This window comes from Pseudomonas sp. RIT-PI-r (assembly GCF_001297015.1).
Lineage (GTDB): Bacteria > Pseudomonadota > Gammaproteobacteria > Pseudomonadales > Pseudomonadaceae > Aquipseudomonas.
The window spans coordinates 1-56,456 of sequence record NZ_LIGE01000030.1; the positions used below are offsets into that span (position 1 = coordinate 1).

A 56,456-nucleotide genomic window follows, 5' to 3' on the forward strand; every position below is an offset into this window, starting at 1 on the left:
CAGCCAGTTGCCGCTGCAAAATGACGTGGGTGTCATCGTAGTCATAACGCTCGCTGTCACCGACCGCGTTGGTCGCGGCCAACAAGCGTTGACGGGCGTCGTAGCAGTAGCTGACGAGGTTTTGTTCGGTGTGCCAGGTGCCTTCAGACCACACCTGATAATCGACACCGACCAACTGCGCGCGGTCATAGCGCAACAACAGCGAACGCCCGGCACCGTTATCCAGTCGCTGCACCCGGTCAGACCGATCGCGCTGCAGCGTCAGACGATTGCCATAAACATCACTGATCGCCGTCAGCCGACCCGCGCGAAAGTGATAGAACCGCGCTGTGTCCCCAGCCAGCGCGAGGATCAGCTCTTCCGGCTCATCGCCAAGGAAAATCGCTGCCCGCGACAAACTGTTGTGAATCGCCGGTCGCTCGACGCTCGGCAGCGGGAACCGCGTTCGACGGTTTTCGTGGTCGACCCAGACGACCTCATCACCCAAAAACTCCAGCCGATGCGCCAGCGAATGGCTCCAGCCAAAGCCCAGCCCGACATCGATCTCGACGGCGCTCGAGCGATACAGACGGCTGAACTCGAACGGCAGCACGCCATCGAGCACCGCATCGGACAGGGTCAGCAGTTCTTCGCCGGTGACCATCGACACCGGACAACCGTTGGTGCAGGTCAGTAGCGCGCAATCGGCGCTGTCGCCGTTGGGGTTTTTTGCTTGATCAGAGGCGTCGTCGTGGTGTTCGTCTTTTTTTAGCGAGGCATTGCGCTTGGCATCCCAACGTAGCTGCAATCGGCCCTTTTTCACGCCGGCGGCAATGCCACGGGCGGCGACCGACTTGTATTGATCAACGTATTTGATGAACCCCTCGACGATGGCAAACATCGCCTTCACCAAGCGCTTCACTGCTGACAGCAATTGCGCTGCGCGATCTGCCAGGCGCAGCGTCAGATAAGCGATCCCTGCGCCCGCCCCGACGAACGTCAGAACCACGCCGATCAACACATCGATCAGCACCTGAACGATCACCATCGACGCCGCTTCAGCAGTTTTCCCGGCGATCTCGCTGGGCGGCAACATCTCCAGCCAGAGGCTTGCAGTGCGTAGCAGTAAACAGAGCGCCGCTTCGTCACTGACCAGCAATTGCAGCTTTTCCATGACGCCAGGGGCCGTCGCAGCGAGCGCCATCAACTGCGTGGCACCCTCGCCCAACCGCTCGGCAAACGCCCCGGGGTCCTTGAGAATGTCCGAGAGCAGACCAAGGCTGTCCCACACGCCTTCGATGGCCGCCCAGCTCCCGGCCAGCATGCCGTTGCCCGCCGCCGTCGCCACCGACTGCGACCACTGTGGTTTGAAACCCTGCCATTCGCTGCGCAGCCAGCCTTCCAGCTCTGCATTCAGGCCGTCATAGGCCGTGAACAGCTCATCGACTTCAGCGGAGGTGACCTTGCTGTGCACCTGCACGCGATAGAACTTGCCGGGTATTCCTATGAATGAGCCTTGGCCTTGCGCATCCAAAGTGACGGGAGTGGTTTCGCCACCATCCATGGCGATCACATCGACCACGATATTTCCCAGCGGAATGTCGTAGACCGATTCAAATTTGCTCTCGAGCAGCATCGGACCGATTTTCGGGCACTGAACGACGCTGGAGAAGAAATCGTGATCGCTGCTGCTGACGGCAGTGCTGCTGTCACCGAAGCGGAGGATCCGCTCCATGCCCATCAGCGATGGCAGATCCGCCGCGTGACTGACTGTGTCCGCCGCACGGCTGGCCCAATGCTTGAGCTGCTCGCGGTAAAGACTGAGGGTGGCGGGAAAGCTGTCGAGTTCTTGCTCGATACGGGTGACGGCTTCCATCAGCGCACGCGGGTGTGCGGAGTGGACTGAATAAGCGGGTCAAACATGAGCGTTCCCTCGCGCAAAAATTAGGCGCGGGAACTGTGCGGGGGATCAATCAGGAAAGAAGTCAGGCAAGTAGGTGATGGCTGTAGGACTTATCTGTAAAAGCTACTCACATAAAAAACAGGCAGGCGAAAACGCAAACGTGGCAGGAGGTTTCCTTCACGCCACGTTTATCAAACAGACAAGCAGATATTCAATGCGCAGAACGTTTGCTACTCAACGCCGCGCGAGCCCAGTTCTTTCAGCTTGAGCTCGGCCAATGGGTGCCCGGCCTTGGCAGCCATTCTCCACCAGCGAGCAGCCTCATCCGGGTCAGGCGCCTTGCTCGGCGTACCTGCGAGGCTGATCACGCCAACCTGATAGGCCGCTTTGCCATCACCCGCCAAAGCCGCCAGGCGCAATAATCGCACACCTTCCTCGCGTGCCCCCAGGCCCACACCGCGAAACGTCAGGATGTGCCCATAAAAGCTCTGCGCACCGACATCGCCCAGGTTGGCCATGCGCGCAAACTGACCTTCAAGCCAGCGCCAGCCACGCGGCTGGCGGACAAACCACGACCAGTGAAACAACCGGCGAGCCAGCCAGTAACTGGCCCGCGCCTTGAGTCGTAGCAACACTCAGGCCTCCGCCGATTCCGGGTACTCGTACTCAAAAACCCGGACAACTTCCGACGCATGCCAAGAGGCGGCGGCGACACCATCGGACGGACCGGAAAACCGCCCGAGACGCTCGACACATTCAAAAAAACCGGTACGCGGCAGGCGACTGGCACCTTGGCTGATGACCAGTGAGCTGCGCAGTGGTTGTTCGGCCTTGGCGTCCAGTGCGGCCAGATGTTCGAGCGCCGCGGTCAGCGTCTGCATCGCCGGCGTCGGCAATTGCAGGCGTTCGAGCAGCGCCCGATAAGTCAGCAGATGGCGCTGACGGCGCGCCTGATCCAGTTCTCCCAGCAATCCGTCCCAATGCTGACGACTGATGCGTACGCTCACGATTCATCCCTCCAACCTGGCACCGTCAACTCCCAGGCCAGGCTGCGACGAATCGCGGCGTCGGGCTGACGCTCGCCACTTTCGATCATGGCCAGATAAGACGGGCTGATGCCTACCGTGCGGGCCAGCGCCTCGATGGCGATGCCCTTCCCTTCGCGCAAACTGCGTAATTGATCCAGACCAGGAAGTATCGGGTCTGATGATGTCGCGACAGGCGCTGGGGCCGGGCGCGACGGTGTTTCGTTGAGACCTGCTGCTTTCAGTAGAGCCTGATATTGAGCCCAAGGCAGAACCGCGTATTCCGGTTCGCCATCGCGTGCAATTATCTGAATATCCATGACTACCCCGTAGGACAACAACACTTAGCGAGTCGGCACTTTTCCCTAGAAGTGTAATCCTAACAGCGGCTAAGGTCGCGGGGGCATCTATCTGTGAAAGGGACTACAACAATCAGGGCTTTTTCGGGCCCTGAAGTTGAAGTTGTTCAGGGGTATCGGGCAGGCGCTCGACCACAGCGAGTTTTTCCGGCTGCTGGCGGTTGCGCCAGATGCGGAAGGCGTTGAGCTCATCGTCGAGGGTTTTCATCAGCCAGGCGAGGACGGCAATGTCGTCGAGCATACCGAATACCGGGATGAAATCAGGAATGGCATCGACCGGGCTGAGGAAATACATCAATCCCGCCACCACCGAAACCAGCGCTTTGCCGCTGATGGCGCGGTACTCGCCCCGCCAGTACGCCAGGCACAATGCCTGCAGCAGACGCAGATCATCTTTGAGTTTGCCGAGTCGATTACCTTGCGCGGCACCTTTGCTGGCCACGGCGAACAGCAGCGTCGGTAAACGTCCACGGGCAAGCAATCGGCCAGCCAAGGGCAGGAATCGAGCGAAATTCCACGGAGCTTTCATCTATTCCTCCCGTTGAAATGTTATCCACACAAATTGTGGATAACCTTGTGAACAGAGCTGCATTTGTGCGCTGAGAGCCCCGTTTTATAAGGGCCGCGCTCAGATCGGGCGTTTTTTACTCACATAAAAAACCCCAATATTTCATTGACTTGGCGGCTCAGGGCGTCTACCGCGGGGCAGCCTCAAAGCTATGACTCCTCTGACCGGCGTCGGTTCGCTCTGTTTACCCTTGCCAACCTCCAGATGCAACAACGCCCCGCATAAGCGAGGCGTTGTTGTTGAAACCGAGACCGATTACTTGGCGGCAGCGGCGTCTTCTTTGGCTGGATCCTTGATGGCCAACAGTTCCAGGTCGAAGACCAGAACCGAGTTGGCCGGGATTGCCGGGCTTGGCGACTGAGCGCCGTAAGCCAGATCGCTAGGGATGTACAGTTTGTACTTCTCGCCAACGTGCATCAGTTGCAGGCCTTCGACCCAACCCGGGATCACGCCGCTTACCGGCAGATCGATCGGGCTGCCGCGCTCGACGGAACTGTCGAATACGGTGCCGTTGGTCAGCTTGCCGGTGTAGTGAACGGTCACTACGTCGGTAGGCTTAGGCTGTGGGCCGTCGGCTTTCTTGACCACTTCGTATTGCAGGCCGGAAGCAGTCGTCGTTGCGCCTGCTTTCTTGCCGTTTTCTTCGAGGAATTTCTTGCCGGCGGCTGCCGACTCTTCGCTCATCTTGGCCATGCGCTCTTCAGCACGCTTTTGCAGCGCGGCGAAGGCTTCGACCAGTTCTTCGTCTTTCAGCTTCTGTTCTTTCTTGCCGACGGCATCTTCGATGCCCTGGGCTACCGCTTTGGAGTCCAGATCATCCATGCCTTCCTGAGCAAGGCTCTTGCCCATGTTCAGGCCGATACCGTAGGAAGCTTTTTGCGCCGGGGTTTTCAGCTCTACGCTGGTCTGCGAATCACAACCCGCGAGGACCAGGCTAACCAGGGCAACCGCCGCCGCCAACCGATGCTGTTTCATGCTATTTCCTTGTTCATGCGCCGAAAGGGCAATCGAGTAAAGCCGCGAGCTTATCAGGCCGCCACGACCAATGGCTACCGGCATGAGAGCAGGAATCTTCCGATAAGTTCAGGGATTAAAACGCATTTGGGCAAAGGCGCGATGAAGCTTCTGTCATCTATGCCTGACAAGACTTCCCATGACATCTGGCGTAATGGCCACTTGCCCAGCATGGCCCCGCTCAGGCATAACAGCGCAACAATTCGACAAGGATGTTTATCTTGCGCCTCTTATTCCGTGTGCTGACCCTGATCGTGGTGCTGCTGGGGCTCGTCCTGGTGGTGATTCTGTACTACGTCGCCAACCCGAAATTGCCCTTCTACACCCCCGCCCAGCAGGTGCATTACCTGAATCAGTGGAGTGAAGAAGAACGGCAAACCTACTATTTCACGCCGCAGGGTACGCAGGTCAAAGGCTTGCGCTATGAATGGTTTCAGGCGCTGGAGTTGCCGTTTTCCGAGCAGCGATTCGCCTCTCCCGACTACCTTGCCCGCTTCGGCTTTCTCGTCGATCCGCAACAGAAAGCCACGCCGAACAATCCCGGCAACCTGCCTGTCGGCTTTGCCCGACATCAGAATCCCGGCAGTCCCGAGCAATATCTGGACATAACTTGTGCGGCTTGCCACACCGGCGAATTGCGCTTCAAAGGCCAAGCCATACGCGTTGATGGCGGTGCGGCGCAGCATGTGCTGCCTTCCAGCGTTCCTACATTGCGTGGTGGTAGTTTCGGACAGGCACTGGTCGCCAGTCTGACCTCAACCTACTTCAATCCCTGGAAATTCGAACGCTTCGCTCGAAACGTCTTGGGTGATGAGTACGATGCGAGCCACGGGCAACTGCGCAAGGATTTCAAAGGCTCACTGGACACCTTCCTGAAAGTCGCCTGGAACGACACCCATCGCGGCCTCTACCCGACCGAAGAAGGCCCCGGCCGTACCGACGCGTTCGGACGGATCGCCAATGCGACGTTCGGCGATGCCATCTCCCCTGCCAACTACCGCGTTGCCAATGCACCGGTGGATTACCCGCAGTTGTGGGACATGTGGACTTTCGACTGGGTGCAATGGAACGGCTCGGCGCAGCAGCCGATGGCGCGCAATATCGGTGAGGCATTGGGCGTAGGCGCTACCCTGAATTTCTTCGACGCCGACGGCCAGCCGCTGCAAGGCGATGAGCGCTATGCCTCCAGCGTGCGCGTGCGTGATCTGCACAAGATTGAGGAAACCCTGCAAAAGCTTCAGCCGCCCGCCTGGCCGGAAGATTTGCTGGGCGTTGTCGATAGACCCCTGGCCGCCAAAGGTCGCACGTTGTTCAGCGAGAATTGCGCCGGATGCCACGTCCCGCGGGCAACCCGTGAGGGCGACCGCTGGGTGCAACACCTGCACATGCTCCCCGTTGATGTCATCGGCACAGACCCCAATGCAGCCACCAATATCGCGACTCACCGCTTCGATCTGACGGCACTGCAATGGGATTTGCAAGAACTGAAGAATATGGACGTCAAGCTGCATCCAGAGCCCAAAGAACCGTTGGATCTGAGCCAGCTATCAGTCGCCAAGGGACTGGCTTACGTCACCGCATTCGTCGAAAACCGCGCCTACCGCGAAGCCAAGGTTACGCCGGAAGAAAAGCCAGACCTCGATGGCTTTGGCCTGCCGATTGGCGTGCGCGAAAAAGTCGCCTACAAGGCACGGCCATTGGCCGGTGTCTGGGCCACTGCGCCGTTTTTGCACAACGGCTCGGTGCCGACTATTTACCAGTTGCTCTCACCACAGGATGAACGCGCAACCACCTTCTATAAAGGCACGTTCGAATACGAACCACGGCATCTGGGTTATCGCACCGAAGCGTTCCCTAATGGCTTTCTGTTCGATACGCGGATCAGCGGCAACCACAACAGCGGTCATGAATTCCGCGCCGGCGAGCGCGGTAACGGGGTCATCGGCCGACTGCTGCAACCGGAAGAACGCTGGGCGTTGCTGGAATACCTGAAAGTCCTCGGCGGCCCACTGGAGGCGCAATTGCCATGATCCTGCCAACCTTCAAGAAAGAACTGCCGATACTCGCCCGAATCTGGTTGTGGCTCGGGCGTCTACTCGGCAAAACACTGTTGATTATGCTCGCCATCGGCCTGCTCGGCTGGGCAGTCGCCACCGCGTGGTTTGCCTGGCAACAACGCGGGCCGGTGTCGGCAACCGAACAGATTCCATCTGGCGAAGCGGCGATGACCCAAGACGTGATCCAGACCGCCGTGCGCATCGTCGATCAACACCGCGAACCCACACGGTATTTGCGCGACGCGCATGCCAAGGCCCATGGCTGTGTAAAGGCTGAAGTCCAGGTCTTACCTCAGTTGGCGCAGTCGCTGCGACAGGGCGTTTTCAGCGAACCGGGGACAACCTGGCAAGCGATGATTCGCCTGTCCAACGGCAATGCTTATCCGCAATTCGACAGCATTCGCGACGCCCGTGGCATGGCGATCAAATTGCTGGACGTGCCGGGTAAACAGCTACTTGGCGAACGCGCGCAGCGGCGTGAACAGGATTTTGTCATGTTCAGCCATCCGAACTTCTTTGTCAGTGATGTCGCCGAGTACCGTCAGAATGTGGCTGCTCAAGCTGACGGTAAAAAGGTCATGGCGTTTTTTCCGGGCTGGGATCCACGCACCTGGCAGATCCGCCATTTGTTTATCGCCTTGGCCACCCTGTCGTCGCCGCCGGACAGTCCGACGGCGACGACCTACTTTTCGGTCTCGCCCTACAAATTCGGTGACGCCAATGCGAAGTTTCGGGTGATGCCGGATCCGGCCCGCTGCCCGGCCTACACGCTACCGAAACAGAACCACGACTTGCCGAACTTCCTGCGCAGCGCTCTCAGTCAGCAGTTGTCGGCGGATCGAGTGCCGGCGTGTTTTGTCCTGCAGATCCAGCGTCAGGATGCGAACCGGTACATGCCGATCGAAGACACCAGTATTGAATGGCGTGAGCAGGACTCACCGTTCGAGACCGTGGCGCGGATTACCTTGCCACCACAGGACTTCGATTCGCCTGCGCTGAATCTGGCGTGTGACAACCTGTCGTTCAATCCGTGGTTCGGCATTGAAGCGCATCGGCCGATTGGCGGGATCAATCGTCTGCGCAAAGCGGTGTATGAGGCGGTGAGTGATTATCGGCATAGCCGGAATGCCCTGTAGGAGCTGTCGAGTGCAACGAGGCTGCGATCTTTTGATCTTAGGAAAGCAGGATCAAAAGATCGCAGCGTGCCGTAGCTCCTACAGGGGCTCAGGTGATTTTCTCAAACCCCGGACAGCAAAAAGCCCGCACTAGGCGGGCTTTCTGTGGAATCTGGCGTTCAGTGTTCCAGATTCCGAATATGGCGCAGCGGACGGGACTCGAACCCGCGACCCCCGGCGTGACAGGCCGGTATTCTAACCGACTGAACTACCGCTGCGCGAAACGCTTGAAACGAATGGTGGGTGATGACGGGATCGAACCGCCGACATTCTGCTTGTAAGGCAGACGCTCTCCCAGCTGAGCTAATCACCCTTCGCTTCGTTACGGGACGCATTATGCCACAAGTTTTCGTAATGTGTTGATTTAATTGAAGTTTTTTTCAAATAAATCCGAAAACCGGTGAAACGACACATCCCGCGGTACAACCTTGGAGCAGAAAAAAACCCGCCTTGGCGGGTTTTTCCGTGGTGACCTGGCGTTCAGTGGTCCAGGTTACCGAATATGGCGCAGCGGACGGGACTCGAACCCGCGACCCCCGGCGTGACAGGCCGGTATTCTAACCGACTGAACTACCGCTGCGCTAAACACTTGAAACGAATGGTGGGTGATGACGGGATCGAACCGCCGACATTCTGCTTGTAAGGCAGACGCTCTCCCAGCTGAGCTAATCACCCTTCGCTTCGGTGTGGCGCGCATTCTACGGAGCGACCCAACCTCTGGCAAGCACTTTTTAAAATAATTTTCTCAGGCCTTCCAAAGGCTTAGAGAAGGGTTGGCCTATTAGACGGCGAAGACAATAATGCCCCCCTTTGTATAAAGGAGAGACTCACCCCATGTGGTTCAAAAACCTGCTTATCTATCGCCTGACCCAAGACCTGCCTGTCGATGCCGAGGCGCTGGAAACTGCACTGGCCACCAAACTGGCGCGTCCATGTGCAAGCCAGGAGTTGACCACCTACGGTTTCGTCGCGCCGTTCGGCAAAGGCGAAGATGCTCCATTGGTGCACGTCAGCGGTGACTTCCTGCTGATTTCCGCGCGTAAAGAAGAACGCATTCTGCCGGGCAGCGTCGTGCGTGACGCGGTCAAGGAAAAGGTCGAAGAGATCGAAGCCGAACAGATGCGCAAGGTCTACAAGAAGGAACGCGATCAGATCAAGGATGAAATCATCCAGGCGTTCCTGCCGCGCGCCTTTATCCGTCGCTCGTCGACCTTCGCCGCGATTGCGCCGAAACAGGGCCTGATCCTGGTCAACTCGGCCAGCCCGAAACGCGCCGAAGACCTGCTGTCGACCCTGCGTGAAGTGATCGGCACCCTGCCCGTCCGTCCGTTGACGGTAAAAATGGCACCGACAGCGGTCATGACCGATTGGGTCACCACGCAGAAAGCTGCCGACGACTTCTATGTACTGGACGAGTGCGAACTGCGCGACACCCACGAAGACGGCGGTATCGTGCGTTGCAAACGTCAGGATCTGACCAGCGAAGAAATCCAGCTGCACCTGAGCACTGGCAAAGTCGTGACCCAGCTGTCGCTGGCCTGGCAGGACAAATTGTCGTTCATGCTCGACGACAAGATGACCGTCAAACGCCTGAAGTTCGAAGATCTGCTGCAGGATCAGGCGGAACAGGACGGCGGCGATGAAGCGCTGGGGCAACTGGATGCCAGCTTCACCCTGATGATGCTGACCTTTGGCGATTTCTTGCCGGCGCTGGTGGAAGCGTTGGGTGGTGAAGAGACTCCGCAGGGGATCTAACGCCTTGTGATATCCAAACTGTAGGAGTGAGCCTGCTCCGGGCGGCGATCCGACGATGAGGGACTGACATTCAACACCACTGTTGACTGAACAACCGCCATCGTCGGATCGCCGCCCGGAGCAGGCTCACTCCTACATTTGTTTTATGGTGTTCATTTAATAATAAGGATCAAGCCATGCGCGCACTGGCTGCACTCAGCCGCTTTGTCGGCAATACCTTCGCTTACTGGGTTCTGATTTTCGCCGTCGTGGCGTTCTTGCAACCGGCATGGTTCCTCGGTCTCAAAAGCGCGATCGTGCCGCTGCTCGGCCTGGTGATGTTCGGCATGGGCCTGACCCTCAAACTCGACGACTTCGCTGCTGTTGCCCGCCACCCATGGCGCGTGGCACTGGGCGTGGTTGCACACTTCGTGATCATGCCCGGCGTGGCGTGGTTGCTCTGCCAGGTATTTCATTTGCCGCCAGAAATCGCCGTCGGCGTGATTCTGGTCGGCTGCTGCCCAAGCGGCACGTCGTCCAACGTGATGACCTGGCTGGCTCGCGGCGATCTGGCGTTGTCGGTCGCGATCGCTGCCGTGACCACCCTCCTCGCCCCACTGCTGACCCCGGCGTTGATCTGGCTGCTGGCCTCGGCATGGTTGCCGGTATCGTTCATGGAGTTGTTCTGGTCGATCCTGCAAGTGGTGTTGCTGCCGATCATCCTTGGCGTGGTTGCTCAACGTCTGCTCGGCGACAAGGTTCGTCACGCCGTAGACGTGTTGCCGCTGGTGTCGGTGGTCAGCATCGTGATCATCGTCACTGCCGTGGTAGCCGCGAGTCAGGCGAAGATTGCCGAATCCGGTCTGTTGATCATGGCCGTGGTGATGCTGCACAACAGCTTCGGTTATCTGCTGGGTTACTTCACCGGGCGTCTGTTCAAGTTGCCACTGGCACAGCGCAAGTCGCTGGCCCTGGAAGTCGGCATGCAGAACTCCGGCCTGGGTGCCGCGCTGGCCAGTGCGCACTTTTCGCCATTGGCGGCGGTGCCGAGTGCTTTGTTCAGTGTGTGGCACAACATTTCCGGGGCGCTGCTTTCGACCTACTTCCGACGCATGAGCGAGAAGGAAGATCGCGAGGCCTCGGTGCAACAAGCCGCCGACTGAGGCGAAACTTGATCCCCGGATTAATGCTGGTCAAACTATCGCGCAACGCGGGGACGACCCTGCGGCTCGATCGAGTCATTAATCTGGGGACGACCCCGTCAATCGATGGAGGTCTTTCATGTCCTGGATCATTCTGTTTTTCGCCGGTCTGTTCGAAGTCGGCTGGGCCGTCGGCCTGAAATACACCGACGGTTTCTCCCGCCCGCTACCTACCGCTCTGACTATTGCGGCCATGGCCATCAGCCTTGGTTTGCTCGGCCTTGCGATGAAGGAATTGCCGCTGGGCACGGCTTACGCGATCTGGACCGGTGTCGGCGCCGTGGGCACGGTGATTGCCGGGATCATTCTGTTTGGCGAGTCGATGGCGTTGATTCGGCTGGCCAGTGTGGCGTTGATCATTACCGGGTTGATTGGCCTTAAGATCAGCGCCTAGGCATCTACCGCAATCGCGAGCAGGCTCACTCCTACAGGGAAACGCATTTCAAATGCAGGAGTGAGCCTGCTCGCGATAAGGCCAACACAATCAGCGACTATCTAACGGCCCCGCGCAACTCCCCCACCAACACCTGCAACTTCGCCGGCTCCGCCGCATCTACGTCCACCGGCGAACCCGCCACCAACGTCACCCGCGACCACAACCGCCGAAACACACCTTTATTCGGATCGCGACTGAAGAAACTTCCCCACAGCCCTTGCAACGCCAGTGGAATCACCGGCACCGGCGTTTCTTCGAGAATCCGCGTCAACCCGCCCCGGAATTCATTCATCTCGCCGTCGGCGGTCAGCTTGCCTTCCGGAAAGATGCATACCAACTCACCGTCCTTCAGATATTGGGCAATCCGCGTGAAGGCCTTTTCGTAGATCTGAATGTCTTCCTGGCGACCGGCGATAGGAATGGTCCCCGCCGTGCGAAAGATAAAGTTCAGCACTGGCAGGTTGTAGATCTTGTAATACATGACAAAGCGAATCGGCCTACGCACTGCGCCACCAATCAGCAAGGCATCGACGAACGACACATGGTTGCACACCAGCAGTGCCGCGCCTTCGTCAGGAATCGCGTCAAGGTTGCGATGTTCGACGCGGTACATGGAATGGCTGAGCAGCCAGATCAAGAAACGCATGCTGAACTCGGGGACGATCTTGAAGATGTAGGCGTTAACGCCGATGTTGAGCAGCGACACCACCAGGAACAACTGCGGAATCGACAATTGCACCACGCTCAACAACACGATCGAAACAATCGCCGAGACCACCATGAACAGTGCGTTGAGAATGTTGTTGGCGGCGATCACCCGAGCCCGCTCGTTCTCGGCGGTGCGTGACTGGATCAGCGCGTACAGCGGCACAATATAGAAACCGCCAAAAATGCCGAGGCCGAGGATGTCGATCAGCACCGCCCAAGTGTGCACAAAGCCCAGCACCTCGATCCAGCTATGGCCGGTGACACTGTCGGGGATTCCACCGGAGTGCCACCACAGCAACAGCCCGAACACGGTCAGGCCGAACGAGCCGAACGGCACCAGACCGATCTCGACCTTGCGCCCGGAGAGCTTCTCGCAAAGCATCGAGCCCAGCGCGATACCGACCGAGAACACCGTGAGAATCAAGGTGACCACGGTCTCATCGCCGTGCATCCATTCCTTGGCATAGGCAGGGATCTGCGTCAGGTAAATCGCCCCGACAAACCAGAACCACGAGTTGCCGACAATCGAGCGCGACACCGCTGGGGTCTGGCCCAGACCGAGTTTTAACGTCGCCCAGGATTGACTGAAGATGTTCCAGTTCAGACGCATCTCTGGCGAAGAGGCCGCCGCGCGGGGAATGCTACGGCTGGCCAGATAACCCAATACGGCGATGCCGACGATGGCGGTCGACACCAACGGCGCGTAATGAGTCGAGGACATGATCACCCCGGCACCAATCGTCCCGGCGAGAATCGCCAGAAACGTGCCCATCTCCACCAGACCGTTGCCGCCGACCAACTCATCCTCACGCAGCGCCTGCGGCAGGATCGAATACTTCACCGGCCCGAACAGCGCCGAGTGCGTGCCCATGGCGAAAAGCGCCACCAGCATCAGCGACAGATGATCAAACAGGAAACCGACGGATCCCACGGCCATGATGGCGATTTCCGCCAGTTTGATCAGACGGATCAGCGCGTCCTTGGCGAATTTTTCTCCAAACTGCCCGGCCAGCGCCGAGAACAGGAAAAACGGCAGGATAAACAACAGCGCGCACAGATTGACCCAAATCGAGCGATCACCTTCGATGGTCAATCGATAGAGAATGGCCAGGATCAGTGACTGTTTAAACACGTTGTCGTTAAACGCGCCCAGCGACTGGGTAATAAAGAACGGCAGGAAGCGCCGGGTGCGCAGCAGGTTGAACTGTGAGGGGTGACTCATCTTCCGTGTTTCCCTGATGTTTAAGGTAGAGAGGCCTGGGTACTGCTTATTGGATTCTCGAACCGCGATCCAGGCCACACCTTACCTAAACTTTTCAGGTTATTTCTTCAAACCTGCAATACATGGCGAGACAAACAGCTCACCACGCCACGCACCTTGCACGGTGCGTTTGCCGACAATCAGCCACATCACCGCCAGCAACATCACCAACAGCGTGCCGACGACGCTGAAAAACGTCAGGTTCAGAGTGCTCGCCAGTTTCAGGGTTGCCAGCGAATACACGCCCAACGGGAAGGTGAATCCCCACCAGCCGAGGTTGAACGGAATGCCGTCACGCAAGTAACGCACGGTGATCAGCAGCGCCATCAGCATCCACCACAACCCGAAGCCCCACAGGGTGATCCCCGCAATAAGCCCCAGACCCGCAGCGATCTCGCCGATGCCCGGCAGACCGTTCGCCGCGAAAATCGCTGGCGCATCACCGCCCAACAGCAACATGCCCAGCGCACCGGTGCCGATCGGGCCTAGGGCCAGCCAGCTCGAAGCGGCCATGTTTTCGTGGGGCAGTTTATGCAGGGCCATGCGCAGCAGCAGGATCGTCAGAATGCTGAACGCTACCGGTAGGGAAAAGGCCCAGAGCACGTAGCTCGTCGTCAGCACCACCAGTTGCGAGTGAGCATCGGTGAGATGTGGCGCAAGCAGACCACCACTGGCCGCCGCCACTTCGGCTGCCACGACCGGCAGCAGCCAAACCGCAGTCATCTGGTCGATGCTGTGTTCCTGACGGGTAAACATCATGTACGGAATCAACACGCCGCAAGCCAGTGACATGGCCACATCGATCCACCACAGCACTTCGGCGAGATGAATCACACCGTCGCCCCAACGCGGCAGACCAAACAACAGAAAGCCGTTGATGATCGTCGCCAGGCCCATGGGAATCGTGCCGAAGAACATCGATACCGTGGAGTGACCGAAAATCCGCCGTGCTTCATCGAAGAACAGGATCCAGCGCGCGGCGTAGGCAGCGGTAAACAGGCTGAACAACAGAATGTTGAACAACCACAAACCTTCAGCAATGGCGTGCAGGCCTGGAATGGCCAAGGGCAGTTGCGCCAGCGCCAACGCCAGCACACCAGTACCCATGGTCGCGGCGAACCAGTTCGGGGTGAACTGGCGGATCACTTCACGCGGATGCTGAAGCTGGCTGAACGGCTTGATGCCGGGTTTGGCGCTATTGGGGCAAATCATCATGAGCTCCTGTCCTCTGGTGAGGTTGAGTCCATGGTAGAACCGAATCGAATATCTATATAACGGGTAATATCTCTAACTGTTATCTGTTTTACCAATAAGCAATCAGACACTGCCCTCGGATTCGATGACCAAAATCCGCGCCACGCCTTGCGGGTGGGCGACATGCTCGGTGCCAACCGAGGCATGGAAAATGTCACCGACGTCGAGCTGCACCTGTTTTTCCTCGCCTTTTTCACGGTAATGCATCAGTACCTGGCCATCGAGCACCACGAATACTTCCTCGCCGTCGTTGACGTGCCATTGGTACGGCTGATCGGTCCAGTGCAGGCGCGTGGTGATGCCGTTCATGTTGGCGATGTCCAGCGCGCCCCAGGCGCGCTCGGCGGTAAAGGTTTTGCTGCGAATAATCTTCATGAGTCGATCCGTGAAAAGAAGGCTGGGCAAGGCTAACCGAAACCGCAGCGATTATGGAGCGCGGCACACTTTGGCCGGCGCAGGACGCAGGCTGAGCAACAACGCGCCGACGGCCAGCACGATCAAAATCGCTCCGTAACCATCGGTGGTCGCCAGCAGACCGTAGCTGCGCGACAAGTGCCCGGCGAGCAACGCCGGCAAGCAGAACGCCAGATAACTGAGCACGTAATACGCCGACATCAAACCCGCCCGTTCATGGCGCAGCGCCAGCGGCACCAGGCTGCGCACAGCACCGAGAAACCCGGAACCGAAGCCGCACCCGGCCACCAACGTGCCGAGGAAAAACAGCGACAGACTGGCGGTGTGCACGCCGAGCAGAATCAGCACCAGCCCCATCGGCAACAAGCTTGCGCCCAGCTGCAATGCGCGTTTGGCGCTGCGATTGCGCAAGGTGAAGATCATCAGCGCGCCGGTCACTGTCAGTGCCGCTACCGTCGCGCCGCCGATCAGGTTGGACGTCGACCCAGTGGCAGTGCGCACCAGTGACGGCGCTAGCGAGGCATAGAAACCACCGAGCGCCCACGTTGCGGTATTCAATGGCAGAACTTTCCACAACGTTGAGCGCGCTTGAACCGGCACATGCAACGTTGGCCGTAACGACGCCCAGGCGCCGGCCTGAGGCGAAGCGCTTTCGGGCAAGCGCCAGACATAAATGCCCTGCAACACAAACAAACCGAGCAACAGCCAATAGGTCAATTGCAGTGGCGCCGGGGCAAATTCGGCGAGCAACCCGCAACCCATGCCACCCAGCGCCATCCCCAGCAGCGGCGCGACGCTGTTGATCATCGGGCCTTGCTGGTGATCGGTGTCGAGCAACGTAGCACTCAATACCGCCGTCGCCATACCGGTGGCAAAACCTTGCAGGACGCGAGCGCTGATCAGCCACGTTACGCTATCGGCGTAGATGAACAGCAACATCGCCAGCGCATTCAGCAGCACGGCGGTGAAGATCACCGGTTTGCGTCCGAGGTGATCGGACAGTGAGCCCACGGTCAATAGAGCCGCCAACAGACTGAGCGCGTAGACGCCGAAGATCAGCGTCAGCACCGCTGCCGAGAAATGCAGCTGATCCTGATACAGGTGATACAGCGGCGTCGGCGCCGTGGACGCGGCGAGAAAACTGAGTAAGGTGATCGCCAGAAACCACAGGCTGGATCGATGGGAAGCAAGGCTGGTCATGGGCACACTCCGCAAAAGCTAATTTTTTGCTTTTGCGGAGTGTGCTACTGCCTCACGCTTAAAGCAAATTCTTTGTGTTAAGGTCTGCCGCATGGCTATTAAAGAAGGTTTACGCCCCGGCGGTCGCAGTGCCCGGGTGCAAGAGTCGATTCACTCGGCAGTCCGCGCACTGCTGCAGGAACAGGAGCGCTCGACGGTGACCGTGCCGCAAATTGCCGCGCGCGCCGGAGTGACGCCGTCGACGATTTATCGGCGCTGGGGCGATCTCGCAGCGCTGCTGGCAGATGTCGCCCTCGCCCGCATGCGTCCGGTCAGCGAACCGGCTGAAACCGGCAGTCTGCGCCGCGATATCCGCGCCTGGGCCGAGCAGTATCTCGACGGGATGAGTTCCGAACCCGGCCGCAACATGATGCGTGACGTGCAGGCGAGTGCGACGCCGGGGTATTGCGTGACGATCATTGGCGCGCAGTTGCAGACGATCATTGCGCGGCACCCCGCTGAGACTGCGCCGAGTGTTGATCGGTTGATCAATCTGGTGGTGGCGCCGGTGGTGTTCCGGATTCTGTTTTCGGCGGCGGCACTGGAGGTGGATGAGCTTCATCGTCTGATCGATATTGCGCTGCGTCAGGACTGACATCGATATTCATGTAGGAGCTGCGGCACGCTGCGATCTTTTGATCTTGATTTTGAAAGATCAAAAGACCGCAGCCTCGTTTCACTCGACAGCTCCTACAGGGTTCGATGCCTGGCAATGTCATCGCACAACGCCTCCATTCAAACCTGCGACACCCCGCCACGCCACGACCTTGGTCGACACTGACTAACCGCCCCGCGCGTGCGAGACTGTCCGCCCGGGCAGGAGTGCCGGGGAGTCTTCTGTCGGGAGTGTTGCATGTCGTTGTCCACCGGGCTGATCGCCGCCGTCGCCCTGGCCTATATGGCCATCATGTTCGCCATCGCCTTCTACGGCGACCGTCGCAGCACGCCGTTGCCGCCGCGCATGCGTGCCTGGGTGTACAGCCTGTCACTGGCGGTTTACTGCACCAGTTGGACGTTCTTCGGTGCGGTCGGCCAGGCAGCAGAACAACTGTGGTCATTCCTGCCGATTTACCTCGGGCCGATCCTGCTGCTGGTGGGGGCGCCGTGGGTCCTGCAAAAAATGGTGATGATCAGCAAACAGGAGAACATCACCTCCATCGCCGACTTCATCGCCGCGCGCTACGGCAAATCGCAATCGCTGGCGGTGGTGGTCGCGCTGATCTGTCTGGTCGGCGTTCTGCCCTACATCGCCCTGCAACTCAAAGGCATCGTCCTCGGCGTGAACCTGTTGATTGGCGCCGGCGCCGACGCCATGGGCACCCGCGCCCAGGACACCGCGCTGATCGTGTCGCTGGTGCTGGCGCTGTTCACCATCGTCTTCGGTACACGCAACCTCGATGCCACCGAACACCACCGCGGCATGGTGCTCGCGATTGCCTTCGAATCGCTGGTCAAGCTGTTTGCCTTTCTTGCCGTCGGCGCCTTCGTCACCTATGGCCTGTATGACGGTTTCGACGACCTGTTCAATCAAGCGATGCTCGCGCCGCGCCTTGAGGAATACTGGAAAGAAACCATCAATTGGCCATCAATGGTGGTGCAGACTGGCGTGGCGATGATGGCGATCATCTGCCTGCCACGGCAATTCCACGTCACCGTGGTGGAAAACATCGATCCACAGGATCTGCGTCTGGCCAAATGGGTGTTCCCGGCTTACCTGGCCTTGGCCGCGCTGTTTGTAGTGCCGATCGCTCTGGCCGGTCAGATGATGCTGCCGAGCGACGTGTTGCCCGACTCTTTCGTCATCAGCCTGCCCTTGGCGCAGGCCCATCCAGCGCTGGCGTTGCTGGCGTTTATCGGCGGCGCGTCGGCGGCGACCGGCATGGTGATTGTCGCCAGCGTGGCGTTGTCGACCATGGTTTCCAACGACATGCTGTTGCCGTGGCTGCTGCGGCGCAACAACGCCGAGCGCCCGTTCGAAGTATTCCGCCAGTGGATGTTGTCGGTGCGCCGGGTGAGCATCGTGGTGATCCTGCTGCTGGCATATGTCAGCTACCGTTTGCTCGGCTCCACCGCCAGCCTCGCCACCATCGGCCAGATCGCTTTTGCTGCCGTGACTCAACTGGCACCGGCCATGCTCGGCGCCCTGTACTGGAAGCAGGCCAACCGCCGTGGCGTTTTCGCAGGTTTGGCCGCGGGCACATTCCTGTGGTTTTACACACTGATTCTGCCGATCGCCGCGCACAGCCTTGGCTGGTCGCTGAGCAGTTTCCCGGGGCTGGCGTGGTTGCACAGCAATCCGCTGAATCTGCCGATCACCCCGCTGACCCAAGGCGTGGTGCTGTCGCTGGCGGGTAACTTCACGCTGTTTGCGTGGGTCTCGGTGCTGTCCCGTACGCGGGTGTCAGAGCATTGGCAGGCCGGGCGTTTCATTGGTCAGGAGATCAGCGCGCGACCCAGTGCACGCTCGATGCTGGCGGTGCAGATCGACGATTTGCTGCAACTGGCCGCGCGCTTTGTCGGTGAAGAGCGTGCGCGCCAGAGCTTCATCCGCTTTGCCTATCGTCAAGGCAAGGGCTTCAATCCGAACCAGAATGCCGACGGCGAATGGATCGCTCACACCGAGCGCTTGCTGGCCGGTGTACTTGGCGCCTCTTCTACGCGCGCTGTAGTAAAAGCCGCCATCGAAGGTCGGGAAATGCAACTGGAGGACGTCGTCCGGATCGCTGACGAAGCATCGGAGGTGCTGCAATTCAACCGCGCCTTGTTGCAAGGCGCGATCGAGAACATCACCCAAGGGATCAGCGTGGTCGACCAGTCGCTGAAACTGGTGGCGTGGAACCGGCGTTATCTGGAGCTGTTCAATTATCCCGACGGTCTGATCAGCGTCGGGCGGCCGATTGCCGACATCATTCGCTACAACGCCGAGCGCGGTTTGTGTGGCCCAGGCGAAGCGGAGGTACACGTTGCCCGCCGCCTGCACTGGATGCGCCAGGGCCGCGCGCACACCTCGGAACGGCTGTTTCCCAATGGCCGGGTGATCGAGTTGATCGGCAACCCGATGCCGGGCGGTGGTTTTGTCATGAGTTTCACCGATATCACCGCGTTCCGCGAGGCTGAGCAAGCGCTGACCGAGGCCAACGAGGGCCTCGAGCAACGCGTCAGCGAACGCACGCAGGAGCTGTCGCAACTCAATGTCGCGCTGACCGAAGCCAAAGGCACCGCCGAGGCGGCAAACCAGTCGAAAACCCGCTTCCTCGCGGCGGTCAGTCATGACTTGATGCAGCCGCTGAACGCTGCACGGCTGTTCTCCGCCGCCCTCTCCCATCAGGACGATGGCTTGAGTAGCGAAGCGCAGAAACTGGTGCAACACCTCGACAGTTCGCTGCGTTCGGCCGAGGACTTGATCAGCGATCTGCTGGACATCTCGCGGCTGGAAAACGGCAAGATCAACCCGGACCGCAAGCCTTTTGCACTCAATGAGTTGTTCGACATTCTCGGCGCCGAATTCAAGGCGCTGGCGCAAGAACAAGGCTTGAGCTTTCGCGTGCGCAGCAGCCATTTGCGCATCGACAGCGACAGCAAATTGCTGCGACGGATTTTGCAGAACTTCCTGACGAACGCCTTCCGCTACGCCAAAGGTCCGGTGCTGCTGGGCGTGCGTCGCTGCGGGGAAGAATTGTCGCTGGAAGTGTGGGATCGCGGACCGGGTATTCCGGAAGACAAGCTGCAGGTAATTTTCGAAGAGTTCAAACGTCTCGACAGTCATCAGACCCGTGCCGAAAAAGGTCTGGGGCTTGGATTGGCGATTGCCGACGGTTTGTGTCGCGTGCTCGGCCATACGCTACGTGTGCGTTCGTGGCCAGGACGCGGCAGTGTATTCAGCGTCAGCGTGCCATTGGCACCGACGCAATCCGTACCGTCGAGCATCTCTGTCGAGTTGAATGGCACATTGCACAGCGGCGCACGGGTGCTGTGCATCGACAATGAAGACAGCATTCTGATCGGTATGCACAGCTTGTTGAGTCGTTGGGGATGCCAGGTGTGGACGGCGCGCAATCGCGAGGAGTGCGCGGCATTGCTGAGCGAAGGCGTGCGCCCGCAACTGGCACTGGTCGACTATCACCTGGATCACGGCGACACCGGCACTGACTTGATGGCCTGGTTGCGCACCACGTTGGGCGAGCCGGTACCGGGTGTGGTGATCAGCGCGGACGGCCGGCCGGAGACGGTCGCGCAGGTGCATGCGGCGGGGCTGGATTATCTGCCGAAACCGGTGAAACCGGCGGCGTTGCGGGCGTTGTTGAGTCGGTATTTGCCGCTGTAGGTGGTGACTTTACTGACGCCTTCGCGAGCAGGCTCGCTCCCACAGTTTGAAATGCATTCCAATGTGGGAGCGAGCCTGCTCCGGGCGGCGATCTGAAGAAGCTTTTAGAGTCACTCGGGAAGCTCGACGAGACCATCGACATCGGTCATCGCCCGTTCCAGCAAATCCGCCGGCAAGCTCTTGCTCGCCCGCGCGCCGAGCAGTTTGAGCTGCTCACTGCGACTGACCAGATTGCCGCGTCCTTCGGTCAGCTTGTTGCGCGCTGAGCTGTAGGCCTTGTCCAGTTGCTGCAGACGATTGCCGACCTCATCCAGATCCTGGATGAACAGCACGAACTTGTCGTACAGCCACCCGGCACGTTCGGCGATTTCCCTGGCGTTCTGGCTCTGGCGCTCCTGTTTCCACAGGCTGTCGATGACCCGCAATGTCGCCAGCAACGTGGTGGGACTGACGATGACAATGTTGCGGTCGAAGGCTTCCTGAAACAGTGTCGGCTCAGCCTGCAAAGCGGCGGAGAATGCCGCTTCGATCGGAACGAACAGCAAGACGAAATCGAGGCTGTGCAGGCCTTCCAGACGCTTGTAGTCCTTGCCGGCCAAACCTTTGACGTGAGTGCGCAAGGACAGCACGTGCTGCTTGATCGCGATCGGTCCGAGGGTGTCGTCATCAGCGGCGACGTACTGTTGATACGCGGTGAGGCTGACCTTGGAGTCGACCACGACCTGCTTGTCGCCCGGCAGATAAATGAGCACATCCGGCTGGAAGCGCTCGCCATCCGGGCCCTTGAGATTGACCTGCGTCTGGTACTCGCGGCCCTTTTCCAGACCGGCGTGTTCGAGCACGCGCTCAAGAATCAACTCGCCCCAGTTGCCTTGGGTTTTCTGGCCTTTGAGTGCGCGTGTAAGGTTGGTCGCTTCGTCGCTCAGACGCAGGTTGAGCGCTTGCAGGCGCTCCAATTCCTTGGCCAGCGAGAAACGCTCACGGGCTTCGGCCTGATAGCTTTCTTCCACACGTTTTTCGAAGGACTGGATGCGTTCTTTCAAAGGATCGAGCAATTGCCCGAGACGCTGCTGACTGGTCTCGGCAAAACGCTGTTCGCGCTCATCGAAAATCTTTCCGGCCAGCTCGGCGAACTGCGCGCGCAATTCATCGCGTGAGCCTTGCAGGTCGTTGAGGCGTTGTTGATGGCTTTCCTGCTGTTCGCGCAATTCGGCGCTCAACGAAGCGGCCTGAGCGTCGAGGCGGCGCAACTCGGCTTCTTTGTTGGCGCGCTCAAGGTTCCAGGCATGGGAGGCGTCACGAGCATCGTCGCGTTCGATCTGCAGCAGTTCTACTTCCCGACGCAGGGCCGCCAGATCCGCCTGTTTCGCGGCGTTGGCCTGACCGAGGTCGGCGACTTCATCGCGACTGGCATCCAGTTGCGCGTTGAGCCCGTCCTGCGCCAGTTGCGCCATGGCCAGCCGCTCTTCGAGCAACGCCACGTCTGCCTGAGCGTTACTCGCCCGGCGTTGCAGTTGCCAGGCCAACGCCAGCAGCGGCAAGCCTGCCCCTGCGAGACCGAGCAATATGCTGGTCAAGTCCATAGCCATAGCGACTCCTGCCGATCCGATAAAGCCTGAAGGTTAACCAAGGCGCCAGAGCTTGGACAGCTCAGTCGTCGATGAGACCGAGTTCCTGTTGCGCACGCCGGTCACCCGCGCGAGCTGCCGAACGCAGCAAGTCCTGGCCGATACGACGGTCGCGGGCATTGCCGCATTCACGGCACATCAGTTGTCCGAGACGGCTTTGTGCCGCCACTACGCCTTCGCGCGCCGGCTGCTTGAGCAGGCGGCCGGCCAAATGCTTGGCGTTGTGGCTGTCACTCAGGCGCGGACTGTCGAGCAGCCATTCGGCAACACGCACGGAAAAGCGCTTGGGCGAGGTAACAGGAAGGGGTTGTGAGGTAACAGAGTCTGATACTGAGCGAAACTTCATAAAGCACTGTGGGACAGATCGGAAGGCGCGCCACTCTACTCTCTTTTTCCTACAGGTAAAGTCGAAAGACAACCCGGCACGCCCGTCCTAGAGCAAGCGCTCGGGACAATCCACAGAAGCTGTGGATAACTCAGTGGACAACCGCGTTGCAACCCTCGCAAAGCCTTGTGGAATGGGGCTCGCAGTTAAACTGACGATTTTTTCACCAACTCAGAAAAGCCTTTTTTTTCATTGACTTAAACTTTTGATGCAGGCAGCCATCAGGGTCAGGATTAAAATGACAGCGTCGTTACAGTGCGCGCAACTAATGTGCACAAGTAGCTGTTACCCGGTTATATCGATGCGCCTTTTCGGGTCATTCAGGCTCTCAAGCTGGTGATAAAGCGCTCAGGCGAGGCCTCTGACAGGTTGCTTCACAGCGACCAACGGTCGAGAAGTGAGCCAATCAGGGGCAGTGCTGCGTATCCAAAAGCAGAAAGGCTCCGCGCATGCAATGTTTTTTCACTTCGGGTTTGCATTGCTCAAGCCTATCCGTTAGTATCCGCAGCGTTAGTACCAAGCTGAAAGTCAATTCCGGTCGAACACATCCCCACGGTCAACCTTCTTCCAAGAAGCCTTTACCGAAAAAAGCGGGAACGACCCCTCGATGGTTTCCAGGTAAATCTTGCGACGACACTGCCTTTGAATGATGCAAAGGGTGTTGCCAAGGCCATTTACTCTGACCGAACCAACCTGCAAATTGATCAGGATCTTCACCCCGGGCCCAGAACCTTTGCCCTCGATGTGTTGCCTGCCCTCCTAAGTACCTACCTGCCAGCCCAAGCGCGCCAACTTATCAGCGCTTCAAACTGGCTGCTTTGTTCCAGTCGGGTTCTTCGTTCGACCAATGGTGGTCGACGTTACTGGAACGTTTTAACGTTGCACGGTTCTTATCCGTGTCATTTGTAGGAACACCTAATAACTATGTCTACTCAAATCCATACTCAGGATGCCATTCGCACCCTAACCAATGCTTTTGCTCCAATGAACTGCCTGATCATGGCCGCTCGCAAAGGCTGCTTCAGCTTCACTCTGGTCAACGAGCACGGTATCGCCCGCCACAGCGAGCGTCTGTACCCTGATCAATACTCCAGCGCTGAACCGCTGCAGGCCGTGATCGACCGTACCCGTCAGGCACTGGTTGCCTGAAAGCCGAAAAGGCTGCAAAAGCAAAAGCCCCGCACAAAATGCGGGGCTTTTTATTGCCCGATGTTTCACTTTTAGCGCAAACCGCCTAAGCACCTTCAGATATAACGGTTATAACTCGAAGGCGGAAATATTTTAAAAACAGACCTTTACGCTGCGAATATGACACTACACTTCAACTCAAGCGGCGTGATCCGCTTGTGGCGAGCCTGAACCGATCCACCGCTGCCAAGGCCCCTTCAGGACTCGCCCCTCATTACAAGAATCGAGGGCTTTATGGGTATCGCTGCCAGCGAACTGTGCCGCTACGTGATTCGCCCCACACTGATCTACCTGGGACGTCACTGTGCAATCGCCGAATCCCTGTTGCTGGGCATCGCCGCCAGTCAGTCCGCCCTCGGCTCCGCCCTGCATGACCGCCGCGGCTACGGGCTTTACCGCATTGCCGAGCACCGCCACCAGGCACTCTGGGATGACTATCTGGCACTCGATCCGGAACGCGCCAGCCTCGTTCGCGGCCTGGCCAGCCAGCATGCTTTTCTCAGTGGCCCGCACCTCGAACTGACCGTCAATCTGCGCTATGCCACTGCCATCGCCTGGCTGCTGGTCGAAGAACAAAACCCCACCCTCCCCGACCCGGCCGATTTGCTCGGCATGGCGCGCATCTGGCGCCAGACCTTTCAACCCCAAGGTCGCCTGCGCGATTTCACTTGCGCCTGGCAAACCTGTGTTTCACCGCTGAATCAGGTCGCCTGCTGACTGCCCAGTTTCGGAAGATCTTGCAACAGGTCGCGAATCTGGTCGGATTGTCCTACAAAACCGCTCTAAATCAAGGCATACGGACTATGGCGCTGGGACGAAAATGTTGGTAATTTTCGCCCCGGTGATCACCAGGAGTTCTAATAATGAAAAAAGTCATGCTCAAAACCACCCTTAGCCTCGCCGTTACCCTCGCCTCCACTCAAATTTTCGCGGCCGGCTTTGCCCTCAACGAACAAAGCATCAGTGGGATGGGGACTGGTTTTGCCGGGCGATCTTCTTCTGCCGACGACGCAAGCACTGTTTATGGCAACCCTGCTGGCATGTCGCGCATCAAGCGCGAACAGGTTACCGGTGGCGTAGCCGTTGTCGATGCTCACACCGATATCAGCAATGCCAGTTCCAGCCCCAACGGCGGCAGCAACAAAGGCGACATGGTGCCCTTCACCGCTGTACCTATGGGCTTCTATGTCAAACCAATCGATGAGCATTGGGCATTCGGCCTCGGTGTTTATGTGCCGTTCGGCCTGATCACTGATTACGAAAACGGCTTTGCCGGCCGTTACTTCGGCAGCAAGTCCGAAGTGCAAGTCATCACTTTCCAACCGACCGTCAGCTACGCCTTCAACGACAAAGTGTCGATCGGTTTCGGTCCAACCATCAACCGCATTGACGGTGCGCTGGAATCCAACCTGTCGATCACTCAAGCCCTGCCGGACGGCAAGGTCAAGATCAAGGGTGACGACACCGCGCTGGGCTACAACGTCGGCCTGCTGGTACAAGCCACCGACACCACGCGCGTCGGTCTGACCTATCACTCGAAAGTCGACTACAAGCTCGAAGGCAACACCAAGGTCAATTACGGCGCACTGGCCGCAGTCGGTCTGGGCGCCAACCAGAAGTACGATGCTTCGCTGAAGATCACCACACCTGAATCGGTCGACCTCTCGGTTACCCAGGCGATCAACGATCGCTGGAACGTGTATGCCGGTACCACCTGGACCCGTTGGAGCCAGCTGGAAAAAATCACCGTGAAAAACTCTGGCGTTCAGCCACTGCTGGCCGGCCAGTTCGGTTCGATCAACGAAGACCAGAACTGGCACGACTCCTGGGCTTACGCCGTGGGCACCTCGTACCAGTTGAACAAGGAATGGGTACTGCGTACCGGTCTGACGTTCGACCAGTCGCCGACCAACAACGAAGACCGTTCGCCACGCATTCCGACTGGTGACCGCACCATCTTCAGTATCGGTGCCGGCTGGAGCCCGACCGACGACCTGACCATCGACGTCGCTTACTCGTACCTGAAGGAAGAGTCGGTGAAGATCCGCAACGAAAACAATCGTGGCCAGACCTACGACGCCAAGTATGAAAACTCGGCAAACGGTTTCGGTGTCGGCGCGACCTACCGCTTCTGATGCTGCATGGCGAGGCTGCCCCCTCGCCGACAAAAGCCCCGCTCTCTTTGCAGAGGCGGGGCTTTTTTATGCCTGAAATTTGTGCGACCTGTAGGAGCTGTCGAGTACAACGAGGCTGCGATCTTTTGATCTGTTTTTTAAAGTCAAAAGATCGCAGCGTGCCGCAGCTCCTACAAAACAATCGCCGGCCTTCGGATTCAAGGCTTCAGCGGTTTCGAGGCGATGGCCTTCTCGATCGCAGCAATGAATTCCGGATCATCAGGCTTGGTCAGGCTGGAGAAATTGGCGATCACCTTGCCCTGGCGATCGACCACATACTTGTAGAAATTCCACTTCGGCGCGCTGCTGTGTGCCGCCAGCACTTGAAACAGATGTGTCGCGTCATCACCACGAACCTTCTGCGGCTCGGTCATGGCGAACGTCACGCCGTAATTGGCGTAACAGACCTTGGCGGTCTCGGCGCTGTCCTTGGACTCCTGCTTGAAGTCATTGGAAGGCACGCCGAGCATTTCCAGCCCTTGACCTTCGTAGCGCTTATGCAGCGCCTCAAGGCCTTCGAACTGCGGCGCGAAACCGCAGAAGCTCGCGGTATTGACCACCACCAACGGCTTGTCGGCGTACTGCTGGCATAAATCGATGGATTCCTTGGCTCGCAACTTCGGCAGCGAGCCTTGCAGCAATTCTGGACAGTCAGCGGCCTGGGCCAGGCCAGTCAACGCCATCAGCAACGCGGGAACAGCACACCAGCGCATCAGCATGTCGAGCATCCTTGAGCAGTCATCAGGCTTCGACGTTACTCGCCATGCCCGCTTCTAGCAAATGCTCATGCCCAATTGCATCAAGGCCAGGCCGCCCTGCTGCCAGCCCCACCACACCAGCGCCAGCAGTGCGGCGCCGAGTGCGCTGATGACCATGCGCGGCCAGAATCGACTCATGCGGCGCTCGCAGCGGTTTGCAGGCGGGCGACCGGACGCTCGCGCACCGGCCAGTTCAACGCAGCCGCCAACACACTCAGAAGGATCGCCACCTGCCAGATCAAGTCATAACTCCCGGTACGGTCATACACCACCCCGCCCAGCCAGCCGCCGAGGAACGAACCGAGCTGATGGAACAGGAACACGATACCGCCGAGCATGGACAGATTGCGCACACCAAACAAGGTCGCCACCGTACCGTTGGTCAACGGCACCGTCGACAGCCACAAAAAGCCCATGGCCATGCCGAACAGATAAGCCGACGTGGTGGTCACCGGCAGCCACAGGAACAGCACGATCACCACTGCACGCAGCAGATACAAACCGGTTAGCAGGCGCGGTTTCGACATGCGCCCGCCGAGCCAGCCAGCGGTGTAAGTGCCGAAGATGTTGAACAGGCCGATCAGCGCCAGCACTGTAGTGCCGACGCTGGCCGGCAAGTGCTGATCGACCAGATAGGCCGGCAGATGCACACCGATGAACACCACTTGAAAACCACAGACAAAAAAGCCGAACGCCAGCAACCAGAACCCCGAATGCGAGCAGGCTTCGCGCAGCGCCTCGGACAGGGTTTGTTCATGACCGAGCACCGGCAGCGGTTTGTCCTTGAGCATGCTCACCAGCGGCACGATCAGCGCTACCAGCAGGCCCAACACCAGCAACGCCGCCGACCAGCCGAGCCAGCCGATCAGCCCGAGCGTGCCCGGCAACATCGCAAACTGACCGAACGAGCCGGCAGCGCTGGCAATGCCCATGCCCATGCTGCGTTTCTCCGGCGGCACGGCACGGCCGACCACGCCGAGAATTACCGAGAACGACGTGCCGGACAGGCCGATACCGATCAGCAGACCGGCGCTCAGCGACAGCGTCACCGCCGAGTCCGATAAACCCATGCACACCAGACCCAAGGCATACAGCACGCCGCCGATCAGCACGACTTTTGCCGCGCCGAAACGGTCGGCCAGCGCGCCGGTAAACGGTTGCGCCAGGCCCCAGATCAGGTTCTGCAGTGCAATGGCGAACGCGAAGACCTCACGTCCCCAGCCGAACTGCGCACTCATCGGCGACAGAAACAGACCGAAGCCATGCCGCACACCCAAAGACAACGCAAGAATCAGCGCACTGCCGACCAACACCCAACCGCACGTACGCCACATCGATGTCATTGTTATTCTCCGCTTGCGGGTATATACCCGCTTGAGCTTGGAAAAAACCGGCCTCAGGCCAGCTCATCCAGCAATCTGAGCAAGGTTTCACGCTTCTCGGCGCCCAAACGGTCGATCAACCGCTGCTGCGCCGCTTCCCAGGCTGGCAGTGCTGCTGCCAGGCGCTGCACGCCGGTCTCGGTGAGCTTGACGATGCGGTTACGCATGTCTTCGCCCTCGGCCAGCGTCACCAGTCCTTCACCTTCAAGAACGCGCAGATTGCGTCCGAGAGTGCTGCGATCCAGGCCCATGGCTTCGGCCAGTTCCGAGATGCTCGGTTGATCCAGACGCTGCAGGTTGCACAGCAAAGAATACTGGGCAACGTTGATCCCGAAGCCGTCGAGAGCGCCGTCGTAATGCCTGCTGACGCCACGAGCGGCGCGACGCAGGTTGGTGCACAAACACTGAGAAGGAAGCATGATGCGTGTATATACCCGCGACTGTGTTAAATCAAGTTACAGATGAGTTTACCCTGAACATTTGTGGTGCCTGAAAGATTGCTATCGCGAGCAGGCTCACTCCTACAGTTGACCGCGCTCCCCTGTAGGAGTGAGCCTGCTCGCGATGGGGCCGGCTTGAACGATAAAAATCTGTCAGACCAGCGCCAACCCCACCAACACCCCCATCTCCAGCAATTCCAGCAACGCCCCCGCCGTATCACCGGTCGTCCCGCCCAGCCGCCGCATCATCACCCGCCGCAGCCAGACAAACACTGCGAGCGAAATCACCAGCGCCACAAACGCGTGAAACCCGGCAATCCCCAAGCAACCCAGCGCACTCGCCCCAAGCACCTGCCAGCCAGTCTTGCGCGGCAAATGATCCGCCAACGCCTGCCCCAACCCGCCCGCGCGCACATACGGCGTGGTCAGAAACAATCCCAGCAACGCTGCCCTTCCAAGCACTGGCACGACAATCAATACCAAACCATGCCCCTGCTCGATCAACGCCAGCAGCGCCGCGAACTTGAGCAGCAACACCAACACCAGCGCCACCACCGCAATCGGCCCGCTGCGCGGATCTTTCATGATCGTCAGCGTGCGCTCGCGATCACCAAAACCGCCGAGCCAGGCATCGGCGCTGTCGGCCAGGCCATCGAGGTGCAACGCGCCGCTGAGCAGCACCCACACCGTCAACAGTAATGCGCTATGCAACAACAACGGCGCGCCGGCCAGCGCCAGATTCAGCGCCCAGAGAATCACGCCGAACAGCAAGCCAACCAGCGGATAAAACAGCAGCGAACGCCCTAACTGTTCAGGCTCAGGCATGCCCGGCAAACGAACCGGCAAACTGCTGAGAAATTGCAGAGCGATCCACAGCGGCAACATATCAGTGACCTTCCTTGAGCGAACCGTCGGCCGCGACCGTCAGCGCAAACAACGCCCCGTGAGCGCCCGCGACATTGAGCAGTTGTCCACGCGGTACCCCCCGCGCCTGCGCCAGCAACAACCGCATCACACCGCCATGACTGACCAGTAAAACCCGTTCGCCAGCATAGGTGCTGTGTAGCCGCGCAACAGCGCTCAGGACGCGCGAGGAAAAGTCACTGACTGGCTCACCCTGCGGCGGAGTAAACGAATACGGGTCAGCCCAGAACAACCCCAAGGCCTCGGCATCCGTCTCCATCAACGCCGCCGCGCTCTGCCCTTCCCACGCGCCGAAGTGCAGCTCTTGCAGATACTTGTCCAGATGCACTGACAGGTTCAGTTGCTCACCCAGCTCTGCGGCAAACCGCGCGCAACGTTGCAACGGCGAACTGACGATCCGATCCCACGGCCCGCCCTCGACCACGGCTGCACGCATTTGCATCCAGCCCTTTTCGGTCAGCGCATCGTCGAGGCTGCCGCGCAAACCACCGCCGAGCTCAGTCTCACCGTGACGCAGCAGATCCAGGCGCAAGGTCATGCCGGGCGATCCGCTACCGCTGCTTCGGCGAACGTCGCCATCTGCCCGTGCAGGTCGCAGGCCAGACGCAACAGCGGCACCGCCAACGCCGCGCCGCTGCCCTCGCCCAGACGCAGACCGAGTTCCAGCAATGGCTCGGCCTGCAGGGTTTCCAGCACATGGCGATGCCCCGGCTCGGCACCACGGTGACCGAACAACAGCCACTCGCGACAGGCCGGATTCAAACGCACCGCGACCAGCGCCGCGACCGTGCAGATAAAGCCGTCGACCAACACCGCAATACCTTCTTGAGCCGCCGCCAGATAGGCACCGACCAGCGCGGCGATTTCAAAACCACCCAGATTGAACAGAGTCTGCAAGACATCGCCACGCTGTGCGGCATGCAACGCCAGCGCGCGCTCGATCACTTGCGCTTTATGGCTGACGCCTTCGGCATTCAACCCGGTGCCGGGACCGGTCAGGTGTACCACCGGGCAGTCGAGCAAGGCGCAGGCCAAGGCACTCGCTGCCGTGGTGTTGCCAATGCCCATTTCGCCGCCGATGAACAACTGCGCGCCCGCCGCTTTCGCTCGCAGCAGACTGTCGCGACCGGCCTGCAACGCCAGTTCGCCCTGAGCCTGAGTCATTGCCGCACCCTGAGCGAAATTCGCCGTGCCCGCGCCGATGTTCAAGTGGCGCACACCCGGCAGGTTCAGCGCAGGATTCACCGTGCCCAGATCGACCACTTCCAGCTGCGCGCCGAGTTGACGCGCCAGCACGCTGATCGCCGCGCCACCGCTGACAAAGTTGAGCAGCATCTGCCCGGTGACTTCCTGCGGGAACGCCGAAACACCCTCCGCGACCACGCCGTGATCGCCGGCAAAAATCGCGATCCACACTTGCGCCAGCGTCGGTTTGATCTGGCCTTGCAGACCGGCCAGTTGCACCGCGACCGATTCCAGTCGACCGAGCGAACCGGCCGGTTTGGTTAATTGCTGCTGCCGTGCCGTCGCTTGTTCAACGACGTTGAGATCGACCGGTTTGCACGGATTCAGCCACCAGGTTTGGGTCATAACGCAGGTCCTTTCAAAGTCAGGGGCAGGCCGGCGACCGTCAGGACAACACGCTGACAGCGCTCAGCCAGAGCTTGATGCAGCCAACCGGCTTCATCGACGTAGCGGCGAGTCAATTCGCCCAGCGGCACGACACCCATTCCGGTCTCGTTGCTGACAAAAATGATTTCTCCTGGCAGCGAGGCCAGACATTCGAGCAGGGCTTCACGCTCGGCGGCGAGACGCTCGGCATCGTCGAGCATCAGCAGATTGGTCAGCCACAGGGTCAGGCAATCGACCAGCAGGCAACGCTCGGCGCTGGCGGATTCACGCAGGACGCGGGCCAGCTCCAGCGGCTCTTCGATGAGCGCCCATTCGGCGGGACGGCGCGCGCGGTGGTGGGCGACGCGGTCGCTCATCTCGCCATCGAGCGGTTGGCTGGTGGCGATGTAGGTGACCGAGAGGTTGCTGTCGCTGGCGAGTTTTTCGGCCAGACGACTTTTGCCGGAGCGGGCGCCGCCGAGGATCAGTTGGAGCATGGGTTCATCCAGGAAAATTCAAGTGAGACAACCGCCGCTTTCGCGAGCAGGCTCGCTCCCACAGGGTTATTAGTTGTACTCAAAATGTATGGCTAACCGCATTCACTGTGGGAGCGAGCCTGCTCGCGAAGAGGCCAGCACAAGCACCTTAAATCCCACAGAGCTGACGCAACAAGCCGGTATCCAGATGCTTCTCCACCAGATCCGCCAAACGCTCGATATCGCGCTCGCGCAAGCCGTGGTAATCCACCGCCTGCACATCGCTCAACCCGGCCCAGCGCAACAACGCTGCACTCGCCGCCGGCGATTCGAACAGGCCATGCAGATAGGTGCCGAATACCTGCTCATCAACACTCTGTGCACCGTCGCAACGGCCATCATCCAGATGCACCGCAGCGTTTTCCAACGCCGGTCCGCTGGTCACGCCCGCATGAATTTCATAGCCGCTGACGTCGGCATCTTCCAGCGCCAGCCGCCCCCGCACATTGCGCAATTGCTTCTCGGCTTCAAGCGCCGTTTCAAAGGCCAGCAAGCCCAAACCAGCACTCGAACCGGGAGCGCCTTCGAGGCCGAGCGGGTCGTGCACCTGTTCACCGAGCATCTGCAGACCACCGCAAATCCCCAGCACTTTGCCGCCGTAACGCAGATGCCGGGCGATCGCCGTGTCCCAGCCGTTGGCGCGCAGATACGCCAGATCGCTGCGCACGCTTTTCGAGCCCGGCAGAATGATCAGATCAGCGGGAGGGATCGCCTGCCCCGGCCCGACAAATTGCAGGTCGACCTGCGGATGCAGGCGCAGCGGATCAAAATCGGTGTGGTTACTGATGCGCGGCAACACCGGCACCAGCACTTTCAGAACCTGCTCAGCCTTGTCAGTCTGGCGCTGGTCGATGCCGTCCTCGGCCTCCAGATGCAGATCCATCACGTACGGCAGCACGCCTACCACCGGTTTGCCGGTGCGTTCTTCCAACCAGTCGAGACCCGGTTGCAGCAAGGCGATGTCGCCGCGAAAACGATTGATGATGAAGCCTTTGACCCGCGCCTGTTCGCTCGGCGAAAGCAGTTCCAGCGTGCCGACCAGATGGGCAAAAACCCCGCCGCGATTGATATCGGCAATCAGCAGCACCGGACAATCCACCGCTTCGGCAAAACCCATGTTGGCGATGTCGCCGGCACGCAGATTGATCTCCGCCGGCGAGCCAGCACCTTCGACCATCACCAATGGATACGCGGCGCTGAGTCGCTCATGAGAAGCCAGAACAGCTTGCATGGCGATGGCTTTGTAGTCGTGATACGCCACGGCATTCATCGACGTCACCGCGCGACCATGAATGATCACTTGGGCGCCGGTGTCGCTGTTCGGTTTGAGCAGAACAGGGTTCATGTCGGTGTGCGGCTCAAGAAACGCCGCTTGCGCCTGCACGGCTTGCGCTCGGCCAATCTCGCCACCGTCGGCTGTCACCGCGCTGTTGAGCGCCATGTTCTGCGGCTTGAACGGCACGACCGCCACACCCTGACGTGTTGCCCAGCGGCACAGCGCCGTGACCAGTGTGCTTTTGCCGGCATCGGAAGTGGTGCCTTGCACCATCAGGGTGGTCATGGGTTGTCCTTGGTGAAAGCGATTAAAGCCTGTTCCAGACGCGCCTCTTCAGCCGCATCAGCCGGCAAGCCGAAGCGCAGGCTGCTGTTGTGCGTGAAGATGCGCAGGAGAATGCCGCGTCGGGCCATGAATTCGTGCAGCGCTGGCGCCTTATCAGTGACCAGCCACTGAAACAACGCGCAGCCGCCCTGCGGTTTGAAGCCGTAGCGTTCAAGCAGTGCGGCCAGCCGCTCGCTCGCTTCTTCGCTGCGAATCCGCTGGCGTGTGTGGCCTTCAGTGTCTTGCAGACACGCTTGGCCGAGCACCCGTGTCGGCCCGCTCACCACCCATGGCCCGACCTGTTCGGCGAGCAACCTGAGCAACTTGCGCTCGGCCAGGACAAACCCCAAACGCACACCGGCGAGGCCAAAAAACTTGCCGAATGAACGCAGCACAATCAGCCCGACCTGATGCGCGTGAGCCGCCAGGCTCAGGTGCGGCGTGTTGTCCATGAACGCTTCATCGACCACCAGCCAGCCACCGCGCTGCGCCAGTCGCGCATGCCAGTCGAGCAGCCGTGCCGGTGTCAGGCTCAGGCCGGTCGGATTGTTCGGATTGACCACGACCAGCACGTCGAGGTTATCGAGAAAGAACTCGACTTCCTGCTCCAGCACTTCGCGCACGATGTAGCCACTGCGGCGCCAGGCCTCGGCATGCTCGGCATAGCACGGCGATAAAACGCCAACCTTGCCAGCGCGACGCAAACGCGGCAGCAACTGAATGGCCATCTGCGAACCGGCCACCGGCAGCACTTGCGTGGCACCGTAGTAATCGCACGCCGCCTGCTCCAGACCGTCGTCGGTTTCCGGCAGGCGCGCCCAGGCGCGCAGCGGGATGTCCGGGATCGGGAACGGCCACGGCGCAAGACCGCTGGACAGGTCGAGCCAGTCCGCCTCGGCGATGCCGTAATCGTGCGCCGCCTTGCGCAGCCGGCCACCGTGCTCAAGCATAGAATTCAGCCCCAACGCAAAGAATCAGCAGCCATAACCATACGCCGCGCTGGACCAATTGCCAGCCACGGTCGATGGAGTCGGCAGCGGCCGGTTGCCCTTCGCCGAGTTGCGGACGCTCATGCAGTTCACCGTGATAAATCGCCGGCCCACCCAATTCCACGCCCAGCGCACCAGCGCCAGCCGCCATCACCGGACCTGCGTTAGGGCTATCCCACTTCGGCGCCTGTGTACGCCAGCACCTCAACGCGAGTCGGGTTTTGCCCAGCAACGCGTAGGTCAACGCCACCAGACGCGCAGGAATGTAGTTCAACACGTCGTCGATTTTTGCCGCTGCCCAACCGAAACGCTCGAAGCGTTCGTTGCGATAGCCCCACATCGCATCGAGCGTGTTGCTCAAGCGATAGAGCACCACGCCCGGGGCTCCGGCGACGACAAACCAGAACAGCGCGGCAAACACCGCGTCACTGCCGTTTTCCAACACTGACTCAGTGGCAGCGCGAGCGACAGCAGTGCTGTCGAGTTCATCGGTCTGACGACTGACCAGATAGCCGACTCGCTTGCGCGCCTCATCCAGATCATCCGCGCGCAAGGCTGCGGCTACCGGCGCGACATGCTCGCCGAGGCTGCGCATGCCGAGGGCGCAATACAACGCCAGAATCTCGACGACCCAACCCACATACGGCGCCCAGGAAAACGCCGTGGCGAGCAAGGTCAGCGGCACCACCGCGATCACCCACGCGGTGACGCCATGGCTGCGCCAGCCCCGCCCACCGGCGTTGAAACGTTGCTCGATGCGCCCGGCAAAATTGCCGAACGCCACCAGCGGATGCCAGCGTTTCGGTTCACCCAGCAGCGCATCCAGCGCGACCGCGGCGACACTCAACAACGCCACACTCATTGACTCACTCCCCAATAATTCTCAAACAGCAACTCATTGAGCGGACGCGCCTGTGCCCACCCTTCGAGTACCAGCATCGGCGCCGGATAGAATTCCTTGACCGGGCCCAGACATAAAACGGCCAGAGGCTTGGCACCTTCGGGCAACTTCAGCAAATCCGCCAACGCCTGTGGCTCGAACAGCGAGACCCAACCCATGCCCAAGCCTTCGGCACGCGAGGCCAGCCACAGATTCTGGATCGCGCAGGACAGCGAGGCCATGTCCATTTCCGGCAGCGTGCGGCGCCCGAAGATGTGTTTGTCGCGATCATCCATCAGCGCCGCAACCAGCACTTCGGCGCAGTCACTGATGCCTTCGACCTTGAGTTTCATGAACTCGTCACTGCGCTCGCCGAGGGCTTCGGCGGTGCGGATGCGTTCCTCTTCCACAAGATTCTGGATCTCGCCGCGCAGGCTACTGTCGCTGATGCGGATGAAGCGCCAGGGCTGCATCAGGCCAACGCTTGGGGCCTGGTGGGCGGCTTCCAGAAGTCGGCGCAACAACTCCGGTTCGACGCTGCCGCCGGTGAAGTGGCGCATGTCGCGGCGTTCGGCGATGGCTTTATAGACGGCTTGGCGCTCGGCTTCGGAGAATGCGTTGTCGGTCATGGCCCTTTCGCGAGCAGGCTCGCTCCCACAGGGGATTGCATTTCTTCAGGAAGCTCACCGTCCACTGTGGGAGCTGGCTTGCCAGCGATGGCGGCCTGGAGGCCAGGCGCGAACAGTGCAGCGACAGCCGCCGGATTCGACGGGAAATAAAAGTGCACGTACGACGCCGTCATCCGCCCTTCCCGATAAACCGCCTCAGCACCACGCCCACCATTCGGACTCAAGCCACGCGCAATCGGCGTCAGTTCGGTAGTCGTCAACGAATGATGATAAGTGTGCCCACGCAACGAACCTTCCGGCAGATCCACCGCTTGCAGCGCCAGTGCCGCCAGACGCTTTTGCATCACCGCGTCGCCCTTGAGCAGTCCGACCAATTCGGTGCGAGCGCCTTCAACGTCCGTCAAAGAGTCGAGCAGATACAACATGCCGCCACACTCAGCGAGCAACGGTTTACCCGCTGCATGATGCGCGCGAATCGCCTCAAGCATCGCAGTGTTCTGCGACAACGCAACATGGTGCAATTCCGGGTAACCGCCGGGCAGATACAGACTGTCTGCCTCAGGCAATTGCGTATCGCGAATCGGTGAGAAGAAGCTCAACTGAGCACCCATCGCGCGCAGCAGATCCAGACTCGCGCCGTAGGTGAAGGCAAACGCCTCATCACGCGCAACGGCAATGCGCACATCCTTCAGCAGCGGCTCGACAGCGATAACATCCGGTGCGGCAAATTCTACGGCCGGTGGCAGCGCTACCTCGCAACTACTGGCCAGTGCGTCGGCAGCGGCGTCGAGACGCACATCAAGGTCATTCAACTCGCTGGCCTGAACCAGACCGAGGTGACGACTCGGCAATTCGATGCCAGTCTCGCGCGACAACGCACCGTACCAACGCAGACCTTCGGTGAGGCTGCCTTCGAGCAATTGCGCATGGCGCAAGGTGCCGACACGATTGGCCAACACACCGGCAAACGGCAGATCCGGCTGATACTTCGCCAAGCCCAGCGCCAACGCACCAAAGGTCTGCGCCATCGCCGTGCCGTCGATCACCCCGAGCACCGGCACACCGAAATGCCGCGCCAGATCGGCACTCGACGGCGTGCCGTCGAACAGGCCCATCACGCCTTCGATCAGAATCAGATCCGCCTCGGCAGCGGCTTCCCACAACAGACGACGACTTTCCTGCTCGCCGACCATCCACATGTCCAGTTGATACACCGGCGCACCGCTGGCGCGCTCGAGAATCATCGGGTCAAGAAAGTCCGGGCCGCATTTGAACACGCGCACTTTGCGCCCCTGATTGCGATGCAAACGGGCGAGCGCAGCGGTGACGGTGGTCTTGCCCTGACCGGAGGCCGGCGCGGCAATGAGGACCGCCGGGCAGTGACGTGGCTGATTCAAAGTTCGACGCCTTTCTGCGCTTTGATGCCGGCCTGGAAGGCGTGTTTGAGCATGCCCATTTCGGTGACCGTGTCGCCCATTTCGATCATTTCCGGCTTGGCCGCGCGACCGGTGACGATCACGTGCTGCATCGGCGGACGCGCCTGCAGATCGCTGAGCACCTGATCGAGATCGAGGTAGCCGTGCTTGAGGGCGATGTTCAACTCGTCGAGCACCACCAGACCGATCGACGGATCGCGCAGCAGCTCGCGGGAGACGGCCCACGCGGCTTCGGCGGCAGCGATGTCACGTTGGCGGTCCTGGGTTTCCCAGGTGAAGCCCTCGCCCATCACGTGGAAGCGCACTTGCTCGGGGAAGCGGCGGAAGAACAATTCTTCACCGGTGCTGTTGCGGCCCTTGATGAACTGCACCACGCCGCACTGCATGCCGTGACCCATGGCGCGGGCGAGCATGCCGAACGCCGAGCTGCTTTTGCCTTTGCCGTTGCCGGTCAGCACCAGCACCAGGCCGCACTCGTCAGGCGAGTTGGCGATGCGTTCGTCGATCACGGCTTTTTTGCGCTGCATACGCGCCAGATGGCGTTCGTCGCGCTCGGGGGAATCAGTCATGGGGGAGCTCTCCGTTGGGGCTGGATAACGGCGGGCAGGCACAAGAATAGACGGCAAAAAGCCTGGCATCGCCCACCGTGATGCCGCTGGATGGATCAGGCCGGTCTCCGGGCTCATGAGCGGCGCTTGGCCTGGCTGCGCGCCTTCCCGCTTGTTTCGAAGCAGTGGCTCAAGGCGCAGCTTTTACTCATTTACCGTTGCGGGGGCAGCGCCGGGATCGTGATCGTTCTTCGCTTGAAGACAACCCTCACCGGCTTCCCTGTTTCACTCTGTCGACCGCAGTCACAGAGCACCTGAAACAAGCCGCGAAGGTTAGAGGGTTGGGGGTGGAGCGTCAATTAAAGAGGGGGCCAGCGGGCGAATAACTGCCGCCGATCAATTATCTGGCGCCAATCTTGTGCCACACCGATACAAATGATATCAAAGAGCCATGCTTTTCTCGAAAAAGCCACCACAACAATAAGGATGATGACGATGCAAGGCATGATCATCAGCAACCCGCGCCTGGAATTCATGCGCCCGGTGCTTGAACGCTGGTTTGACTGTATCGACCGTTACAACGCCGTACGCGGCGACAGCGACACGCCTTACTGGCACGACGAGAAAGCCAATCTCGGCTTGCTGACCGCAGCAGCCTGGATGGCCGAATTGGTCACTCTCAACGACACTGCCACGCGCAAACAGAATGAAGAAGGCGAGCGCAATGCCCGCGCCGACCTGTTCCTCGCCGGCGCCGAAGACCGCGCTTACATCCAGGCCACGCAGCGCTGGCCCCGGGTGAATAATCTCAACCTGACCCAAGCTCTCCTCGACATCACCAGCGATGCGAAACGCATCAGCTTTGCCAGCGACCTCAAACTCGGCTGCCTGTTTGTCGCGCCGCAAAAAGCCCAACACAGCGCCAGCCCCGAAGAGCTGCAAGACATGGTCGACGACCTGCAAAAGGAGCACACCTGCGCGGTCGCCTGGTATTTCCCCTACGCCTACCGCAAGTTGCGCAGCGAGGCTGGCAACTATCATCCGGGCATCGCCGTGCTGTTCAAGGAAGCCCGCGGCTGAGCAGTTGAACCATCGGGCTTGCGCCCTCCTCTATGATTAGGAATGCATTCATAGGGAAGATAAGCAATGCGCAAGCCCCAGCTCGTTTTCGTCATCGCTTTCGCCGGAGGGCTCGCCGCCTGCGGTGAGAGCTCCAGCCTGCAAGTCTCCGACGGCACCGGCCCGTCACCGAAGCTGCCCGAACCGAACAAGACCCTGATCCCGACGGTGAACATCGCCCCGGCGATCGGCTGGCCCGAAGGTGCCAAACCGACGGCAGCGGCGGGTACGCAAGTCGCGGCCTTCGCAGAAGGTCTCGACCACCCGCGCTGGCTCTATGTGCTGCCCAATGGTGATGTACTGGTGGCGGAAACCAATGCTCCACCAAAACCCGACGACAGCAAAGGTATCAGGGGCTGGGTCATGAAGACCGTGATGGGCAAGGCTGGCGCCGGCGTGCCGAGCCCGAACCGCATCACCTTGCTGCGAGATGCCGACCACGATGGCGTGGCCGAAACCCGCACGGTGTTTCTGCAAAACCTCAACTCGCCTTTCGGCATGACGCTGGTCGGCAATGACTTGTACGTCGCCGACACCGATCGTCTGTTGCGCTTCCATTACGAACCCGGTGCGACCGAGATCAAGACGCAACCGATCAAGGTCGTCGATCTGCCCGGCGGTACGCTGAATCACCACTGGACCAAAAACGTTATCGCCAGCAAGGACGGCAGCAAGCTGTACGTGACAGTCGGCTCGAACAGCAACGTCGGCGAAAACGGTCTGGATAAAGAAGAAGGTCGTGCAGCGATTTGGGAAGTGGATCGGGCAACCGGCAATCACCGGATCTTTGCTTCCGGTATTCGCAACCCGAACGGCCTGGCGTGGGAGCCTGCCAGCGGTGCGTTGTGGACGGCGGTGAATGAGCGCGACGAGATCGGTAGCGACCTGGTGCCGGACTACATCACTTCGGTAAAGGACGGTGGTTTTTATGGCTGGCCGTTCAGTTATTACGGGCAGCACGTCGATGTGCGCGTCGAGCCGCAAAATCTCGACCTGGTGGCCAAGGCCATCGCTCCGGATTATGCCGTCGGCCCGCATACCGCTTCTCTCGGTCTGACGTTCGCCGAAGGCAACACCTTGCCGGCGCAGTTCAAGGAAGGCGCCTTTATCGGCCAGCACGGCTCATGGAATCGCAAACCGCACAGTGGCTACAAAGTGATCTTCGTGCCGTTTACCGGCGGCAAGCCGAGCGGCAAACCGGTGGATGTGCTGACCGGTTTCCTCGACAAGGACGAGAATGCTTTGGGTCGGCCGGTGGGTGTGGTGATTGATCAGCAGGGTGGTCTGCTGGTGGCGGATGATGTCGGCAACAAGGTGTGGCGAGTGTCGGCCAGCAAATAATTTTCGCCATGCACAAGCAACTGTAGGAGTGAGCCTGCTCGCGATGGCGGTCGATAATTCAACATTGATGTTGAATGTGGCACCGTCATCGCGAGCAGGCTCACTCCTACAGGGGATTGTGTGTGGCTGGATTACGGGTTATGCGCCAGATGCTCCGGCTGCAACACCCGCTTGGCGCTCAGATACGCCTTCTGCCAATACGCCTTCGACAGGCTGTCCAGCTTCACCGTGCCGCCCGTGGCCGGCGCATGCACAAAGCGCCCTTCTCCGACGTAGATCCCCGCATGACTGACCTGCGAGCCGCCATTGGTAGCGAAGAAGATCAGATCGCCAGTCTGCAAGCCTTCCTTGCCGACATTCGGCGCCTGCATGACGATCAGCTCACGCGTCGAACGCGGCAAAGAGATGCCCGCCGCATCACGGTAGACAAAACCGATCAGCCCGCTGCAATCAAACCCTGAATCCGGCGTGTTGCCGCCCCAGCGATAAGGCGTGCCCACCAACCCGAGCGCGCGAAACAGCACGTCCTCAGCAGCAGGCGAGAAAGCCTGGGAAGGGCCGAACACTACCGGCGCGCGAACCACCGGCGCAGGCGGCGGAGTACGGCTGGCGCAAGCGCTGAGCAGCGCTGCGAAGAACATCAATGCGAGGCGGGCCGACATGGTCATAAGCAGAACATCCTGATCTGGCTGCGGCTTTCTCTGCCGGATGGACAGAAAACAAAACCGCCTGCGGAGCACGCAGGCGGTTTGCCATCAAACTAGTTTCAGGATTCTAGCGGCTATACGACAAACTTCAAGTAAGACTTTAACTTCACCTTGTAAAGTATAGGTCTACTCCGTTGACGGGAGCCTGATTGTCGCCGCGAATGCAGCGACATCGAGGGAATTACTTGCGAGCGGTGACCACGGTCGGGGCCATGGCGAGTGCACGCTTGGCTTCGATGAAGGTCTTGCTCCAGTAGCTGTCACCCAGGCTGTCGATGCGAACACCGCCGCTGCGACGACTGCTGGAATGAATGAACTGATTGTCGCCCAGGTAGATACCGGCGTGACTGACACGACCGCGACGACCGTTGGTGGCGAAGAACAGCAGGTCGCCCGGCTCGAGGTTGCTACGCGAGACCAGCGGCGCATCCACGTTGATCATTTCGCGAGTCGAGCGTGGCAGGTTCATGCCGGCTTCTTCGCGGAACAGATAACCGATGAAACCGCTGCAGTCGAAACCGGCTTCAGAGGTACCGCCGAAACGGTAACGGGTGCCGATCAGGGACATGCCGCGTTCGAGGATGCTGTCGGCCAGAACAGGAAGCTGATAAGGCTTGCTGCCGTTGAATTCGTTGAGTTCTTTTTCGGTGTCCAGCTCTTCCTGATAAATAACGGAAGACTGGGCCGTGGCGGAATTTTTAACCTGTTGAGACTGCTCTTGAACTGGAGAATGAGCAGCGCAACCAAACAACAGGGTGACGAGTGCGAGAGGCACGAGGGGTGCGAAGCGCTTTAGCATGGGCACGACCGTGGCTGATAGTTGTAAAGAAGCCGAGACTATGCCCGCTATCAGCCTCATTTGCAAATTCAATCGATCTTTTTGTGACTTCCCGGTTTCTCGTTTACATCTAAGCGCTTAAGCCCATTTGAGTCGATACGCGGCCTGCACAACCTGCAGGAAAGCGGATTTTCTGGCGCCTGAAATATGCCGAAATGCGCTGAAAGCCGCGCCGTTACCAGCCTAGCGTTTCCTTGAGGAAGGGAATGGTCAGCTTGCGCTGCGCCTGCAAAGACGCCTGATCAAGTTGTTCAAGCAGGTCGAACAACGCGCTCATGCTGCGAGTGCCGCGGGTCAAAATAAAATGCCCGACTTCATCGGTCAGGTGCAAACCGCGGCGCGATGCACGCAGTTGCAAGGCACGTAATTTGTCTTCATCGGAGAGTGGTCGCATCTGGAAAATCAGCGCCATGGTCAGGCGGGATTTCAAGTCAGCCAGTTTGACCGGCAGCTCACGCGGCGACGTGGCAGCGGCAATCAGCAGGCGCCGACCGCTGTCACGCAGACGGTTGAACAGATGAAACATCGCCTCTTCCCAGTCAGCCTTGCCAGCAATCACCTGCAAATCATCCAGGCAAACCAGTTCGTACTGTTCAAGGTTGTCGAGGATTTCAACACCGCGATCCATCAACTCGGCCAATGGCAGGTAAACCGCCGGCTCGCCCATCTGCTCGAAGCGCAAGCAAGCCGCCTGCAACAGATGCGTGCGCCCTACGCCGTGCTTGCCCCACAGGTAGATCAGGCTTTCGGTCCAGCCGGCGTCGGCTTCGCATAGGCGCTCGACATAGCCGAGTGCAGCGGCATTGGCGCCTGGGTAGTAGTTGATGAAGGTGGCGTCGTCACGCAGACGCACACCTAGGGGCAGCTGAATCGGTTTCATGCTGACTGAACAGTTCTCAAGGAACCGTTAGTGGCCTCTGTGTAAAGTTTGCGAAGTTTATACCCGTGAAGCTGAGCGCACAATGCGACAGAGTCCAAGCAAAATCAAAGGTTTGCGTTAACACACTGGTTTTATGACAGTTTCTTTGGCGCCCGCACCTGCAGGACACGGGCCAACCCGGCTTCCGCCGGGCTGTCCGCCCCGATTACAACTCCGGCTCGTCCACACCACTATAAATGTCGGAATCCTTGTACAAATCGTGAACATGGCGCACCAGTACCATGATCACCGCAGCCACCGGCAACGCCAGCAACACACCGGTAAACCCGAACAGCTCACCACCCGCCAGAATCGCGAAGATCACCGCCACCGGATGCAGACCGATCCGGTCGCCCACCAGCAATGGCGTCAGCACCATGCCTTCCAAGGCCTGACCGACCATGAATACTGCGACGATCCCGAACATCGGATAAAGATCGCCACCGAACTGGAACAGACCGGCAATCAACGCCGCGCCAATGCCGATCACAAAGCCCATGTACGGCACGATCGCCGCCAGCCCCGCGATCAAGCCGATCAACAGACCGAGTTCGAGACCGACGATCATCAGGCCTGCTGCGTAGATCACCCCAAGTGCGACCATCACCAGCAACTGACCGCGAACGAATGCACCCAGCACCTCATGGCATTCGCCGGCCAGCGATACGATGGTTGCCTCACGATCACGCGGCAGCAGGCTGCGGATCTTGGCCATCATCAAGTCCCAGTCGCGCAGCAAGTAGAAACTCACCACCGGGATCAGCACCAGATTGGCCAGCCAGCCGATCAACGCCAGACTGGATGCCGTTGCTTGACTCAGCACCACGCTGACAATGTCGGTGGTCTGGCCCATGTGCTCACTGATTGCCGCTTTGACCTTGTCGAACTTCCAGAACCCGTCCGAAAGGCCCAGCTTCGCCTGTGCCCACGGCAACGCGGTGTGCTGCAGCCAGTCGAGCATTTGCGGTGCCAGTTCGTACAAACGCAGCAACTGTTTGGCGAGCATCGGCACCAGCACCAACAACAGTGCCGTGACGATCAGGGTGAACAAGGCAAACACCGCGATCACGCCCCAGGTTCGCGACAGCCCGAGTTTTTCCAGACGATCAACCAGCGGATCGAACAGATAAGCCAGCAGCAGCGCCACCAGAAACGGCGTGAGGATCGGGTGCAGCAACCATACAAACGCGCAAAGCAGGACTACCCCACCGAGCCAGAACCAACGCCGCGTATCGGCCATGTACCACTCCTGTTGCTTCTATATAAGGAAAGACTTACCAGCGAAACCGCAACGACGGCGCCGCCGGTGTCGGGGCCGGAGCCGCGACCGGTGCTGCGCCTGCAACAGCAGGCTGTGGCGCTGAAACTTGCGCCGCAGCTTCCGCCGGCAACTCCTGCAACTTGGCCAGCGACAACTGCGCGCGCATCTGATCGGCGCTGCCATTGACCCGATAAACGATGCGATCGCCATCAACACTTTGCAGACGCACGCCAAACGGCTCGAGTAACCGCAACAGTGCGGCGTAGTGTTCAAGATTCATGCCCTGCACTTCCAGGGTCTGCTGACCTGAAGCACCGGGCCTGGCAACAAAACGCGGGGCCAGCCGCTCGGCAACCGCGAGCATGACCGCATCAGCCACCGCCGCCTGATCCGCCCCCTGCACGCTGCCCGCTTCTTTCTGGTCGCCCAGCCACAAATGCCACTTGGCCTGCCACTGCCCGCCTTCTTCACGAGCGTGCACCGCGAGCAAGGCATCGGCGTTGTAACGCTCGGACGCGCCGCGCAATGGAGCTGGATCCGTACCCTCAAGCGCCGGCGCAGTGGCAACCAACTGCTCACTCAGGTCCGCCAGCGGCAAACGCAATGGCAATCCGCGATGCTGCGCGGCGCGACGCAAAGGCGCGGCAGCGGCTTGACCGTCGCCGACCAGACTCGATCCTTCAGCCGAATCATTCAGCCACCAACTCAGAATCGACGGCCGACTGGCACCCCACATCGACAACCCGGCACGACGCAACGCCTGCTCGGTCGACGACGGATCGAAATCGACCTTCAACACTTCCGGCGGCCCGGCATCAAAACCGAACTGGCTGATGATCTGCTGCGGATCCTTGCGAATCGCCGCCAGCCCCGGGTTTTGCGCAGCTTTCGGATCGCCGGTCAGACGCAACACCAGCGTGTCGAGCGCCGCCTGCGTGGCGCGATCACGCTCCTCCGGGGCCTGGCCGTTGACCGGCTCACGCACTTGATAGAGGCCTTTGAGATTTTCGGCGTGACTCGCCAGGCTGAGCAGAGACAAACAACCCACAAACAACAATTTACAAAAACGCATGGAGAATTCCCGTCGACAAGAGCGGCTGGAACAGGCCGCGTGAACCGGTTGAGCAAGGCTGTGACAATCTGCCAGCACCAAACATTCACCCGGCGACAATAAGTTTTTGCACACTGATAACGATAGACGGTTAATTGCCACACCTTATACAGGCACCCGCAGGCCTTAATTGCAAAAAATTTCCCGAGATATGGCCCTGCCCGTCGGTGCGAGGATGGCCGCTGCCCCTCAAGCCTGATAAAATCGCGCGCCTTCGCAGACCGGCAACAGCCGAGACCCTCGAAACTCGCGTGAGGCATTCGCCCCCTCGATTTCGATGTTCCCGCTGAACTCGGTCGTTACCCCTGAATCCCCTCCCCTAAAGGCCTGGATCATGAGCAAGCAACCCTCCCTGAGCTACAAGGACGCCGGTGTAGACATCGACGCCGGTGAAGCATTGGTCGAACGCATCAAGAGCGTCGCCAAGCGCACTGCGCGCCCGGAAGTCATGGGCGGCCTGGGCGGTTTCGGCGCCCTCTGCGAAATCCCGGCCGGCTACAAGCAGCCAGTACTGGTTTCCGGCACCGATGGCGTCGGCACCAAGCTGCGTTTGGCGCTGAACCTGAACAAGCACGACAGCATCGGCATCGACCTGGTTGCCATGTGCGTGAACGACCTCGTCGTTTGCGGCGCTGAGCCACTGTTCTTCCTCGACTACTACGCCACCGGCAAGCTGAATGTCGAGACCGCGACTCAGGTCGTAACCGGCATCGGCGCTGGCTGCGAACTGTCGGGTTGCTCGCTGGTCGGCGGCGAAACCGCTGAAATGCCTGGCATGTACGAAGGCGAAGACTACGACCTGGCCGGTTTCTGCGTTGGCGTCGTGGAAAAAGCGGAAATCATCGACGGCTCGAAAGTCGCCACCGGTGACGCGCTGATCGCTCTGCCATCGTCCGGCCCGCACTCCAACGGCTACTCGCTGATCCGCAAGATCATCGAAGTGTCCGGCGCCGACATCGAAAACATCCAGCTCGACGGCAAACCGCTGACCGACCTGCTGATGGCCCCGACCCGCATCTACGTGAAGCCGCTGCTCAAGCTGATCAAAGACACCGGCGCGGTCAAAGCCATGGCCCACATCACCGGTGGCGGCCTGCTCGACAACATCCCGCGCGTTCTGCCAAAAGGCGCTCAGGCTGTTGTTGACGTAGCCAGCTGGACTCGCCCGGCCGTTTTCGACTGGCTGCAAGAGCAAGGCAACGTTGACGAAACCGAGATGCACCGCGTGCTGAACTGCGGCGTCGGCATGGTCATCTGCGTGGCTCAGGAACACGTTGAAGTGGCGCTGAACACCCTGCGTGACGCTGGCGAACAGCCGTGGGTCATCGGCCAGATCGCTGCTGCCGCCGAAGGCGCTGCCCAGGTTGATCTGCAGAACCTTAAGGCTCATTAATGTCCGCAACCTGTGATGTCGTGGTGCTGTTGTCCGGCACCGGCAGTAACTTGCAGGCTCTGATCGACAGCACGCGGACCGGCGACAGCCCGGTCCGCGTCGCTGCAGTGATTTCCAATCGCGCCGACGCTTACGGCCTGCAACGCGCCAGTGACGCGGGTATCGCTACCCGCTCGCTGGATCACAAGGCATTTGAAGGCCGCGAGGCCTTCGATGCTGCTCTGATCGAACTGATCGACGAATTCCAACCCAAACTCGTGGTTCTGGCTGGCTTCATGCGCATTCTCAGCGCTGATTTCGTTCGCCATTACCAAGGGCGCCTGCTTAACATCCACCCGTCGCTGTTGCCCAAATACAAAGGGTTACACACTCATCAGCGCGCGTTGGAAGCCGGCGACACGGAGCATGGCTGCTCCGTGCACTTCGTCACCGAGGAACTCGACGGCGGACCACTGGTCGTACAGGCAGTATTACCGGTAGAGTTGCACGACACGCCGCAGAGTCTCGCGCAGCGAGTCCACGCTCAGGAACACCTGATCTATCCGATGGCGGTACGCTGGTTTGCCGAGGGCAGACTGACACTCGGTGAACACGGTGCTTTACTGGATGGCCAGTTACTCGCGGCCAGCGGCCACTTGATTCGACACTAGGAGATTTTATGCGTCGCGCCCTGCTCTTCGCTTGTGCTCTGCTCACCCTGCCCTTCGCGCAGGCAGCGGACCTTCAACCGTTCTCCGCCAGCTACACCGCCGACTGGAAGCAGTTGCCCATGAGCGGCACTGCCGAGCGCAGCCTGGTCAAGGAAGCCAACGGCGTCTGGAAGCTCAGCTTCAAGGCCTCGATGATGATCGCCAGCCTGAGTGAAGAAAGCACCCTGACCCTGGACAAGGACACCTTGCTGCCGCAGTCCTACCACTTTGAACGTGGCGGTCTGGGCAAAGCGAAAAAGGCTGATCTGGACTTCGACTGGAACAGCAAAATGGTCACCGGCACCGACCGTGGCGACGCGGTGAAGATCCCGCTGAACCGTGGCATGGTCGACAAGTCCACCTATCAACTGGCACTGCAGCATGATGTCGCTGCCGGGAAGAAGACCATGAGCTATCAGGTGGTCGATGACGGCGAAGTCGATACTTATGACTTCCGCGTGCTGGGTTCGGAGAAAGTCGAAACCAAGGCTGGCAAGATCGATGCAATCAAGGTCGAGCGCGTACGCGACCCGACACAAAGCAAGCGCATCACCGTCCTGTGGTTCGCCAAGGATTGGGATTACCTGCTGGTTCGTCTGCAACAGGTTGAAACCGACGGCAAGGAGTACAACATCATGCTCCAGGACGGCACGGTCAACGGCAAAACCGTTAAAGGCAGCTGAACCGCCGCTACATCAAAGAGCCTCGCGAAAGCGGGGCTTTTTTTCGCCTGCGCTTTAGCCCAATGTTTTGTGCAAATCTCGCCCCTCACCCCAGCCCTCTCCCGAGGGAGAGGGAGCTGACCGAGATGTCTGGCGCTATGCATCGACCTGAAAAATTGAGTCGATTATGGATTCACCAAAGCAAGATCAGGTCGGTGTAATTCGCCAATCTCCCACGGTCAGTCCCCTCTCCCCCTGGGAGAGGGCTAGGGTGAGGGGCTTTTGAAGGCAAAACTCAAACCGAAAACTTCGCCACCATGCTGTTCAAGTCCACCGCCAACCGCGACAGTTCCTGACTCGCTGCACTGGTCTGATTAGCTCCCGCCGACGTCTGCATCGCCAGATCGCGAATGTTCATCAGATTGCGATCCACTTCCCGCGCCACCGCTGCCTGCTCTTCCGATGCGCTGGCGATCACCAGATTGCGCTCGTTGATCAGCGTGAACGCCGAGGCGATCTCTTCAAGTGCAGTCCCGGCCGCCTTGGCCAGCTCGAGCGTCGAACGCGCCCGCACATTGCTCTGCTGCATCGAGCTCACCGCCGAATCGGTGCCCTGCTGAATCCCGCCGATCATCTGCTCGATCTCTTGCGTCGACTGCTGCGTGCGATGCGCCAGCGCTCGCACCTCATCCGCTACCACCGCAAACCCGCGCCCGGCATCACCGGCCCGCGCCGCCTCAATGGCAGCGTTCAGCGCCAGCAGATTGGTCTGCTCGGCAATCGAGCGAATCACATCCAGCACCTTGCTGATGCCATGAACCTTCTGCGCCAGATCTTCCACTTGCGTGGCATTGGACGTGACATCGTCGGCCAGGAATTCGATTGACGTCACAGTCTGCTGAACCTGCTCGCGCCCATGCTGGGCAATGCGGTCAGACTCGCGCGACGCTTCAGAGGTTGCCACCGCATTGCTCGCCACCTCTTCAACGGCAGCGGTCATCTGATTCACCGCTGTGGCCGCCTGCTCGATTTCCAGGCTCTGCTGATGCAGCCCGCGAGTGGCGTCTTCAGTGACACAACTGAGCTCCTCGGAGGCCGACGCCAACTGGCTGGACGATTCAGAGATCTGGCGGATGGTGTCGCGCAGGTTGTGCTGCATGCTCTTGAGCGCCTGCAGCAGTCGCGCCGGCTCGTCCTTGCCAGAGATGCTGATATCGCCCGTCAGATCGCCACCGGCCACCACCTCAGCCACACCCAACGATTGCGCCAGCGGCAGCACGATGCTGCGCGTGAGCAACAGCGCCAGGCCAATGGTGATCAGCGCCGTGATGCCGATCATCACCCCGACCCACACCCGCGAATTGATAAACACCAGGCGCGCCGCTTCGGTGGCGAGATTGGCGTTGTGTTTATTCATCTCAACCAGCTCGCGCAGGATGACGGCGATTTCATCGGCCAGCGGACTCATCTGGCCATTGAGAATGCTCGCCGCCGCCTCCACCCGATTTTGCGCAGACAGCTGCATGACCTGCGCCTGAAGCTCCAGATACTGATGCTCGGCGACCTTGAAGCGATCGAACAGTTTGCGCTCTTCGGGCAACACGATCAGCACGTCATAGCGCTGCTGCGCCTCACTGAGCACACCACGCAACTCATTGAGCTTGGCAACGTTCTGTTCAAGGGCCTGCGGATCACGGTTGAGCAACAGACGCATGGTCAACGCGCGCAGGCGCAGCATGTCCTGGCTCATTTCACCGACCGCCATCACGCTCGGCAGCCAGTTGTTGTCGACCTCGTCGGACTGCGCGCGCATGTTCGACATTTGCAGTAAAGCGAACGCCCCCAAGGCAAACACCATCAGCGCCAACAAGCCAAAACCGAGGCCGGCGCGCGGGGCAATATTGAGACTACGGATGCTCATTGCTCTGGTTCCTTCCAAAAGCGCTGCATCAACCCTGCAGCTGGTTGCTTAAGAAGGTATCGGCCCGGCGAAAAATTGCGTAAGACGAAAAGGCGATATCAAAAGGCCTTGATCCTTCGAACCCGCCACATTAACGATTCAGCGTGGTTTCTCGGACTTGACTACTGTTCGCGGCAAGATCGCCAGAAAGTTATCCCGCGCGACTTTACGCGCAACGTCTTCAGGTAGCGCATCAAGGAACGGTTTGAAGCTGCGCATTTCCTGACCGAGCTTGTTGAAACGCCCTACCACGTCCGAGCCAAGCATGAAGCGCTGCGGGTATTTCTCGACCAGTGCCAGCCATTCCGGGCGCGGCTTGCCCTGCTCATCCAGCAGATACGGCGTGAGCATGCTCCACGACAAATCAATAAACAGATTGGGGTAAGCCTCGAGCATGCGCGTCAGGGTCGGCAGCAGGAACGGCAGCTGGGTCTGATGCCGATGGATTTCTGCGCTGGTGCCCGCGTGCGCCCAGATAAACCGCGTGTGCGGGTGATTGCGCAGCGGCTCCTCGACTTCCTGCAGGTACAAAGGATTTTTCTCACGCTTGGAGGTGATGTTGGAATGCAGCATCACCGGCAGATCGTTCTCGGCGGCCAGGTGATAGATCTTGGTCATCGCTTCGTTATTGGCGCGCGGCGTGTCGCCAGAGGTCAGCGCTGTCAGGTCGTCATGGCGGGTGAACACCTCACCAATGCCCTGCCACAACCCCGGATACAGATCGAGCATGCGCTGGATGTGTGCGGCGGAGTTCTTGTCGTTGGGGTTGAAGCCCGACAGGAAGGGATGAAAGTAAGGGCGTTTTTCGGCTGGCAGTTTCTGCACTGCATCGGCAACGATCACGTCGGTCGCGCTGTACCAATAGGCATCGGCATCATCGCCTGCGTAATAGCGCGGACGCTTGGGCTCGTCTTCGTGCCACTTCTTCGCCACCGGGATTCCGGAAATCATCACATGCTCGATGGAATTGTCCTGCATGGCCGTCAGCAATTTCGCCATGCCTGCAGTTTCCTGGAAAAAATCCACGTAATGCAGGTGCGCATCGCTGTAGGTGTATTCGCGGGCACTGACACTGCCGGCAAACAGCATGAGACAGGCAAGACTCAAACGATACAGGGACACAAGTAATCTCCGGCAAGTAGGCATAGCCTAGACCGCGCCCTGACAACAAGGGTTCATCCCCGCAGGAAAGTGGAACGCGTACCGGTGGGAATGCTCTATAACTGCAAGGTCTTGTTTGACTGAACGACTTTTCCTACTGCCAGTGAGGTTCCCATGACCGTTACCGTCAATACCGTCTCCGCTGAAGGTTTTCGTCACACCGTACAGATCGATGACCACGAATTATTTGCCGACGTGCCGAAATCCGCCGGCGGCGAAGGCTCCGCACCTGAGCCACACGACTACTTCGACGCCGCCCTTGGTGCCTGCAAAGCACTGACGTTGAAGATGTACGCGAAGAAGAAAGACATCCCGCTGACCGGCGTTGGTGTCGACGTCAAACGTGACAACAGCGAAGAACAAAAAGGCAAATACGTCCTGCACGTCACCCTCACCCTCAAAGGCGTGCTCACTGACGCTCAGCGCGAGGAGTTGCTGCGCGTCGCTGACCGTTGCCCGATTCACAAGCTGATGACCACCACTGACGTGACCATCGAAACCCATGCACCGCAGGGCTTCGACAGCCAGTAACCCTCCTCATGCCAGCGGCGGGTTATGCTTCTGGCATCAACCCGCTCAGCCTGGAATGCACCATGGACACGCAACCTCTGATCATCCGCCCACGCGCCGAAGACGTCGAAGGCCAGCCGATTCTGCGCCCCTTGCCGTCAGCCAAATGCCGCAGCGTCGGGCCGTTCGTGTTTTTTGATCACATGCTCGAGACGGTTTATCCGACGGGCAAAGGCATGAACATCCGACAGCATCCACACATCGGTCTGTCGACGCTGACATATCTGTTCCAAGGACAAATCCAGCACAAGGACAGCTTGGGCTCCGATCAGGTGGTCGGCGCCGGTGATGTCAGCTGGATGACCGCTGGCAGCGCGATTGCGCACGTTGAGCGCACGCCGGAACCGCTGTGGGATCAGAGTTTCACCATGCATGGCTTACAGATCTGGCTGGCCTCGCCCAAGGATCACGAGCAGGGTCCGGGACATTACAGCCATCACCCGTCGGCAACCTTACCGGTCAGCGATAACCTTGGCGTACAGATTCGCATGATTGCCGGGTCAGGCTTTTGCCTGGAATCGCCGGTGCCAGTACTTTCTCCTACGCTGTATGCAGAAGTGAAGATGCAAACGGCGACCACGCTGCTGATTCCGAACGAGCATGAAGAGCGGGCGGTGTATGTGTTGAGTGGGGATGCGCAGTTGAATGGTGAAGCGATTGAGCCGCACGCGCTGGTGGTGTTGCCGGCCGGGGAAGAGATGAGTCTGTTTGCCGAAAGTGATGTGCACGCGGTGGTGTTCGGCGGCGCGCCGCTGGACGGGCCTCGGCGGATCAACTGGAATTTTGTCGCGAGCGATCCGGCGGCGATCGATGAGGCGCGGCGCAAGTGGGCGGCCGGGGACTGGCCGACGGTGCCGGGGGAAATTGAGCGGATCGAGTTGCCGCGCTGAAAAGCTACCCTCACCCCAGCCCTCTCCCGGAGGGAGAGGGGGCCGACCGAGCTGTCTCAGGTTATACGCCGACCTGAAAGACCTTATCGATTATGGATTCGGTAATGCCCTATCAGGTCGGCGCATTGATTGAGCGTCCACCATCAGCACCCTCACCCCAGCCCTCCCGAAACGTCGGACCGCCCGGAGGGAGAGGGGGCCGACCGAGGTGTCTTGAGTCATACATCGACCTGAAAAATCTTGGCGATTATAGATTCACCAAGACACTGTCAGGTCGGTGTAACTCATCAGCCTCCCCCAATCAGTCCCCTCTCCCTTTGGGAGAGGGTTAGGGTGAGGGGCTCTTCGCTTTTCAGCCCTTGAACACTTCATCCAGCAAATCATGCATCGACTTGAACGCGCGCTTGGCGGTCTTCGCGTCGTACATCATCTTGCCCGGCACATTCGCATGCGGATCGGTAAACGAGTGCACCGCACCGCCATAGCTCAACAGCTGCCAATCCACGTTCGCCGCATTCATCTCGTCTTCAAACGCCGGCAATTGCTCCTTCGGCACCAATGGATCAGAAGCACCGTGCAGCACCAGCACCGAGCCCTTGATGTTTTGCGCATCAGCCGGATTCGGCGAATCCAGCGTGCCATGGAACGACACCGCTGCCTTCACCGGCGCGCCCGTGCGGGCCAGATCCAGCGCACAGCAACCGCCGAAGCAGAAACCGAACACCGCCAGCTTCGACGTATCAACCGCCGCCTCGCCCTGCTTCTGCAATTGCTCGAACGCCGCCTGCATACGCGTGCGCAGCAACGCACGATCATCCTTCAACGGCATCATCGCTGCGCCAGCCTGATCGGCGTTTTGCGGACGCACTGCCTGACCGTAAACGTCGGCGATCAACACCACGTAGCCCTTGGCAGCGACCGATTTGGCGATTTCTTCTGCACCGGCGCTGACGCCCATCCAGTTCGGTGCCATCAACAAACCCGGACGCGCGCCCTTGTGCTCGGCGTCGAACGCCAGACGACCTTCATAAGGCTTGCCGTCGATCTGATAGACCACGGAACGTACAGTGACTTGGCTCATTTCTGACTCCTGATTGGTTAAACACCAGAATGAAAAAACCCGCCGAAGCGGGTTTTTCTACGACTTGGTTAAACCGACAGTTCAACCAGCAGCTTGTTCAGACGGCGCACATACGCGGCCGGATCCTTCAGGCTGTCGCCAGCAGCCAGGGCTGCCTGATCGAAGAGGATGTGCGACAGGTCGCCAAAACGCTCTTCGCTCTGCTCGCCATCGAGTTTCTCGATCAGCGGGTGGCTTGGGTTGAATTCGAAAATCGGTTTCGAATCCGGCACCTTCTGGCCGCTGGCTTCAAGGATCTGACGCATTTGCAGACCCAGATCCTGCTCGCCGATGGCCAGAATCGCCGGCGAATCGGTCAGACGATGCGATACGCGGACTTCCGCCACGGAATCGCCCAGCGCGGTTTTCAGACGCTCAACCAGACCTTCTTTGGACTTGGCGACTTCTTCTGCGGCTTTCTTGTCCTCTTCCGAGTCCAGGTTGCCCAGATCGAGATCACCACGAGCCACGTCAACGAAAGTCTTGCCGTCGAACTCGCTGAGGTAGCTCATCAGCCACTCGTCGATGCGGTCGGTCAGCAGCAGCACTTCGATGCCTTTTTTGCGGAAGACTTCCAGGTGCGGGCTGTTCTTGACCTGCGCGTAGGTTTCGCCGGTGAGGTAGTAGATCTTGTCCTGACCTTCCTTGGCGCGGGCCAGGTAGTCAGCCAGACCAACGATCTGCTCGCCGTCATCGCCGTTGGTCGATGCGAAACGCAGCAGACCGGCAATTTTTTCTTTGTTGGCGAAGTCTTCAGCCGGGCCTTCTTTCATGACCTGACCGAAATTCTTCCAGAAGCCTTTGTATTGCTCAGGCTCGTTTTTCGCCAGTTTTTCCAGCATGTCGAGCACGCGCTTGGTCAGCGCGGTTTTCATCGAATCGATGATCGGGTCTTTCTGCAGAATTTCCCGCGACACGTTCAGCGACAGGTCGTTGGAATCGACCACGCCCTTGATGAAGCGCAGGTACAGGGGCAGGAACGACTCGGCCTGATCCATGACGAACACGCGCTGCACGTACAGCTTCAGGCCTTTCGGCGCTTCACGCTGGTACAGGTCGAACGGTGCGCGGGCCGGCACGTACAGCAGCGAGCTGTATTCGAGCTTGCCTTCGACTTTGTTGTGGCTCCAGGCCAGCGGGTTCTCAAAGTCGTGAGCGATATGCTTGTAGAACTCCTGGTATTCCTCGTCCTTCACTTCAGTGCGCGGACGGGTCCACAGGGCGCTGGCGCGGTTGACGGTTTCCCATTCAACGGCTGGAGCTTCTTCGCCTTCGGCAGCAGCCGCTTCTTTCGGCAACTCGATCGGCAGCGCGATGTGGTCGGAGTACTTCTTGATGATGTTGCGCAGACGCCAGCCATCGGCGAATTCGTCTTCAGCAGCTTTCAGGTGCAGGACGATGCGGGTGCCGCGCTCTGGCTTGTCGATGGTGGCGACTTCGAACTCGCCCTCGCCTTTCGACGACCAGTGCACGCCTTCGCTGGCCGGAGTGCCGGCGCGACGGCTGTACACGTCAACCTGGTCGGCCACGATGAACGCCGAGTAGAAACCTACGCCGAACTGGCCGATCAAGTGCGAATCTTTCTTCTGATCGCCCGAGAGGTTTTTCATGAAATCGGCAGTACCCGATTTGGCGATGGTACCCAGATGGGTGATCACATCGTCACGGTTCATGCCGATACCGTTGTCTTCGAGGGTGACGGTCTTGGCGTCCTTGTCGAAGCTCACACGGATTTTCAGATCAGCGCCGCCCTCAAGCAATTCTGGCTTGGCCAGGGCTTCGAAGCGCAGCTTGTCGACAGCGTCAGAGGCGTTCGAGATCAATTCGCGAAGGAAAATTTCCTTGTTGGAATACAGCGAATGGATCATGAGGTGCAGCAGCTGCTTTACCTCGGTCTGGAAGCCCAGGGTTTCCTTTTGAGTTTCCACACTCATGGTCATCAAACTCCAATCAGATGGCAGTGGCCGCGACCCGAAATGGTCGGCGGCGGGTTGTCTTGTGAGTTTGGGGCGCTGTTCAGGATTTCAAGGGCTCATCGATTTTGAAGTGCGCACGGGCGGTGGCAATCGGTTCGCTTTCGGTGCTTTGCCAGGCCGTGATGGCGACGTTGGCAACGCGGCGCCCCTGACGGCAGACCTGACATCTGGCCCAGGTATCGCGGAACTGCCCGGCGCGCAGGTAATCGAGGGAGAAGTCGATAATCTTCGGCACACCCGGCGTTTCGGTGAAGATCAGCAGGTGAAGGGCTGCGGCCAACTCCATGAACCCGGCAATTACCCCTCCGTGAATTGCCGGCAATAAAGGGTTACCAATGTTGTCCTTGTTTGCGGGCAGCTTGAACAGCAAGTCGTCGCCGACCCGTGAACATTCGATGCCGATCAGCCCGGCATACGGGATCAACCTCAGCAATGGCGCATAGTCGCCCACCGCGTGGGCCTGATGCAGTTGCTGCTTGAGGTCATCGCTCATTCGGCTGCTCCCTTGATCACGCCGCCAAAACCCTTGGTGCCCTTGAGGCCCTTGCCCATGCGCATGAAAGTGCCGACCACATGGGCGATCGGCTGTTCAGGATCGTCCTGATAAGCGAAACCGCGCGCGAAGATCACATCAGTGGTCACCCGATAGCACTGAGCGAAGCCATAGACATCTTTGTTCGGTTCAGCGGCATGCATATAGTCGATGCGTAGGTCGAGGGTCGGGCAGACCTCGAATTCCGGCAACACGCACAGGGTCGACATCCCGCAGGCGGTGTCCATCAATGAAGTAATCGCCCCGCCATGAATGACTCCGGTCTGTGGGTTGCCGACGATTTTTTCGCTGTACGGCAAGATCACCGTTAGCCCTTCGGCAGAGGCGCTGTGCACCTCTAAGCCGAGCACCTGACAATGGCGCAGTGCCGATAAAAATCGCGTCGCACGCTCAAAAACGGGGTTTTCGGACATTTGATAATTACTC

General features: G+C 59.6%; 54 protein-coding genes, 4 tRNA genes and 1 riboswitch. Of the genes, 17 read left to right on the forward strand and 41 right to left on the reverse strand.

Going from position 1 to position 56,456, the window contains the following annotated elements; translation table 11 throughout:
• The 6 genes from AK821_RS17985 to AK821_RS18010 all read right to left on the reverse strand — a co-directional run.
• Positions 1 to 1,855 (reverse strand): DUF6531 domain-containing protein (locus AK821_RS17985; RefSeq protein WP_236708320.1); only part of this gene is annotated, 1,855 nt, incomplete at its 3' end.
• A gap of 257 nt (positions 1,856 to 2,112) precedes the next feature.
• Entirely contained in the window at positions 2,113 to 2,517 is a 405-nt protein-coding gene (locus tag AK821_RS17990) for an SEL1-like repeat protein (protein WP_064390908.1), read from the reverse strand.
• Complete coding sequence (locus AK821_RS17995) at positions 2,518 to 2,889, reverse strand: hypothetical protein (RefSeq protein WP_003223109.1); 372 nt, start codon at positions 2,887 to 2,889, stop codon at positions 2,518 to 2,520.
• Positions 2,886 to 3,227 (reverse strand): helix-turn-helix domain-containing protein, encoded by a 342-nt coding sequence (locus tag AK821_RS18000; protein ID WP_064390909.1) that lies wholly within the window; start codon positions 3,225 to 3,227, stop codon positions 2,886 to 2,888. The genes AK821_RS17995 and AK821_RS18000 overlap by 4 nt, the downstream gene beginning before the upstream one ends.
• A 112-nt stretch (positions 3,228 to 3,339) precedes the next feature.
• The gene (locus AK821_RS18005; protein WP_064390910.1) at positions 3,340 to 3,795 is read right to left on the reverse strand and encodes a YkvA family protein; all 456 of its coding nucleotides are present in this window, start codon (positions 3,793 to 3,795) and stop codon (positions 3,340 to 3,342) included.
• Between the two features lie 294 nt (positions 3,796 to 4,089).
• Positions 4,090 to 4,809: an FKBP-type peptidyl-prolyl cis-trans isomerase gene (locus AK821_RS18010; RefSeq protein WP_064390911.1), complete on the reverse strand. Its 720-nt coding sequence runs from the start codon at positions 4,807 to 4,809 to the stop codon at positions 4,090 to 4,092.
• A gap of 260 nt (positions 4,810 to 5,069) precedes the next feature.
• On the opposite strand from AK821_RS18010, the gene AK821_RS18015 reads away from it, so the two are divergent.
• Together AK821_RS18015 and AK821_RS18020 are read left to right on the forward strand one after the other, a co-directional pair.
• Positions 5,070 to 6,878: a di-heme-cytochrome C peroxidase gene (locus AK821_RS18015; RefSeq protein WP_064390912.1), complete on the forward strand. Its 1,809-nt coding sequence runs from the start codon at positions 5,070 to 5,072 to the stop codon at positions 6,876 to 6,878.
• Positions 6,875 to 8,041, forward strand: coding sequence for a catalase family protein (locus AK821_RS18020; protein WP_064390913.1), 1,167 nt, complete (start codon positions 6,875 to 6,877; stop codon positions 8,039 to 8,041). The genes AK821_RS18015 and AK821_RS18020 overlap by 4 nt, the downstream gene beginning before the upstream one ends.
• Before the next feature lie 180 nt (positions 8,042 to 8,221).
• Here AK821_RS18020 and AK821_RS18025 read toward each other — a convergent pair.
• From AK821_RS18025 to AK821_RS18040, 4 genes are all read right to left on the reverse strand, one after another.
• A tRNA-Asp gene (locus tag AK821_RS18025) sits at positions 8,222 to 8,298 on the reverse strand.
• Between the two features lie 19 nt (positions 8,299 to 8,317).
• Positions 8,318 to 8,393, reverse strand: a tRNA-Val gene (locus AK821_RS18030).
• A 190-nt stretch (positions 8,394 to 8,583) separates the two neighbouring features.
• Positions 8,584 to 8,660: transfer RNA gene (locus AK821_RS18035), tRNA-Asp, on the reverse strand.
• 19 nt (positions 8,661 to 8,679) lie between these two features.
• Positions 8,680 to 8,755, reverse strand: a tRNA-Val gene (locus tag AK821_RS18040).
• Positions 8,756 to 8,914: 159 nt separating this feature from the next.
• On the opposite strand from AK821_RS18040, the gene rdgC reads away from it, so the two are divergent.
• From rdgC to sugE, 3 genes are all read left to right on the forward strand, one after another.
• Complete coding sequence (rdgC, locus tag AK821_RS18045; RefSeq protein ID WP_064390914.1) at positions 8,915 to 9,835, forward strand: recombination-associated protein RdgC; 921 nt, start codon at positions 8,915 to 8,917, stop codon at positions 9,833 to 9,835.
• 176 nt (positions 9,836 to 10,011) lie between these two features.
• Positions 10,012 to 10,977, forward strand: coding sequence for a bile acid:sodium symporter family protein (locus AK821_RS18050; protein WP_064390915.1), 966 nt, complete (start codon positions 10,012 to 10,014; stop codon positions 10,975 to 10,977).
• A 118-nt stretch (positions 10,978 to 11,095) separates the two neighbouring features.
• Positions 11,096 to 11,410, forward strand: coding sequence for a quaternary ammonium compound efflux SMR transporter SugE (gene sugE, locus AK821_RS18055; protein ID WP_064390916.1), 315 nt, complete (start codon positions 11,096 to 11,098; stop codon positions 11,408 to 11,410).
• 97 nt (positions 11,411 to 11,507) lie between these two features.
• On the opposite strand, the gene AK821_RS18060 is transcribed toward sugE, so the two are convergent.
• The 4 genes from AK821_RS18060 to AK821_RS18075 form a co-directional block, all read right to left on the reverse strand.
• Positions 11,508 to 13,382 (reverse strand): MFS transporter, encoded by a 1,875-nt coding sequence (locus AK821_RS18060; protein ID WP_064390917.1) that lies wholly within the window; start codon positions 13,380 to 13,382, stop codon positions 11,508 to 11,510.
• A gap of 99 nt (positions 13,383 to 13,481) precedes the next feature.
• Positions 13,482 to 14,633, reverse strand: coding sequence for a TDT family transporter (locus AK821_RS18065; RefSeq protein WP_064390918.1), 1,152 nt, complete (start codon positions 14,631 to 14,633; stop codon positions 13,482 to 13,484).
• A gap of 105 nt (positions 14,634 to 14,738) precedes the next feature.
• On the reverse strand, positions 14,739 to 15,050 hold the full coding sequence (locus AK821_RS18070; RefSeq protein ID WP_064390919.1) for a cupin: 312 nt from the start codon (positions 15,048 to 15,050) through the stop codon (positions 14,739 to 14,741).
• Positions 15,051 to 15,101: 51 nt separating this feature from the next.
• The gene (locus AK821_RS18075) at positions 15,102 to 16,289 is read right to left on the reverse strand and encodes an MFS transporter (RefSeq protein ID WP_064390920.1); all 1,188 of its coding nucleotides are present in this window, start codon (positions 16,287 to 16,289) and stop codon (positions 15,102 to 15,104) included.
• Positions 16,290 to 16,380: 91 nt separating this feature from the next.
• On the opposite strand from AK821_RS18075, the gene AK821_RS18080 reads away from it, so the two are divergent.
• Together AK821_RS18080 and AK821_RS18085 are read left to right on the forward strand one after the other, a co-directional pair.
• Positions 16,381 to 16,923, forward strand: coding sequence for a TetR/AcrR family transcriptional regulator (locus AK821_RS18080; protein ID WP_064390921.1), 543 nt, complete (start codon positions 16,381 to 16,383; stop codon positions 16,921 to 16,923).
• A 258-nt stretch (positions 16,924 to 17,181) separates the two neighbouring features.
• Positions 17,182 to 20,652: a hybrid sensor histidine kinase/response regulator gene (locus AK821_RS18085; RefSeq protein WP_064390922.1), complete on the forward strand. Its 3,471-nt coding sequence runs from the start codon at positions 17,182 to 17,184 to the stop codon at positions 20,650 to 20,652.
• A gap of 110 nt (positions 20,653 to 20,762) precedes the next feature.
• Here the strand turns inward: AK821_RS18085 and rmuC are convergent, their stop codons facing one another.
• The gene (gene rmuC / locus AK821_RS18090; RefSeq protein ID WP_161806661.1) at positions 20,763 to 22,127 is read right to left on the reverse strand and encodes a DNA recombination protein RmuC; all 1,365 of its coding nucleotides are present in this window, start codon (positions 22,125 to 22,127) and stop codon (positions 20,763 to 20,765) included.
• Positions 22,128 to 22,302: 175 nt separating this feature from the next.
• Complete coding sequence (locus AK821_RS18095; RefSeq protein ID WP_082355461.1) at positions 22,303 to 22,626, reverse strand: hypothetical protein; 324 nt, start codon at positions 22,624 to 22,626, stop codon at positions 22,303 to 22,305.
• Positions 22,627 to 23,589: 963 nt separating this feature from the next.
• Here AK821_RS18095 and AK821_RS18100 point away from each other — a divergent pair.
• The 3 genes from AK821_RS18100 (at position 23,590) to AK821_RS18110 (ending at position 25,988) form a co-directional block, all read left to right on the forward strand.
• Complete coding sequence (locus AK821_RS18100; protein ID WP_003214941.1) at positions 23,590 to 23,814, forward strand: hypothetical protein; 225 nt, start codon at positions 23,590 to 23,592, stop codon at positions 23,812 to 23,814.
• 273 nt (positions 23,815 to 24,087) lie between these two features.
• A complete protein-coding gene (locus AK821_RS18105) occupies positions 24,088 to 24,570 on the forward strand; it encodes a hypothetical protein (RefSeq protein ID WP_064390925.1) in 483 nt (160 codons plus the stop codon).
• Between the two features lie 146 nt (positions 24,571 to 24,716).
• On the forward strand, positions 24,717 to 25,988 hold the full coding sequence (locus AK821_RS18110; protein ID WP_064390926.1) for an OmpP1/FadL family transporter: 1,272 nt from the start codon (positions 24,717 to 24,719) through the stop codon (positions 25,986 to 25,988).
• 197 nt (positions 25,989 to 26,185) lie between these two features.
• Here AK821_RS18110 and AK821_RS18115 read toward each other — a convergent pair whose 3' ends face one another.
• The 14 genes from AK821_RS18115 to cobO form a co-directional block, all read right to left on the reverse strand.
• Positions 26,186 to 26,746 carry a glutathione peroxidase gene (locus AK821_RS18115; RefSeq protein ID WP_064390927.1) on the reverse strand — a complete coding sequence of 187 codons (561 nt, stop codon included), beginning with the start codon at positions 26,744 to 26,746 and terminating at the stop codon, positions 26,186 to 26,188.
• A 54-nt stretch (positions 26,747 to 26,800) separates the two neighbouring features.
• On the reverse strand, positions 26,801 to 26,923 hold the full coding sequence (locus tag AK821_RS31160) for a hypothetical protein (RefSeq protein WP_256585511.1): 123 nt from the start codon (positions 26,921 to 26,923) through the stop codon (positions 26,801 to 26,803).
• Complete coding sequence (locus AK821_RS18120) at positions 26,920 to 28,128, reverse strand: MFS transporter (RefSeq protein ID WP_064390928.1); 1,209 nt, start codon at positions 28,126 to 28,128, stop codon at positions 26,920 to 26,922. Before AK821_RS18120 ends, AK821_RS31160 begins: the two co-directional genes overlap by 4 nt.
• Before the next feature lie 53 nt (positions 28,129 to 28,181).
• Positions 28,182 to 28,586: a MarR family winged helix-turn-helix transcriptional regulator gene (locus tag AK821_RS18125; protein ID WP_064390929.1), complete on the reverse strand. Its 405-nt coding sequence runs from the start codon at positions 28,584 to 28,586 to the stop codon at positions 28,182 to 28,184.
• Between the two features lie 174 nt (positions 28,587 to 28,760).
• Positions 28,761 to 29,492, reverse strand: a complete 732-nt coding sequence (locus AK821_RS18130) for an adenosylcobinamide-GDP ribazoletransferase (RefSeq protein WP_064390930.1) — start codon at positions 29,490 to 29,492, stop codon at positions 28,761 to 28,763.
• Between the two features lies 1 nt (position 29,493).
• Entirely contained in the window at positions 29,494 to 30,069 is a 576-nt protein-coding gene (gene cobC / locus AK821_RS18135) for an alpha-ribazole phosphatase family protein (protein ID WP_064390931.1), read from the reverse strand.
• On the reverse strand, positions 30,066 to 31,121 hold the full coding sequence (gene cobT / locus AK821_RS18140; RefSeq protein ID WP_064390932.1) for a nicotinate-nucleotide--dimethylbenzimidazole phosphoribosyltransferase: 1,056 nt from the start codon (positions 31,119 to 31,121) through the stop codon (positions 30,066 to 30,068). Before cobT ends, cobC begins: the two co-directional genes overlap by 4 nt.
• Positions 31,118 to 31,639, reverse strand: coding sequence for a bifunctional adenosylcobinamide kinase/adenosylcobinamide-phosphate guanylyltransferase (cobU, locus tag AK821_RS18145; protein WP_064390933.1), 522 nt, complete (start codon positions 31,637 to 31,639; stop codon positions 31,118 to 31,120). Before cobU ends, cobT begins: the two co-directional genes overlap by 4 nt.
• 148 nt (positions 31,640 to 31,787) lie before the next feature.
• On the reverse strand, positions 31,788 to 33,239 hold the full coding sequence (locus tag AK821_RS18150; RefSeq protein WP_064390934.1) for a cobyric acid synthase: 1,452 nt from the start codon (positions 33,237 to 33,239) through the stop codon (positions 31,788 to 31,790).
• Positions 33,236 to 34,228 (reverse strand): threonine-phosphate decarboxylase CobD, encoded by a 993-nt coding sequence (cobD, locus tag AK821_RS18155; protein ID WP_064390935.1) that lies wholly within the window; start codon positions 34,226 to 34,228, stop codon positions 33,236 to 33,238. The genes AK821_RS18150 and cobD overlap by 4 nt, the downstream gene beginning before the upstream one ends.
• A complete protein-coding gene (gene cbiB / locus AK821_RS18160) occupies positions 34,221 to 35,129 on the reverse strand; it encodes an adenosylcobinamide-phosphate synthase CbiB (RefSeq protein WP_064390936.1) in 909 nt (302 codons plus the stop codon). Before cbiB ends, cobD begins: the two co-directional genes overlap by 8 nt.
• A complete protein-coding gene (gene bluB, locus AK821_RS18165; RefSeq protein ID WP_064390937.1) occupies positions 35,126 to 35,776 on the reverse strand; it encodes a 5,6-dimethylbenzimidazole synthase in 651 nt (216 codons plus the stop codon). The genes cbiB and bluB overlap by 4 nt, the downstream gene beginning before the upstream one ends.
• Positions 35,773 to 37,173, reverse strand: coding sequence for a cobyrinate a,c-diamide synthase (locus AK821_RS18170; protein WP_064390938.1), 1,401 nt, complete (start codon positions 37,171 to 37,173; stop codon positions 35,773 to 35,775). Before AK821_RS18170 ends, bluB begins: the two co-directional genes overlap by 4 nt.
• Positions 37,170 to 37,781: a cob(I)yrinic acid a,c-diamide adenosyltransferase gene (gene cobO / locus AK821_RS18175; RefSeq protein WP_003223053.1), complete on the reverse strand. Its 612-nt coding sequence runs from the start codon at positions 37,779 to 37,781 to the stop codon at positions 37,170 to 37,172. The genes AK821_RS18170 and cobO overlap by 4 nt, the downstream gene beginning before the upstream one ends.
• A gap of 81 nt (positions 37,782 to 37,862) precedes the next feature.
• Positions 37,863 to 38,093, reverse strand: a riboswitch (cobalamin riboswitch).
• Positions 38,094 to 38,255: 162 nt separating this feature from the next.
• Here cobO and AK821_RS18180 point away from each other — a divergent pair.
• Together AK821_RS18180 and AK821_RS18185 are read left to right on the forward strand one after the other, a co-directional pair.
• A complete protein-coding gene (locus AK821_RS18180; protein WP_064390939.1) occupies positions 38,256 to 38,840 on the forward strand; it encodes a hypothetical protein in 585 nt (194 codons plus the stop codon).
• Positions 38,841 to 38,906: 66 nt separating this feature from the next.
• Entirely contained in the window at positions 38,907 to 40,220 is a 1,314-nt protein-coding gene (locus AK821_RS18185; protein WP_064390940.1) for a PQQ-dependent sugar dehydrogenase, read from the forward strand.
• A 131-nt stretch (positions 40,221 to 40,351) separates the two neighbouring features.
• Here AK821_RS18185 and AK821_RS18190 read toward each other — a convergent pair whose 3' ends face one another.
• The 5 genes from AK821_RS18190 to AK821_RS18210 form a co-directional block, all read right to left on the reverse strand.
• On the reverse strand, positions 40,352 to 40,888 hold the full coding sequence (locus AK821_RS18190) for a C40 family peptidase (protein WP_064390941.1): 537 nt from the start codon (positions 40,886 to 40,888) through the stop codon (positions 40,352 to 40,354).
• Between the two features lie 220 nt (positions 40,889 to 41,108).
• Positions 41,109 to 41,726: a C40 family peptidase gene (locus tag AK821_RS18195; protein WP_064390942.1), complete on the reverse strand. Its 618-nt coding sequence runs from the start codon at positions 41,724 to 41,726 to the stop codon at positions 41,109 to 41,111.
• 214 nt (positions 41,727 to 41,940) lie between these two features.
• A complete protein-coding gene (hda, locus tag AK821_RS18200; protein WP_064390943.1) occupies positions 41,941 to 42,645 on the reverse strand; it encodes a DnaA regulatory inactivator Hda in 705 nt (234 codons plus the stop codon).
• 205 nt (positions 42,646 to 42,850) lie between these two features.
• On the reverse strand, positions 42,851 to 43,924 hold the full coding sequence (locus AK821_RS18205; RefSeq protein ID WP_064390944.1) for an AI-2E family transporter: 1,074 nt from the start codon (positions 43,922 to 43,924) through the stop codon (positions 42,851 to 42,853).
• A 34-nt stretch (positions 43,925 to 43,958) separates the two neighbouring features.
• On the reverse strand, positions 43,959 to 45,017 hold the full coding sequence (locus AK821_RS18210; protein WP_064390945.1) for a DUF2066 domain-containing protein: 1,059 nt from the start codon (positions 45,015 to 45,017) through the stop codon (positions 43,959 to 43,961).
• A 373-nt stretch (positions 45,018 to 45,390) separates the two neighbouring features.
• Here AK821_RS18210 and purM point away from each other — a divergent pair, with 373 nt between their 5' ends.
• The 3 genes from purM to AK821_RS18225 are packed head-to-tail and all read left to right on the forward strand — an operon-like array spanning position 45,391 to position 47,821.
• A complete protein-coding gene (purM, locus tag AK821_RS18215) occupies positions 45,391 to 46,449 on the forward strand; it encodes a phosphoribosylformylglycinamidine cyclo-ligase (RefSeq protein WP_053118528.1) in 1,059 nt (352 codons plus the stop codon).
• Entirely contained in the window at positions 46,449 to 47,099 is a 651-nt protein-coding gene (gene purN / locus AK821_RS18220; RefSeq protein WP_064390946.1) for a phosphoribosylglycinamide formyltransferase, read from the forward strand. Before purM ends, purN begins: the two co-directional genes overlap by 1 nt.
• 8 nt (positions 47,100 to 47,107) lie before the next feature.
• Positions 47,108 to 47,821: a DUF3108 domain-containing protein gene (locus tag AK821_RS18225; protein ID WP_064390947.1), complete on the forward strand. Its 714-nt coding sequence runs from the start codon at positions 47,108 to 47,110 to the stop codon at positions 47,819 to 47,821.
• A 274-nt stretch (positions 47,822 to 48,095) separates the two neighbouring features.
• Here the strand turns inward: AK821_RS18225 and AK821_RS18230 are convergent, their stop codons facing one another.
• On the reverse strand, positions 48,096 to 49,721 hold the full coding sequence (locus AK821_RS18230; RefSeq protein WP_064390948.1) for a methyl-accepting chemotaxis protein: 1,626 nt from the start codon (positions 49,719 to 49,721) through the stop codon (positions 48,096 to 48,098).
• Positions 49,722 to 49,859: 138 nt separating this feature from the next.
• Positions 49,860 to 50,906 carry an amidohydrolase family protein gene (locus AK821_RS18235; RefSeq protein ID WP_064390949.1) on the reverse strand — a complete coding sequence of 349 codons (1,047 nt, stop codon included), beginning with the start codon at positions 50,904 to 50,906 and terminating at the stop codon, positions 49,860 to 49,862.
• A 129-nt stretch (positions 50,907 to 51,035) separates the two neighbouring features.
• Here AK821_RS18235 and AK821_RS18240 point away from each other — a divergent pair, with 129 nt between their 5' ends.
• Both AK821_RS18240 and AK821_RS18245 read left to right on the forward strand, forming a co-directional pair.
• A complete protein-coding gene (locus AK821_RS18240; RefSeq protein WP_016986397.1) occupies positions 51,036 to 51,452 on the forward strand; it encodes an OsmC family protein in 417 nt (138 codons plus the stop codon).
• 62 nt (positions 51,453 to 51,514) lie between these two features.
• On the forward strand, positions 51,515 to 52,381 hold the full coding sequence (locus AK821_RS18245; RefSeq protein ID WP_064390950.1) for a pirin family protein: 867 nt from the start codon (positions 51,515 to 51,517) through the stop codon (positions 52,379 to 52,381).
• A gap of 352 nt (positions 52,382 to 52,733) precedes the next feature.
• On the opposite strand, the gene AK821_RS18250 is transcribed toward AK821_RS18245, so the two are convergent.
• From AK821_RS18250 to AK821_RS18265, 4 genes are all read right to left on the reverse strand, one after another.
• Complete coding sequence (locus AK821_RS18250; RefSeq protein ID WP_064390951.1) at positions 52,734 to 53,462, reverse strand: dienelactone hydrolase family protein; 729 nt, start codon at positions 53,460 to 53,462, stop codon at positions 52,734 to 52,736.
• Positions 53,463 to 53,530: 68 nt separating this feature from the next.
• Positions 53,531 to 55,435 (reverse strand): molecular chaperone HtpG, encoded by a 1,905-nt coding sequence (gene htpG / locus AK821_RS18255; protein WP_034156253.1) that lies wholly within the window; start codon positions 55,433 to 55,435, stop codon positions 53,531 to 53,533.
• 82 nt (positions 55,436 to 55,517) lie between these two features.
• The gene (locus AK821_RS18260) at positions 55,518 to 55,970 is read right to left on the reverse strand and encodes a PaaI family thioesterase (RefSeq protein ID WP_064390952.1); all 453 of its coding nucleotides are present in this window, start codon (positions 55,968 to 55,970) and stop codon (positions 55,518 to 55,520) included.
• Positions 55,967 to 56,443, reverse strand: a complete 477-nt coding sequence (locus AK821_RS18265; protein ID WP_064390953.1) for a PaaI family thioesterase — start codon at positions 56,441 to 56,443, stop codon at positions 55,967 to 55,969. Before AK821_RS18265 ends, AK821_RS18260 begins: the two co-directional genes overlap by 4 nt.
• Positions 56,444 to 56,456: the final 13 nt, after the last annotated feature.

Coding starts and splice junctions, on each gene's coding strand:
- AK821_RS18000 (WP_064390909.1), bottom strand. CDS start 3,227: ATGGATATTCAGATAATTGCACGCGATGGCGAACCGGAATACGCGGTT.
- AK821_RS18005 (WP_064390910.1), bottom strand. CDS start 3,795: ATGAAAGCTCCGTGGAATTTCGCTCGATTCCTGCCCTTGGCTGGCCGA.
- AK821_RS18010 (WP_064390911.1), bottom strand. CDS start 4,809: ATGAAACAGCATCGGTTGGCGGCGGCGGTTGCCCTGGTTAGCCTGGTC.
- AK821_RS18020 (WP_064390913.1), top strand. CDS start 6,875: ATGATCCTGCCAACCTTCAAGAAAGAACTGCCGATACTCGCCCGAATC.
- rdgC (WP_064390914.1), top strand. CDS start 8,915: ATGTGGTTCAAAAACCTGCTTATCTATCGCCTGACCCAAGACCTGCCT.
- AK821_RS18050 (WP_064390915.1), top strand. CDS start 10,012: ATGCGCGCACTGGCTGCACTCAGCCGCTTTGTCGGCAATACCTTCGCT.
- sugE (WP_064390916.1), top strand. CDS start 11,096: ATGTCCTGGATCATTCTGTTTTTCGCCGGTCTGTTCGAAGTCGGCTGG.
- AK821_RS18060 (WP_064390917.1), bottom strand. CDS start 13,382: ATGAGTCACCCCTCACAGTTCAACCTGCTGCGCACCCGGCGCTTCCTG.
- AK821_RS18065 (WP_064390918.1), bottom strand. CDS start 14,633: ATGATTTGCCCCAATAGCGCCAAACCCGGCATCAAGCCGTTCAGCCAG.
- AK821_RS18070 (WP_064390919.1), bottom strand. CDS start 15,050: ATGAAGATTATTCGCAGCAAAACCTTTACCGCCGAGCGCGCCTGGGGC.
- AK821_RS18075 (WP_064390920.1), bottom strand. CDS start 16,289: ATGACCAGCCTTGCTTCCCATCGATCCAGCCTGTGGTTTCTGGCGATC.
- AK821_RS18080 (WP_064390921.1), top strand. CDS start 16,381: ATGGCTATTAAAGAAGGTTTACGCCCCGGCGGTCGCAGTGCCCGGGTG.
- AK821_RS18085 (WP_064390922.1), top strand. CDS start 17,182: ATGTCGTTGTCCACCGGGCTGATCGCCGCCGTCGCCCTGGCCTATATG.
- AK821_RS18095 (WP_082355461.1), bottom strand. CDS start 22,626: ATGAAGTTTCGCTCAGTATCAGACTCTGTTACCTCACAACCCCTTCCT.
- AK821_RS18100 (WP_003214941.1), top strand. CDS start 23,590: ATGTCTACTCAAATCCATACTCAGGATGCCATTCGCACCCTAACCAAT.
- AK821_RS18105 (WP_064390925.1), top strand. CDS start 24,088: ATGGGTATCGCTGCCAGCGAACTGTGCCGCTACGTGATTCGCCCCACA.
- AK821_RS18110 (WP_064390926.1), top strand. CDS start 24,717: ATGAAAAAAGTCATGCTCAAAACCACCCTTAGCCTCGCCGTTACCCTC.
- AK821_RS18115 (WP_064390927.1), bottom strand. CDS start 26,746: ATGCTGATGCGCTGGTGTGCTGTTCCCGCGTTGCTGATGGCGTTGACT.
- AK821_RS31160 (WP_256585511.1), bottom strand. CDS start 26,923: ATGAGTCGATTCTGGCCGCGCATGGTCATCAGCGCACTCGGCGCCGCA.
- AK821_RS18120 (WP_064390928.1), bottom strand. CDS start 28,128: ATGACATCGATGTGGCGTACGTGCGGTTGGGTGTTGGTCGGCAGTGCG.
- AK821_RS18125 (WP_064390929.1), bottom strand. CDS start 28,586: ATGCTTCCTTCTCAGTGTTTGTGCACCAACCTGCGTCGCGCCGCTCGT.
- AK821_RS18130 (WP_064390930.1), bottom strand. CDS start 29,492: ATGTTGCCGCTGTGGATCGCTCTGCAATTTCTCAGCAGTTTGCCGGTT.
- cobC (WP_064390931.1), bottom strand. CDS start 30,069: ATGACCTTGCGCCTGGATCTGCTGCGTCACGGTGAGACTGAGCTCGGC.
- cobT (WP_064390932.1), bottom strand. CDS start 31,121: ATGACCCAAACCTGGTGGCTGAATCCGTGCAAACCGGTCGATCTCAAC.
- cobU (WP_064390933.1), bottom strand. CDS start 31,639: ATGCTCCAACTGATCCTCGGCGGCGCCCGCTCCGGCAAAAGTCGTCTG.
- AK821_RS18150 (WP_064390934.1), bottom strand. CDS start 33,239: ATGACCACCCTGATGGTGCAAGGCACCACTTCCGATGCCGGCAAAAGC.
- cobD (WP_064390935.1), bottom strand. CDS start 34,228: ATGCTTGAGCACGGTGGCCGGCTGCGCAAGGCGGCGCACGATTACGGC.
- cbiB (WP_064390936.1), bottom strand. CDS start 35,129: ATGAGTGTGGCGTTGTTGAGTGTCGCCGCGGTCGCGCTGGATGCGCTG.
- bluB (WP_064390937.1), bottom strand. CDS start 35,776: ATGACCGACAACGCATTCTCCGAAGCCGAGCGCCAAGCCGTCTATAAA.
- cobO (WP_003223053.1), bottom strand. CDS start 37,781: ATGACTGATTCCCCCGAGCGCGACGAACGCCATCTGGCGCGTATGCAG.
- AK821_RS18180 (WP_064390939.1), top strand. CDS start 38,256: ATGCAAGGCATGATCATCAGCAACCCGCGCCTGGAATTCATGCGCCCG.
- AK821_RS18185 (WP_064390940.1), top strand. CDS start 38,907: ATGCGCAAGCCCCAGCTCGTTTTCGTCATCGCTTTCGCCGGAGGGCTC.
- AK821_RS18190 (WP_064390941.1), bottom strand. CDS start 40,888: ATGACCATGTCGGCCCGCCTCGCATTGATGTTCTTCGCAGCGCTGCTC.
- AK821_RS18195 (WP_064390942.1), bottom strand. CDS start 41,726: ATGCTAAAGCGCTTCGCACCCCTCGTGCCTCTCGCACTCGTCACCCTG.
- hda (WP_064390943.1), bottom strand. CDS start 42,645: ATGAAACCGATTCAGCTGCCCCTAGGTGTGCGTCTGCGTGACGACGCC.
- AK821_RS18205 (WP_064390944.1), bottom strand. CDS start 43,924: ATGGCCGATACGCGGCGTTGGTTCTGGCTCGGTGGGGTAGTCCTGCTT.
- AK821_RS18210 (WP_064390945.1), bottom strand. CDS start 45,017: ATGCGTTTTTGTAAATTGTTGTTTGTGGGTTGTTTGTCTCTGCTCAGC.
- purM (WP_053118528.1), top strand. CDS start 45,391: ATGAGCAAGCAACCCTCCCTGAGCTACAAGGACGCCGGTGTAGACATC.
- purN (WP_064390946.1), top strand. CDS start 46,449: ATGTCCGCAACCTGTGATGTCGTGGTGCTGTTGTCCGGCACCGGCAGT.
- AK821_RS18225 (WP_064390947.1), top strand. CDS start 47,108: ATGCGTCGCGCCCTGCTCTTCGCTTGTGCTCTGCTCACCCTGCCCTTC.
- AK821_RS18230 (WP_064390948.1), bottom strand. CDS start 49,721: ATGAGCATCCGTAGTCTCAATATTGCCCCGCGCGCCGGCCTCGGTTTT.
- AK821_RS18235 (WP_064390949.1), bottom strand. CDS start 50,906: ATGCCTACTTGCCGGAGATTACTTGTGTCCCTGTATCGTTTGAGTCTT.
- AK821_RS18240 (WP_016986397.1), top strand. CDS start 51,036: ATGACCGTTACCGTCAATACCGTCTCCGCTGAAGGTTTTCGTCACACC.
- AK821_RS18245 (WP_064390950.1), top strand. CDS start 51,515: ATGGACACGCAACCTCTGATCATCCGCCCACGCGCCGAAGACGTCGAA.
- AK821_RS18250 (WP_064390951.1), bottom strand. CDS start 53,462: ATGAGCCAAGTCACTGTACGTTCCGTGGTCTATCAGATCGACGGCAAG.
- htpG (WP_034156253.1), bottom strand. CDS start 55,435: ATGAGTGTGGAAACTCAAAAGGAAACCCTGGGCTTCCAGACCGAGGTA.
- AK821_RS18260 (WP_064390952.1), bottom strand. CDS start 55,970: ATGAGCGATGACCTCAAGCAGCAACTGCATCAGGCCCACGCGGTGGGC.
- AK821_RS18265 (WP_064390953.1), bottom strand. CDS start 56,443: ATGTCCGAAAACCCCGTTTTTGAGCGTGCGACGCGATTTTTATCGGCA.